47 protein-coding genes, 1 tRNA gene, 1 pseudogene and 1 riboswitch (1 of these 50 only partly in view) are annotated in these 56742 nt (G+C 69.7%); of the genes and pseudogenes, 16 read left to right on the forward strand and 33 right to left on the reverse strand.

Annotated elements, in window-relative coordinates; translation table 11 throughout:
- Window positions 1-60: 60 nt before the first annotated feature.
- The gene (locus DEW08_RS18330) at window positions 61-378 is read left to right on the forward strand and encodes a TroA family protein (RefSeq protein WP_146214723.1); all 318 of its coding nucleotides are present in this window, start codon (window positions 61-63) and stop codon (window positions 376-378) included.
- Between the two features lie 4 nt (window positions 379-382).
- Here the strand turns inward: DEW08_RS18330 and DEW08_RS18335 are convergent, their stop codons facing one another.
- Entirely contained in the window at window positions 383-616 is a 234-nt protein-coding gene (locus tag DEW08_RS18335; protein ID WP_109329991.1) for a hypothetical protein, read from the reverse strand.
- On the opposite strand from DEW08_RS18335, the gene DEW08_RS18340 reads away from it, so the two are divergent.
- From DEW08_RS18340 to DEW08_RS18355, 4 genes are read left to right on the forward strand one after another with little or no spacing between them, the layout of a single operon-like run.
- Window positions 548-937 carry a TroA family protein gene (locus DEW08_RS18340; RefSeq protein WP_245986803.1) on the forward strand — a complete coding sequence of 130 codons (390 nt, stop codon included), beginning with the start codon at window positions 548-550 and terminating at the stop codon, window positions 935-937. The two genes, DEW08_RS18335 and DEW08_RS18340, sit on opposite strands and share 69 nt — an antisense overlap.
- On the forward strand, window positions 930-2921 hold the full coding sequence (fhuB, locus tag DEW08_RS18345) for a Fe(3+)-hydroxamate ABC transporter permease FhuB (RefSeq protein ID WP_109329996.1): 1992 nt from the start codon (window positions 930-932) through the stop codon (window positions 2919-2921). Before DEW08_RS18340 ends, fhuB begins: the two co-directional genes overlap by 8 nt.
- Complete coding sequence (locus tag DEW08_RS18350) at window positions 2921-4003, forward strand: siderophore-interacting protein (RefSeq protein ID WP_109329997.1); 1083 nt, start codon at window positions 2921-2923, stop codon at window positions 4001-4003. Before fhuB ends, DEW08_RS18350 begins: the two co-directional genes overlap by 1 nt.
- Window positions 4000-4788: an ATP-binding cassette domain-containing protein gene (locus DEW08_RS18355; RefSeq protein ID WP_109329999.1), complete on the forward strand. Its 789-nt coding sequence runs from the start codon at window positions 4000-4002 to the stop codon at window positions 4786-4788. Before DEW08_RS18350 ends, DEW08_RS18355 begins: the two co-directional genes overlap by 4 nt.
- 82 nt (window positions 4789-4870) lie before the next feature.
- Here the strand turns inward: DEW08_RS18355 and DEW08_RS33265 are convergent, their stop codons facing one another.
- Window positions 4871-5995 carry a calcium-binding protein gene (locus DEW08_RS33265; RefSeq protein WP_109330001.1) on the reverse strand — a complete coding sequence of 375 codons (1125 nt, stop codon included), beginning with the start codon at window positions 5993-5995 and terminating at the stop codon, window positions 4871-4873.
- 239 nt (window positions 5996-6234) lie between these two features.
- Window positions 6235-6711, reverse strand: a complete 477-nt coding sequence (locus tag DEW08_RS18365) for an Lrp/AsnC family transcriptional regulator (RefSeq protein ID WP_109330003.1) — start codon at window positions 6709-6711, stop codon at window positions 6235-6237.
- A gap of 742 nt (window positions 6712-7453) precedes the next feature.
- Between DEW08_RS18365 and DEW08_RS18370 the strand changes: the two genes are divergently transcribed.
- Entirely contained in the window at window positions 7454-10525 is a 3072-nt protein-coding gene (locus DEW08_RS18370; protein WP_109330006.1) for an Ig-like domain-containing protein, read from the forward strand.
- A 168-nt stretch (window positions 10526-10693) separates the two neighbouring features.
- Window positions 10694-11215, forward strand: coding sequence for a DUF2249 domain-containing protein (locus DEW08_RS18375; RefSeq protein ID WP_109330008.1), 522 nt, complete (start codon window positions 10694-10696; stop codon window positions 11213-11215).
- 133 nt (window positions 11216-11348) lie between these two features.
- Here DEW08_RS18375 and DEW08_RS18380 read toward each other — a convergent pair whose 3' ends face one another.
- The 3 genes from DEW08_RS18380 to DEW08_RS18390 all read right to left on the reverse strand — a co-directional run bounded on the left by DEW08_RS18380 (window position 11349) and on the right by DEW08_RS18390 (window position 16541).
- On the reverse strand, window positions 11349-12914 hold the full coding sequence (locus DEW08_RS18380; RefSeq protein ID WP_109330010.1) for a nitrite reductase: 1566 nt from the start codon (window positions 12912-12914) through the stop codon (window positions 11349-11351).
- Window positions 12915-13095: 181 nt separating this feature from the next.
- The gene (locus tag DEW08_RS18385) at window positions 13096-14814 is read right to left on the reverse strand and encodes a NapC/NirT family cytochrome c (RefSeq protein ID WP_109330012.1); all 1719 of its coding nucleotides are present in this window, start codon (window positions 14812-14814) and stop codon (window positions 13096-13098) included.
- An 86-nt stretch (window positions 14815-14900) separates the two neighbouring features.
- Window positions 14901-16541 (reverse strand): cytochrome D1 domain-containing protein, encoded by a 1641-nt coding sequence (locus tag DEW08_RS18390; RefSeq protein ID WP_109330014.1) that lies wholly within the window; start codon window positions 16539-16541, stop codon window positions 14901-14903.
- A 372-nt stretch (window positions 16542-16913) separates the two neighbouring features.
- On the opposite strand from DEW08_RS18390, the gene DEW08_RS18395 reads away from it, so the two are divergent.
- Together DEW08_RS18395 and DEW08_RS18400 are read left to right on the forward strand one after the other, a co-directional pair.
- The gene (locus tag DEW08_RS18395) at window positions 16914-17564 is read left to right on the forward strand and encodes a peptidoglycan L,D-endopeptidase MepK (protein WP_109330016.1); all 651 of its coding nucleotides are present in this window, start codon (window positions 16914-16916) and stop codon (window positions 17562-17564) included.
- Between the two features lie 86 nt (window positions 17565-17650).
- Window positions 17651-17875: riboswitch (cobalamin riboswitch) on the forward strand.
- A gap of 257 nt (window positions 17876-18132) precedes the next feature.
- A complete protein-coding gene (locus DEW08_RS18400) occupies window positions 18133-18438 on the forward strand; it encodes a hypothetical protein (RefSeq protein WP_109330018.1) in 306 nt (101 codons plus the stop codon).
- Here DEW08_RS18400 and DEW08_RS18405 read toward each other — a convergent pair.
- The 9 genes from DEW08_RS18405 to DEW08_RS18445 all read right to left on the reverse strand — a co-directional run bounded on the left by DEW08_RS18405 (window position 18393) and on the right by DEW08_RS18445 (window position 30204).
- Window positions 18393-18815, reverse strand: coding sequence for a hypothetical protein (locus tag DEW08_RS18405; protein WP_109330020.1), 423 nt, complete (start codon window positions 18813-18815; stop codon window positions 18393-18395). The genes DEW08_RS18400 and DEW08_RS18405 overlap by 46 nt on opposite strands.
- Window positions 18816-19314: 499 nt before the next feature.
- Window positions 19315-21717, reverse strand: a complete 2403-nt coding sequence (locus DEW08_RS18410; RefSeq protein WP_109330023.1) for a glycoside hydrolase family 31 protein — start codon at window positions 21715-21717, stop codon at window positions 19315-19317.
- Window positions 21718-21762: 45 nt separating this feature from the next.
- Window positions 21763-23046, reverse strand: coding sequence for an MFS transporter (locus DEW08_RS18415; protein WP_109330025.1), 1284 nt, complete (start codon window positions 23044-23046; stop codon window positions 21763-21765).
- Between the two features lie 580 nt (window positions 23047-23626).
- Window positions 23627-24628, reverse strand: a complete 1002-nt coding sequence (locus DEW08_RS18420; RefSeq protein WP_109330027.1) for a LacI family DNA-binding transcriptional regulator — start codon at window positions 24626-24628, stop codon at window positions 23627-23629.
- A gap of 361 nt (window positions 24629-24989) precedes the next feature.
- Window positions 24990-25877: a ParB/RepB/Spo0J family partition protein gene (locus DEW08_RS18425; protein ID WP_109330028.1), complete on the reverse strand. Its 888-nt coding sequence runs from the start codon at window positions 25875-25877 to the stop codon at window positions 24990-24992.
- Complete coding sequence (locus DEW08_RS18430; protein WP_109330029.1) at window positions 25867-26880, reverse strand: AAA family ATPase; 1014 nt, start codon at window positions 26878-26880, stop codon at window positions 25867-25869. The genes DEW08_RS18425 and DEW08_RS18430 overlap by 11 nt, the downstream gene beginning before the upstream one ends.
- Window positions 26881-26987: 107 nt before the next feature.
- Window positions 26988-28097 (reverse strand): GGDEF domain-containing protein, encoded by a 1110-nt coding sequence (locus tag DEW08_RS33270; RefSeq protein WP_109330031.1) that lies wholly within the window; start codon window positions 28095-28097, stop codon window positions 26988-26990.
- 234 nt (window positions 28098-28331) lie between these two features.
- Complete coding sequence (locus DEW08_RS18440) at window positions 28332-29162, reverse strand: alpha/beta fold hydrolase (protein ID WP_109330033.1); 831 nt, start codon at window positions 29160-29162, stop codon at window positions 28332-28334.
- Window positions 29163-29256: 94 nt separating this feature from the next.
- Complete coding sequence (locus tag DEW08_RS18445; RefSeq protein ID WP_109330035.1) at window positions 29257-30204, reverse strand: DMT family transporter; 948 nt, start codon at window positions 30202-30204, stop codon at window positions 29257-29259.
- Between the two features lie 351 nt (window positions 30205-30555).
- Between DEW08_RS18445 and DEW08_RS18450 the strand changes: the two genes are divergently transcribed.
- Window positions 30556-31344 (forward strand): GntR family transcriptional regulator, encoded by a 789-nt coding sequence (locus DEW08_RS18450; RefSeq protein WP_109330037.1) that lies wholly within the window; start codon window positions 30556-30558, stop codon window positions 31342-31344.
- Between the two features lie 65 nt (window positions 31345-31409).
- On the opposite strand, the gene kduI is transcribed toward DEW08_RS18450, so the two are convergent.
- Together kduI and DEW08_RS18460 are read right to left on the reverse strand one after the other, a co-directional pair.
- Complete coding sequence (gene kduI / locus DEW08_RS18455; protein WP_109330040.1) at window positions 31410-32246, reverse strand: 5-dehydro-4-deoxy-D-glucuronate isomerase; 837 nt, start codon at window positions 32244-32246, stop codon at window positions 31410-31412.
- 159 nt (window positions 32247-32405) lie between these two features.
- Window positions 32406-34073, reverse strand: a complete 1668-nt coding sequence (locus tag DEW08_RS18460) for an isovaleryl-CoA dehydrogenase (protein ID WP_109330042.1) — start codon at window positions 34071-34073, stop codon at window positions 32406-32408.
- A gap of 205 nt (window positions 34074-34278) precedes the next feature.
- Between DEW08_RS18460 and DEW08_RS18465 the strand changes: the two genes are divergently transcribed.
- Window positions 34279-35526, forward strand: a complete 1248-nt coding sequence (locus DEW08_RS18465) for an MFS transporter (protein WP_109330044.1) — start codon at window positions 34279-34281, stop codon at window positions 35524-35526.
- Between the two features lie 27 nt (window positions 35527-35553).
- On the opposite strand, the gene DEW08_RS18470 is transcribed toward DEW08_RS18465, so the two are convergent.
- Both DEW08_RS18470 and DEW08_RS18475 read right to left on the reverse strand, forming a co-directional pair.
- Window positions 35554-36447 (reverse strand): alpha/beta fold hydrolase, encoded by an 894-nt coding sequence (locus DEW08_RS18470; RefSeq protein ID WP_109330046.1) that lies wholly within the window; start codon window positions 36445-36447, stop codon window positions 35554-35556.
- Window positions 36444-37019, reverse strand: a complete 576-nt coding sequence (locus DEW08_RS18475) for a DUF2087 domain-containing protein (protein WP_109330048.1) — start codon at window positions 37017-37019, stop codon at window positions 36444-36446. Before DEW08_RS18475 ends, DEW08_RS18470 begins: the two co-directional genes overlap by 4 nt.
- 266 nt (window positions 37020-37285) lie before the next feature.
- On the opposite strand from DEW08_RS18475, the gene DEW08_RS18480 reads away from it, so the two are divergent.
- Window positions 37286-38401: a THUMP domain-containing class I SAM-dependent RNA methyltransferase gene (locus DEW08_RS18480; RefSeq protein WP_109330050.1), complete on the forward strand. Its 1116-nt coding sequence runs from the start codon at window positions 37286-37288 to the stop codon at window positions 38399-38401.
- Between the two features lie 18 nt (window positions 38402-38419).
- Here the strand turns inward: DEW08_RS18480 and DEW08_RS18485 are convergent, their stop codons facing one another.
- Entirely contained in the window at window positions 38420-39796 is a 1377-nt protein-coding gene (locus tag DEW08_RS18485) for a cytochrome P450 (RefSeq protein ID WP_211107262.1), read from the reverse strand.
- A gap of 170 nt (window positions 39797-39966) precedes the next feature.
- Here DEW08_RS18485 and DEW08_RS18490 point away from each other — a divergent pair, with 170 nt between their 5' ends.
- Complete coding sequence (locus DEW08_RS18490) at window positions 39967-40878, forward strand: helix-turn-helix domain-containing protein (RefSeq protein ID WP_211107263.1); 912 nt, start codon at window positions 39967-39969, stop codon at window positions 40876-40878.
- A 289-nt stretch (window positions 40879-41167) separates the two neighbouring features.
- Here the strand turns inward: DEW08_RS18490 and DEW08_RS18495 are convergent.
- Window positions 41168-41243 (reverse strand) — tRNA-Glu (locus tag DEW08_RS18495).
- A 190-nt stretch (window positions 41244-41433) separates the two neighbouring features.
- On the opposite strand from DEW08_RS18495, the gene DEW08_RS31275 reads away from it, so the two are divergent.
- Window positions 41434-41598, forward strand: coding sequence for a hypothetical protein (locus DEW08_RS31275; RefSeq protein WP_168220422.1), 165 nt, complete (start codon window positions 41434-41436; stop codon window positions 41596-41598).
- An 89-nt stretch (window positions 41599-41687) separates the two neighbouring features.
- On the opposite strand, the gene mce is transcribed toward DEW08_RS31275, so the two are convergent.
- The 8 genes and pseudogenes from mce to DEW08_RS31280 all read right to left on the reverse strand — a co-directional run bounded on the left by mce (window position 41688) and on the right by DEW08_RS31280 (window position 48852).
- Entirely contained in the window at window positions 41688-42092 is a 405-nt protein-coding gene (gene mce, locus DEW08_RS18500) for a methylmalonyl-CoA epimerase (RefSeq protein WP_109330054.1), read from the reverse strand.
- Between the two features lie 5 nt (window positions 42093-42097).
- Window positions 42098-42973, reverse strand: a complete 876-nt coding sequence (gene sucD, locus DEW08_RS18505) for a succinate--CoA ligase subunit alpha (protein ID WP_109330056.1) — start codon at window positions 42971-42973, stop codon at window positions 42098-42100.
- Between the two features lies 1 nt (window position 42974).
- Window positions 42975-44171, reverse strand: a complete 1197-nt coding sequence (sucC, locus tag DEW08_RS18510) for an ADP-forming succinate--CoA ligase subunit beta (protein ID WP_109330058.1) — start codon at window positions 44169-44171, stop codon at window positions 42975-42977.
- Between the two features lie 227 nt (window positions 44172-44398).
- Complete coding sequence (locus DEW08_RS18515) at window positions 44399-45178, reverse strand: SDR family oxidoreductase (RefSeq protein ID WP_109330060.1); 780 nt, start codon at window positions 45176-45178, stop codon at window positions 44399-44401.
- A 122-nt stretch (window positions 45179-45300) separates the two neighbouring features.
- Entirely contained in the window at window positions 45301-45462 is a 162-nt protein-coding gene (locus DEW08_RS32640; RefSeq protein ID WP_245986810.1) for a hypothetical protein, read from the reverse strand.
- A 147-nt stretch (window positions 45463-45609) separates the two neighbouring features.
- Window positions 45610-47360, reverse strand: a pseudogene (locus DEW08_RS18520) (TRAP transporter permease); the annotation flags it as partial.
- Between the two features lie 122 nt (window positions 47361-47482).
- Window positions 47483-48469, reverse strand: coding sequence for a TAXI family TRAP transporter solute-binding subunit (locus DEW08_RS18525; protein ID WP_245986737.1), 987 nt, complete (start codon window positions 48467-48469; stop codon window positions 47483-47485).
- Window positions 48470-48684: 215 nt separating this feature from the next.
- A complete protein-coding gene (locus tag DEW08_RS31280) occupies window positions 48685-48852 on the reverse strand; it encodes a hypothetical protein (protein WP_168220423.1) in 168 nt (55 codons plus the stop codon).
- Between the two features lie 170 nt (window positions 48853-49022).
- Here DEW08_RS31280 and DEW08_RS18530 point away from each other — a divergent pair, with 170 nt between their 5' ends.
- Complete coding sequence (locus DEW08_RS18530) at window positions 49023-49391, forward strand: hypothetical protein (RefSeq protein ID WP_109330064.1); 369 nt, start codon at window positions 49023-49025, stop codon at window positions 49389-49391.
- A 27-nt stretch (window positions 49392-49418) separates the two neighbouring features.
- Here DEW08_RS18530 and DEW08_RS18535 read toward each other — a convergent pair whose 3' ends face one another.
- The gene (locus DEW08_RS18535; RefSeq protein ID WP_109330066.1) at window positions 49419-50495 is read right to left on the reverse strand and encodes a TackOD1 domain-containing metal-binding protein; all 1077 of its coding nucleotides are present in this window, start codon (window positions 50493-50495) and stop codon (window positions 49419-49421) included.
- A 47-nt stretch (window positions 50496-50542) separates the two neighbouring features.
- Window positions 50543-51739, reverse strand: a complete 1197-nt coding sequence (locus DEW08_RS18540; RefSeq protein ID WP_109330068.1) for an HlyD family secretion protein — start codon at window positions 51737-51739, stop codon at window positions 50543-50545.
- A 230-nt stretch (window positions 51740-51969) separates the two neighbouring features.
- Here DEW08_RS18540 and DEW08_RS18545 point away from each other — a divergent pair, with 230 nt between their 5' ends.
- Window positions 51970-53118 (forward strand): NAD-dependent epimerase/dehydratase family protein, encoded by a 1149-nt coding sequence (locus DEW08_RS18545; protein ID WP_109330070.1) that lies wholly within the window; start codon window positions 51970-51972, stop codon window positions 53116-53118.
- Between the two features lie 24 nt (window positions 53119-53142).
- Here DEW08_RS18545 and DEW08_RS18550 read toward each other — a convergent pair whose 3' ends face one another.
- Window positions 53143-54588, reverse strand: a complete 1446-nt coding sequence (locus DEW08_RS18550) for an efflux transporter outer membrane subunit (protein WP_109330072.1) — start codon at window positions 54586-54588, stop codon at window positions 53143-53145.
- Window positions 54589-54609: 21 nt separating this feature from the next.
- Window positions 54610-56742, reverse strand: the final stretch of a protein-coding gene (locus tag DEW08_RS18555; protein ID WP_168220424.1) for an Ig-like domain-containing protein. It continues 6207 nt past the right edge of the window; only the last 2133 of its 8340 coding nucleotides appear in the window; its start codon lies beyond the right edge, outside the window; its stop codon occupies window positions 54610-54612.

Genomic DNA, 56742 nt, shown 5'->3' on the forward strand with positions numbered 1-56742 from the left:
GGACCGTTGCGGCCGGCGCCCGACATGGCCGGCGCCTTCCACCGGCGCCGGTTCCTCCGCATGGCCTCTGCGCTGCCGCTCGGTCTCCTGGCCGGCGGCACGCAGCCTGTGCGGGCCAAGGACGCAGGCGGGGTCTGTGCGCTCGACTGGACGAGCGCGCAGGCCCTGCTGTCGTTGGGCATCGTCCCGCGCGGCCTGCCGGAGATCGACCGCTACCGCCGCTCCGTGGTCGAGCCGGCGGTGCCGGACGGCGTTGCGGACATCGGCGCCAGGGCGGAACCGAACCTGGAACTGCTCGACCGGCTGGCGCCGGCAGGTTTCGTGACCGACGGCATGCTGTCCGCGGTGCGGGGCCGGCTGGAACGGATCGCCCGCTGACCCTCTACCAGTCCTTCGACACCCGGTCCGCCGAAGGGGAAGGGCGAGGCGGCCAGCTCGCCTTCGCCGTCGCGTCGCTGCGCGGGCTGGCGGGCGGCCTCGGCATGCCGGAGGCGGCGGACCGCGCGTCGCGCGCCTCGACCGCCTGCTGGAGGAGGCGCGCGACCGCCTGTCCGGCCGGGAGCGCCGCCCGCTCTATGTTCTGAGCGTCCTCGACGGGCGCCGCGTCCTCATCCATGGGCGCAACAGCCTCTACCAGGACCTTCTCGACCGGCTGGGGATCGAGAATGCCTGGACGGGTCCCAGCGGCCCCTATGGCCATGCCACGGTGACCATGGACCGGCTGACCGGCCGCCCCGACGCCGGGCTGGTCAACATCGGCAGCGAGGGCAAGCGGGCGCTGGAGGCGCTGGCCGCCCTGCCGCTGTTCGCCGGGCTGCCCTTCCTGCGCGAGGGCCGGGTCACCATCCTGCCGCCCATCCTGTTCTACGGCGGCGTCCCGGCGGCGGAGCGCTTCGTCCGCCTGCTCGGCGAAAGGCTTGTGCAGCGCGATGGCTGACACCGCGATCCCGCCCCCGCCCCGCCGGTTCGGCCCCGCCTGGCCGGTGGCCGGCCTGTTCCTGCTGGCCGGGCTGGCCTCCCTTCTGGTGCTCGACCGGCAATTGCCGCCGGATCTGTGGTGGCGGGCGCTGGTCGATCCCGATCGGGCGCGGCTCGACCAGCTCGCCGCCCATTACGTCCTGTTCCCGCGCTTCGCGGTCGCCCTGCTGGTGGGGGCGGCGCTGGGGCTGGCCGGCACCATCCTGCAGCAGGTTCTGCGCAACCCGCTGGCCGAGCCCGCCACCCTCGGCATCTCGGCGGGCGCGCACCTGTCGCTCGCCGTCGCCACCCTGTGGCTGCCGGATGCGCTGGCGGCGGGGCGGGAATGGGTGGCGCTGGCCGGCGCCGGGCTGTCGGCGGCGGCGCTGCTGGCGCTGTCCTGGCGCAAGGGGCTGTCGCCGGTGACCGTCGTGCTGGCGGGCCTCGTCCTCAGCCTCTATGCCGGGTCGGTCAGCGGCGTGATGGTGCTGTTCAACCACGATCTGCTGATCGGCCTGTTCCTGTGGGGCGCCGGCTTCCTCGACCAGCAGGATTGGGGAGTGGTCGCCTTCCTGGCGCCCCGGCTGGCGGTCCTGGCGGTCGCCGCCATGCTGGTGCTGCGGCCGCTGGTCCTGCTCGGCCTGGGGGAGGACGGGGCGCGCGGCCTGGGCCTGTCGGTGGTGGGCGCCCGGCTGGCCGGGCTGGTGATCGCGGTGATGCTGACCGCCCTCACCGTCGCCGCGGTCGGCGTGGTCAGCTTCGTCGGGCTGGCCGCCCCGACCATCGTCGGCATGGCCGGCGCCCGCCGGCTTGGACAGCGGATGCTGTGGGCGCCCCTGTGCGGGGCCGCCCTGCTGTGGGCGACCGACGCCCTGGTGCTGATGGCGCCGATCACCTACCGCGAGCTGCCGACCGGTGCCGTCACCGCGGTGCTGGGCGTGCCGATGCTGCTGTGGCTGCTGCCGCGGCTGCGCAGCTCCGCACCGCCGGTCATGGCCGCCGCCGCCCTGCCGCCACGGGCCTCCCGGCCGGGCCTGGCGCTTGCCGGCGCCGCCCTTCTGCTGCCGCTGGCCCTGTGGGCGGCGGTCGCCGGCGGCCCCGGACCGGACGGCTGGGACTGGAGCGTCGGCGGCGGGCTCGCGGCGCTCGACTGGCGCCTGCCGCGGGCGCTGGCGGCGCTGGCGGGCGGGGCGATGCTGGCGGTGGCGGGGGCCATGCTGCAGCGGATGACCGGCAACCCGCTGGCGGCGCCGGAAATCCTCGGCGTCTCCTCCGGCGCGATCCTCGGCGTGATCGTGCTGATGTTCTCGGCCGACGCTCCCGACCGCGCCGCACAGACCGCGGCCGGCGGGGCGGGGGCGGTCGCGGTGCTGGCGGCCATGCTGGCGCTCGGCCGCAAGGACGGCTTCCCGCCCGACCGGCTGCTGCTGGCCGGCATCGCCACCAGTTCGATTTCCGGGGTCGTCGTCGCCGTCCTGATGGCCGGGCAGGACCCGCGCCTGCAGACGCTCGTCACCTGGCTGTCCGGATCGACCTACATGGTGGGGTGGACCGACGGGCTGGCGGCGCTTCTGCTGGCGCTGCTCGCCGTCGCCGCCATCCCCTTCGTCGCCCGCTGGCTCGACCTGCTGCCGCTCGGCGGCGGGGTGGCCGCGGCGCTGGGGGTCAGCCCGCCGCTCAGCCGGATCACGCTGTACAGCCTTTCGGCGCTGCTGACCGCGGCGGCGACGCTGATCGTCGGGCCGCTGAGCTTCGTCGGGCTGATGGGACCGCATCTCGCCCGCATGCTCGGCCTGCAGCGGGCGGCGGCCCATCTCGCCGGCTCCGCCATGCTCGGCGGACTGGTCATGCTGCTGGCCGACTGGCTCGGCCGCAGCGTGATCTTTCCCTATCAGGTGCCGGCCGGGCTGCTCGCCTCGGTGATCGGCGGACCCTTTCTTCTCTGGCTGCTGGGACGGCGCTGATGCCCCGCTTCTCCTGCGATACCGCAATCCCTCACGACCATCCCGCCGCTGCCGCCGACCGGCTGGTCGCCGCCGCGGAGCCCTATGGCCTTTCCTTCATCCGCGAGGGCGACGCGCTGGCGGCGAGCGGCGAGTTCGGCCGGCTTGCGCTGAGCGTCGGCACCGATGCCCTGCATCTGCGGGCGGAGGCGGACGACCGCGGGCTTCTGGAGCGGCTGCGCGCCTCGGTCAGCGAACAGCTCGCCGGCCTGCTGGGGGAGGATGTTGCCATCGTCTGGACCGGCGACGTGGAGAGCGGGCCGCTCTTCGCCGACTTCCGCGAGATCCGGGTCGCCGCCGTCCGGGACCTGACGCCGCGGCTGCGCCGCATCACCTTCCGAGGCGGCGACCTCGGCCGCTTCGCCACGCCGGACGACCTGCATGTCCGCCTCTACCTGCCGCCGGACGGGCTGGCGGCGCCGTCCTGGCCGCGCCCCGGCCCCGACGGCCGGCCGCTCCGGCCCGAGCCGGAGCGCCGGCCGGCGGTCCGCTACTACACCCTGCGGCGCATCGACGCCGAGGCGGGCGAACTGGACATCGATTTCGTCCTTCATGCCGATGGGGGAGCCGGTGCGGCCTTCGCCCGGCGGGCCCGGCCCGGCGACCTCTGCGGCATGTCCGGCCCCTGCGGGCTGGGCATCCGACCGGCGGGCTGGTACCTGCTGGCCGGCGACGAGACGGCCCTTCCCGCCATCGCCCGCATCCTGGAAGACCTGCCGGCCGACGCCCGCGGCACCGCCCTGATCGAAGTGCGGGACGCGGACGACGAGTTGCCGCTTCGGGCCCCCGCCGGCGTCGCCGTCCGCTGGCTGCACCGCCGTGACGTCGGAGGGGAGGGTCCGCTGGTGGAGGCGGTGCGGTCCCTGACACTGCCGTCCGACCCGGCCGATCTGTTCGCCTGGGTGGCCTGCGAGTTCGACGCGCTCGCCCGCCTGCGCGACCATCTGCGCGGGCGCGGCATCCACCGCGACCGCATGCTGACCGTCGCCTACTGGCGGCGCACCCCGCCGGCCGCCTCATCAGACAGCAGGACCTCCGCATGACCTCGTTGGATAAGCCGATGTTCAGGCTCGAAGGGGTGAGCTTCGCCCTGCCGGGGCGCCTCCTGCTCGACCTGCCGTCCTGCGACCTCTTCCCGCGCCGGGTGACCGCGCTGATCGGCCATAACGGGTCGGGCAAATCCACCCTGCTGAAGATCCTGGCGCGCCAGCAGCCTCCCAGCGGCGGGCGGGTGCTGTTCGAGGGGCAGCCGCTGGAGCGCTGGAAGCAGCGGGCGCTCGCCCGCCGGATCGGCTATCTGCCGCAGCAGATGCCCGCGGCCTCCGGGCTGCTGGTGCGGGAACTGGTGGCGCTCGGCCGCTATCCCTGGCACGGCGCGCTCGGCGCCTTCCGGGCGGAGGACGCCCGCAAGGTGGAGGAGGCGCTGGCCCTGACCGACACCGCGCGGTTCGCCGGCCGTCTGGTGGACAGCCTGTCGGGCGGCGAGCGGCAGCGGGTGTGGCTGGCCATGCTGATCGCGCAGGATGCCGGTTGCCTGCTGCTCGACGAGCCGATCTCCGCGCTCGACGTCGCCCATCAGGTGGAGGTGCTGGCCCTGGTCCGCCGCCTGTCGCGGGAGCGCGGCATCGGGGTGGTCGCGGTGCTGCACGACGTCAACATGGCCGCCCGCTTCTGCGACGACATCGTCGCCCTGCACGGCGGGCGGCTGATCGACCGCGGCACCCCGGCCGAGATCATGACGCCGGGCCGGCTGGGCGCCATCTACGGCCTGCCGATGACCGTGATCCCCCATCCCGAGACCGGCGCGCCGGTGGGGCTGGTCCGCTGACTGCCGGGCCGGCCTGCCGCCGCCGGCGAACCAGCCCGGCCCGGGACGCCGATCATCGCCGGACGTCTGCTTCCGGGCGCGGTCAGCCCGAGGTGAGGAAGTCGACCGGGGTGAGTTCGGTCACGCCCAGCAGGGTGAGCGAGGGCACCCGGCCGGTGGTGTCGGCATACCAGGTCATGGTCAAGGAGCCGTCGGCCACGCTGAAGCGCTCGTCGGCACCGTTGAGGACACCGTCCCCGTTGCTGTCGAACCACTCCCAGAGATGATAGCCGGGCCGGACGTCGATCACGTCCTCGCCCCGTGTGAAGTCCAGGATCAGGTCGTCACCGTTCCAGGTACTGCCGAAGCTGTAGTTGTCGCGCCCGGCGCCGCCGATCAGCGTATCGTTGCCGGCTCCACCACCATCCCAGCCAAGGCTCGGCCCATCCTCGGGCTCGCTGGTGAAGTCGTACGCGCTGAGATACATGCGGTCGTCGCCGTCACCGCCGATCAGCAGGTCGTCTCCGAGACCGCCGATGAGATCGTCGTTGCCGTCCTCGCCGAACAGTATGTCATTGCCGCTGCCGCCGCTCAGGCCATCGTCGCCCAGGCCGCCGTAGATGGTGTCGCTGCCGGCGCCGCCCTCCAGGCCATAGTACTTCGTGTCGCCGAAAACATCCTCATACTGATGGGTCCAGCCGTCGTCGCCGTCGCCGCCAAAGATCACATCATCGCCTCCCCTGCCCCGGATGCGATCCCGACCGGCCTCACCGGACAGTTGGTTGGCGCCGCTGTTGCCCTCCAGGTAGTTGTCGGAGGCATTGCCCCAGCCACCGAGGTCGGCGCTCCCGTCCAGGACAAGAGCCTCGATGCCGGTCCCCAGCCGGTAGGACAAGGTGGTCGTCACCGAGTCCCCGACCCAATAAAGGTCGCCGGAAGGCGGCCGGTCGAACGAAACGGGAGGCCCGATCTCGACGACCCGGTCGCCCGGATCGTCGACGTAATAGCGGTCGTTCCCTTCTCCGCCGACCATCAGATCCGCGCCGGTTCCGCCGATCAGTATGTCCCGACCGTCACCACCGAGAAGCGTGTCCCGGCCGGCTCCGCCGAACAGCGTGTCCAAGCCGTCCATCCCGATCAGGGTATCGTCCGCATCGGTGCCGGATAAGCTGTCGTTGCCGCTGGTCCCCAGGATCGGCTTGGCCAGCATGCTCCACTGCCCGGTCATGGCATTCCTCCAGAATTGTGTGGGCGTGCGCCCTCTTCTGCATCCTTAGGATGCGAAGTTCATGCTGGATGGATGGGCCGGGCGCACCAACACATCTTTCGGATGCATGATCTTTAGGCAGAGCTCGCGCTTGCTTTTGACCAATGCGACAGGGATGCGGGGGAGCCTCCTCGGCCGGATTTCGGCCGATTCCGGGGCCGCAGGTCCGGGACGGCGGTGCGGCCGGGCCGCCGGGAGCTTCACTCCAGATGATCCAGCGGCAGCCGCGTCTCGAACTTCACCTCCTTCAGCGACACGTTGGAGCGTACGTGGGCGACGCCGGGTATGGAGAAGATCTTCTCACTGAGGAAACGGCCGTAATGCTCGGTGCTGGGCACCACGATGCGCAGCAGATAGTCGGCATCGCCGGTGACGGCAAAGCACTCCAGCACCTCCGGCATGGTGCGGATGGCCGCCTCGAACTGGTCCACCACATTCTCGCGATGGCGCTCCAGCGTCACATGGGCGAAGACGCACTCGCTGAGGCCAAGCTTGCGCGGGTCGAGATGAACCGTGTAGCGGCGGATGACGCCGATCTCCTCCAGCGAGCGGACGCGGCGCCAGCAGGGGGAAGCCGACAGGCCGACGCTGTCGCCCAGTTCCTGCATGGTCAGGCGGGCGTTGTCCTGCAGGGCGTCGAGAATGCCCTTTTCATGCCGGTCGAGCTTGATCGTCACAGGTGATCCATCCTTTCAGGCCCAATCTTCAGGAAGGCTCCTCGAAGAGACTGTGCGACGCGTCATGCCCGCAGGCAAGACGCCCGCCCGGCGCCGGACCCGGCGCAAAAGAAAAAACCCAACCGGCCGCGGGACCGGTTGGGGGAGGTATTGCGGAACCAGGGAGTCCGGTCCCGCAAAAGGGACGCAAGAACAACGGACGCAGCAGCAACGGCTTCCGGCCGGCGTCTCACTCTGGTGCGGATCGGGTCATGACGGCGGTTCCTCCTGTTTCTTGTTCCTTCGGCGTTTTGCCGTTCCGGCGACCCCGACCGCATTCACGATGGAGCCTCCCTGTTCATGTGTTTGTTTAGCAAACTGAGTGTGGAAAGGGTATCCAAAACAGCCCCGGTTTTCCGCCGGATTCGGCAGGATTTTCCGATGTACAGCCGCAGCGCGGATCGATTTGCCAAACACCGCGGATCGGCCGTCCGGCCACCCCTCCAAAGCGGAGGTAGGGCACGAAGAGGAAGGCTAATCCCTCAGACGAAAAGAAACAAATTGCAGTCTTAAAATGGCCTGAACAGTATTTATTGGAAGATCGCAGTTTATTCATCAGGATCCGAGAAAAACGAATCCTGCCATAGCCGAACACACAGGATTTGACTTGGGATTCTCTCCGGCCCGTGCAGCGGAGGGCGGGTTGCCGTGCGCCCGCCCCCTCCATCGGACCAGCCGGCGGACGTGACGAGGAAGACGACCCATGAGCTTTTTTGAACCGAAGATCGTCCGTGCCAGCACGGCCACCGGCGGCACGCAGGCCAATGCCGACTGCTACGTCCCGTCGCTGTCCGGCGACGGCTCCAGGGTCGCCTTCCAGGGCTACGCCTACAACCTCGTCGCCGACGACACCAACTCCGCCGCCGACATCTTCGTCAAGGACATGGCGACCGGAACCATCGTCCGCGCCAGCACCGCCGGAGACGGCACCCAGGCCAACGGCTTCTCCTACTTCCCCTCGCTGTCCAACGACGGCTCCAGGGTCGCCTTCTACAGCTATGCCACCAACCTGGTGGCCGGTGACGGCAACGGCGTCGCCGACGTCTTCGTCAAGACCCTCGCCACCGGCGCCCTCACCCTGGTCAGCACCTCGACCACCGGCGTGCGCGGCAACGGCGATTCGACCTACCTGTCGCTCTCCGGCCAGGGCAACCACGTCGCCTTCATGAGCGAGGCCACCAACCTGGTGACCGGCGACGGCAACGGCGTCGCCGACATCTTCGTCAAGGATCTCACCTCCGGCACGCTGACCCGCGCCAGCACCAGTGCGGCGGGCGTCGAGGCCGATGCCGCCTGCTACAAGCCGATCCTCTCGGCGGACGGCGGCAAGGTGGCCTTCTTCTCCACCGCCTCCAACCTCGTGGCCGGCGACGGCAACGGCACCTGGGACGTCTTCGTCAAGGACATGGCGAGCGGCGCCGTCACCCGCGCCAGCACGGCCAGCGACGGCAGCCAGGCCAACGGCTATTCCTATGACGGCTGGCTGTCGGGCGACGGCCGCAAGGTCGCCTTCGTCAGCCACGCCACCAACCTGGTGGCCGGCGACAGCAACGGGGTGGCGGACATCTTCGTGAAGGACCTGATCACCGGCGCGCTGGTCCGCGTCAGCACGGCGGCCGACGGTACCCAGGCCAACGGCGACTCCGCCAATCCGGTGCTGTCGGCCGATGGAACCAAGGTGATCTTCCACAGCAATGCCAGCAATCTGGTGGCAGGGGACGGCAACGGCGCGTCCGACATCTTCGTGAAGGACCTGATCACCGGCTCCATCACCCGCATCGCCGAGGATCCGAGCGGCGACGGGCTGTCGCTCTCCGCCGACGGCAGCCATGCCGGCTTCCACAGCAACGTGCCGACGCTGGTCAGCGGCGACAGCAACGACCGCTGGGACGTGTTCGTGGCGGACATTTCCGGAGCGACCCAGCCGCCGCCGGGCGGCAACAGGGCTCCCGCCGCCCAGCCGGACAAGACGCTGACGGTGGCGGAGGATTCCGGAGCAACGCCACTGGCGATCACCCGGCCGACCGACGCCGACGGCGATCCGCTGACCATCACCGTCGCCGCCGTCCCGACCGCAGGCCGGGGCGCCGTCTATCTGGCCGATGGCACGACCGAAGTCGTCGTCGGCCGGATCCTCACCGCGGCCCAGCTCGAAGGGCTGCTGTTCCGCCCCGCCGCCGATGCCAACGGGGCGGCCGGCGGCTTCCGCTACACGGTCAGCGACGGCAAGGGCGGCATCGTCAGCCGGACCGTCTCGCTGGCGATCACCGCGGTCAACGACGCCCCGGCCGGCGTGGCGGACTCCTATCAGACCGCCGCCGGCAAGCCGCTGGTGGTCGCCGCCGCGGCCGGCGTTCTGGCCAACGACCGGGACGTGGACGGCGACGCGCTGACCGCCGTCCTGGCACAGGGACCGGCGCACGGAACGCTGTCGCTGGCGGCCGACGGCTCCTTCGTCTACACGCCCGCGGCCGGCTTCTCCGGGGCCGACAGCTTCACCTACACCGCACGTGACGGCGTTGCGGCAAGCCAGCCGGTCACCGTCGCGCTGACTGTCCGGCCCGCCGGCGCGGTCACCATCACACGGGCCAGCACGGCCACCGACGGCACGCAGGCCAATGCCGACTGCTACGTCCCGTCGCTGTCCGGCGACGGCTCCAGGGTCGCCTTCCAGGGCTACGCCTACAACCTCGTCGCCGACGACACCAACTCCGCCGCCGACATCTTCGTCAAGGACATGGCGACCGGAACCATCGTCCGCGCCAGCACCGCCGGAGACGGCACCCAGGCCAACGGCTTCTCCTACTTCCCCTCGCTGTCCAACGACGGCTCCAGGGTCGCCTTCTACAGCTATGCCACCAACCTGGTGGCCGGTGACGGCAACGGCGTCGCCGACGTCTTCGTCAAGACCCTCGCCACCGGCGCCCTCACCCTGGTCAGCACCTCGACCACCGGCGTGCGCGGCAACGGCGATTCGACCTACCTGTCGCTCTCCGGCCAGGGCAACCACGTCGCCTTCATGAGCGAGGCCACCAACCTGGTGACCGGCGACGGCAACGGCGTCGCCGACATCTTCGTCAAGGATCTCACCTCCGGCACGCTGACCCGCGCCAGCACCAGTGCGGCGGGCGTCGAGGCCGATGCCGCCTGCTACAAGCCGATCCTCTCGGCGGACGGCGGCAAGGTGGCCTTCTTCTCCACCGCCTCCAACCTCGTGGCCGGCGACGGCAACGGCACCTGGGACGTCTTCGTCAAGGACATGGCGAGCGGCGCCGTCACCCGCGCCAGCACGGCCAGCGACGGCAGCCAGGCCAACGGCTATTCCTATGACGGCTGGCTGTCGGGCGACGGCCGCAAGGTCGCCTTCGTCAGCCACGCCACCAACCTGGTGGCCGGCGACAGCAACGGGGTGGCGGACATCTTCGTGAAGGACCTGATCACCGGCGCGCTGGTCCGCGTCAGCACGGCGGCCGACGGTACCCAGGCCAACGGCGACTCCGCCAATCCGGTGCTGTCGGCCGATGGAACCAAGGTGGCCTTCCACAGCCACGCCAGCAATCTGGTGGCGGGGGACACCAACGGAGTGTCCGACATCTTCGTGAAGGACCTGCTGAGCGGAACGGTGACCCGCATCGCCGAGGACCCCAGCAGCGACGGCCTGTTCTTCTCGGCGGACGGCCTGCATGTCGGCTTCCACAGCAACGTGCCGACGCTGGTCAACGGCGACAGCAACGACCGCTGGGACGTGTTCGTCGCCGGGCTGACCGGCGCCTGACCGGCGGACGGCCGGGGCAGTGGTTCGGCCAATGGTTCGGACGGTGCGGGAGTTTGTGCGGGAACAAAGAAGCGGAACGCATGCCGCGATAGAGCTACGGCCGACCGTTCCGGTCCCCCGTCACGGCTCGCCACTCACTGCTCGCCACTCACTGCTCAGTGGATCGTCATGCACACCACCCTTCCCGCCGGCCGGCCCCAGCGTCCCGAACCGGTCATCGACGTCCAGTCCATCCCGCCCTACCAGCGCCACCCGATGATCTTCCAGGCGGTGCAGGAGCTGGCGCCGGGCACCGGCTTCTCGCTGGTCAACAACCATGACCCCCGGCCGCTCCACCTGCAGCTCCAGTCCCTGCTCGGCCCGACCTTCACCTGGGAGTATCTGGAGCGCGGCCCCGAGGTCTGGCGCGTGCGCATCGGCAAGCCCGAAGCGGGCGAGGCCGCGGCGTCCCATCGCGTGCGCATCGAGCGAAACGGCCGGGTCGTGGCCGCCGACCGCTTCGACGAGCTCGGCCCGGCCGGCGCCGGGGCGCAGGTGTGCGAGGTGGTGGACTGCCCGCCGGGCACGGCGATCGAGGAGGTGCTGGATCTGATGCAGGGCGTCCTGCCGCCGCCGGGCGTCGTCAGCCTGCCCTACGAGCGGCTGGTGGCCCGGCGCAGCGGATCCTGCTGCGGCGGCATGTGCGGCTGAGGCCGCGCCGGCGCACGACCTTTTTCCGGGCGACCCTTCCAAAGCCCCTGCCGGACCTCGGGCCGGCGGGGGTGTTTCTTTGCCGGCATGCAGGAGCCGGGTCCCGACGCGCCGGCACCGTCGGGATTGGGGATCAGTGGCTGGTCCCGCTGGAATAGTTGATCTTGTTCCAGACGTTGTACTTGCCGATCGGCTTGCGCATCGGCAGCCGCCTGACCTCCTCGAAGGTCGCCGCGTCGTAGACGATGATCGCGCCGTCCTCCTCCATCACCGAGACCAAGGCGTAGCGGCCGTCGCGGGTGAACTCGACATGCGCCGTCAGCTTGCCCGGCGCCGGGCGCAGGGTGCGGACGATCTCCAGGCTGCGGGTGTCGATGATCGGGATGAGGTCGCGGTCCCTGCCCATGTAGGCGTCGGCCCAGGCATAGGGCGTGTTCTCGTGGCCGCGCAGGAAGAAGCCGGGACCGGGCATGGGAATGCGCTTCACCGTCTTCCAGTCCACCGTGTCGATCACGCTGATCACCGGGTCCTTGAAGTGCGGCGTCGCCATCACCGGCCGGCCGTCATGCGTGAAGGTGATGCCGGAACCGAGATGCGGCATGCCCGGCAGGTCCAGCTCGGCGATCTGGCGGCCGACGTCCATGTGGACGACGATCCCCTTCTTCCCGTCGCGCGAGGTCGCCATCAACTGGTCGTAGGGCTGGTCGAAGAAGAAGTCGTCGACATACTCGTCGACCTTCAGCTTGCGCACGGGGAAGGGGCCGGGCAGCGCCACCCCCTCCTCCCGGCCGGGTTCGCGGGAATGGACGAGGCCGGCATAGACCGGGCGGTCGTCCCACGGCATCTCCCACACCTCCTTGAAGTCCTTCAGCGCGGCGACGAAGGCGTTGCGCGGCGGCATGGCGTAGACGGCGGAGACGCGCGAACTCGCCCCCTTGCCGTCGGTGACGGGGATCACCTTCACCGGCGACAGGTCGCGGGCGTCCAGCGCCACCAGCGTGTGGGGCAGCGTGTTGCCGACCATCAGGTAGCGCCCGTCGGTCGAGACGGCGACGTTGCGCGTGTTGACGCCGGCCCGCACCTCGGCCACCAGCCCCAGGGAATGCAGGTCGTATTTGGAGATCCAGCCGTCGCGCGAAGCGAAATAGACGAAGCGGCCGTCCGGCGAGTATTTCGCGCCGCCATGCAGGGCGAAGCGGCTCTGGAACCGGTCGAGCACGGTGAAGCGGTCGCCGTCGAGGATGCTGACGTGATGGTCGCCGGCCTCCACCACCGTGAAGAGGTTCAGCGGATCAGCCTGATGCTGCGGCTTGTCGGGCAGCGTCGCCGGATCGCGATGGACGACGCGGCTGGCGGCGATCTCCGCCATGCCCCAGGGCGGCACGGCGGGCAGCGGCGTGAAGACATAGGCGGCCAGCGCCTTCACCGCCTCGTCGGACAGGGTTTCGGCCGGGAAGCCCGGCATCTGGGTCGCCGGGCGGCCGTGGCGGATGATCCGCTCGGCCTCCGCCGGCTTCAGCCGGCCGAGATTCTCCGGCAGCAGGGCCGGGCCGATGGCGCCCAGCCGGTCGCCGCCATGGCAGGCGGCGCAATGCTCGGCGAACAGACGCTCCGGCTGCGGCGCCTGCGCCAGCGCGAGGGCGGGCAGCACGCCCGGCAGCAGGGCCGCGAGGGCGGCGACGGAACGGCGGCGGATCATCGGGGCCTCCAGGCTGCCTACAGGGCTCCGCAGCAGGATGGGAAGCCGGGCATTTCAAAGCCTTGACGACCGTCAAGTGCGGGTCCGGCGGCGGCGGGCGGAACGGGCGGCGGAAAAAGGCGGCGGGGCGGCACCGGATGGCACCGCCCCGCCAGGGGACATCGCGAGGGGTCGCGAAGGGCTATTTCTTCACCGCGTTGATCTGCGCCTCCGCATTGTCGAGGGCCAGCTTGTAGTTGACCGAGACATGGTGGAAGCGGGCGTTGGTGTGGTCGTCGTGGATGGCGAAGCCGATGGTGTAGAGCTTGCCCGGTTCGATCGAGATGTCGCCCGGCTTGTCCGACACCAGCTTGCGCACCAGCGTCAGGGTCCAGGTCCCGTCGGCCAGCGTGCCGATGCCGGTGGCGCCCTGGCCGCCCTCCATCACGCGCTCGGCCGAGACGTAGCCGTCCTCCACCGCGTTGCTGCCGGACTTCCAGCGGATCAGGTCGAGGAAGACGCCCTGCTTCAGCAGCTCCGCCAGTTCGTCGGCCGGCTTGCGCTTGTCCCAGCCGCCGCGCGGGCTCTCCTTGAGCGAGATGGCGCTGCGGGTCTGCGGCAGGTACTTGGTCACCTCCTGCCCCGCCGGGGTGTCGGGCATGCTGCGGGCATCATGGTGGCAGGTGCTCCAGCAGCCGCTGCGGCCGGCATCCTCCACCAGTCCCTGGTCGAGGATCAGGGCGAGCTTCACCGGGTTCTGCGGGTCCATCATGCCGCCCTCGACGAAGGGGGCGGGGGTATGCGGGCCGGCCGGCCAGCGGAAGCGCATGATCAGGTTGGTGCCGTCATGGGCCGCCTGCACGGTCAGCGGGATGAAGGCCGGCTTGCCGGGGATGGGCGTGGTCTCCGCCTTCTGGCCGGTGACCATCTTCTTGCCCATGTCGGCCTGCTCGCCCTCGTGGCAGCCGATGCACTCCTCGCCCTTCTTGTAGGCGCGCGCCCCGCCATGGTCGGTGCCGGTCTGGATCCACTCGTAGGAGGTCTGGCCGGGATAGAACAGCGTCACCACGCGCTCCGGGACGGCCGACCAGTCGACGGCCGGAAGATCCCCCGCCGGGGCAGCGGCGGCCTGCGCCGGGACCGCGGGTGCGGGGGTGGGGGCGGGGGCGGCTGCGGGAGCGGGGGCCGGCGCAGGGGTCGGCTGCGCGGCCGGGGCCGCAGCCTGGGCAACGACGGCCGCAGGCAGGATCGCCGCCGTCTTGACGTCGGGAGCCTTCGCCTCGGCAGGTTTCGGGGCAGCGGGAGTGGGGGCGGCGGGAGCGGCGCTGGAGACCTTCGGCGCGTTCTCCTCCTCCTCCAGCAGATGATGCACCGGCTTGTGGGCGATGCCCTTGTGGCAGTCGATGCAGGTCATGCCGTCGGCCTTGGCCATCTCATGCTGCTTCCTGGCGCGCGGCTTCTGCTTATCGGCGCTCATGCCGTCGAAGGAATGGCAGTTGCGGCATTCCAGCGAGTTGTTGGCCTTGAAGCGCGCCCACTCGTGCTTGGCCAGCTCCAGCCGCTTGGCGTCGAACTTCTCCGGCGTGTCGACGCTGCCGAGCAGCCAGTGCAGCACCTCGTTGGAGGCCTGGATCTTGCGCTGGACCTTGTGGATCCAGTCCTTGGGCACATGGCAGTCCGGGCAGGTGGCGCGGACGCCGGTGCGGTTCTCGTAATGGATGGTCTTCTTGTACTCGGCGTAGACGTTGTCGCGCATCTCGTGGCACGAGACGCAGAACTCCATCTGGTTCGTGGCTTCCATGGCGGTGTTGAAGCCGCCCCAGAACACGATGCCCGACACGAAGATCACGGCCGCGCCGATCAGCGTCGCGCCGAGAATCCGCACGCGCCCGAGGCGTGACCAGAGCGCTTTCATCGCCATGTCGTCACCCTTCCTAAGCAATGGAATTGAATGGGGCGGGCGGGTTGCCGGACCACCCGCCCCACGCCGCCGGCGGACCGGACGGGTCAGTAGATGTCGTGCTGGGTGTTCAGCACGTTGAACTTGCCGGTGGGGGTGATCAGCTTCGGATCCTTGATCACCGCCTTCATCTTGCGGGTCTTGTCGTCGACCACGACGATGGCCGAGGGATCGGTCTTGCCGGCCCAGATGGAGAACCAGATTTCGTCGCCGGCGGCGTTGTACTCGCCGTGCACGACGCGCTTCAGCGCCTTGGTCTCGGGCAGGCCGGCCATCTTGGCGATGTTGATGACCTCCGGCCCCTTGTCGAGGTTGCCGATGTCGAACACCGTCACCGATTCCAGAACCTCCTGGTCCGGGTTCAGCGGGGCGTCGGCCCACAGGTTCTTCGACTTGGGATGGGTCTTGACGAACAGCGAGCCGGCGCCGTGGTTCTTCAGCTCCGCCACCACCTTCCAGGCGCTTTCCGGATGCTTGTCCGGATCGGTGCCGATCAGCGTGATGACGTCGGAGCCGAGGTGCGAGGTCGCCCAGACCGGCCCGAACTTCGGATGGACGAAGTTGGCGCCGCGGCCCGGATGCGGCTTCGGCTTGGTCGTCACCAGGGCGGCCAGCTTGCCGTCCCTGGTGTCCACCACCGCCACCTTGTCCGACGCGTTGGCCGCCACCAGGAAGTAGCGCTTGGACGCGTCCCAGCCGCCGTCATGCAGGAACTTGGCGGACTCGATGGTGGTTTCCTTGAGGTTGTTGATGTCGGTGTAGTCGACGAGCTTGATCATGCCCGTCTCCTTCACGTTCACCACCCATTCCGGCTTGATCGGGGAGGAGACGATGGAGGCGACGCGCGGCTCCGGATGGTATTCGCCGTCGATGGTGTTGCCGCGGGTCGAGACGATCTTCAGCGGCTCCAGCGTCAGCCCGTCCATGATCACGTACTGCGGCGGCCAGTAGGAGCCGGCGATGGCGTACTTGTCCTCGAACCCCTTGAACTTGGAGGTATCGACGGACCGGGCGTCGAGGCCGGTCTTGATCGTCGCGACGACCTCCGGCTTCTCCATCCACAGGTCGATCATGTCGAGCTTGCCGTCGCGGCCGATCACGTAGACGTAGCGCCCGGAGGCCGACAGGCGGGAGATGTGGACGGCATAGCCGGTCTTGACGATGTTCCAGATCGTCTTGCTGTCGCCGTCGATCAGCGCCACCTCGCCCGAATCGCGCAGCGTCACCGAGAACACGTTGTCGAGGTTGACGGTGTTCATCTTCCTGGTCGGGCGCTTTTCCGGCGGAATCACGAGCTTCCAGGAGTTCTTCATGTCCTTCATGCCCCATTCCGGCGGGGCGTCGGGCGTCATCTGGATGTAGGTGGCGAGGTTCTTGATCTCGTCCTTGGACAGGATGTCCTCGAAGTTCGGCATGCCGCCCTCGGTGCCGAAGGCGAGGATCTTCTCCAGCCGCGCCTGCCCGAGCTTCTTCGTCGCCTCCGGCTCCAGGTTCTTGCCGGTGGCCCCCTTGCGCAGCACGCCGTGGCAGCCGGCGCAGCGCTCGAAGTAGATCTTGGCGCTGGCGTCCTTGGCCTCCTTCGCGAGCGCCGGGTCCCCCGCCTGGGCGGAGGCGGAAACCGGCGCCAGCGCGAACAGCGCCGGAATGGCAACGGATGCGGCCCACAAGGCCGGACGGGTCCACCGCATAGTCATACTCCAGGGCAGTCTTTCATGAAGATGCCTTGTCTTAAGTCGGCCACCCCCCTTGAAACCTTGACGATGGTCAACATGCGCGGATCATCGGTCCATGCGGCCTTACTTGACCTTGGGTAATTGGAGCTTCTTTGGCGGTAATTCGATAAATTCCAATCAGGCCCGTCCATTACTTTGATACGGAAGGAATGCGACTTGACCATGCGCAAGTGGAGCGGCGACGCCCGCGGCGTCCCGGCCGGCCCTTTGGGAATTTCCAACGGCGGCCGCACGCAAGCAGGGCAGCCCCGTGACGTCTTCACGGCCAAGCCGGTTGACATCGGACCATGGGAGCGGACCATGGGAGCGGAACAAACTGACGGCGCTATGGCGATGATCCCCCTGAGGCGACGCGAACTTCTGGCCGGGTGCGGCGTGCTGGTCCTGATGCCGGCCGTCGCCCTGGCGCAGCCGGTGACAGCCCGACGGCTCTCCCTGCGCAACGCGCACACCGGCGAGACCTTCGACGGACCCTACCGCGACGCCTCCGGCCCGCTGCCCGACGCCATGGCGGACCTCGGCCGGTTCCTGCGCGACCACCGGGCCAACAAGGTCGGTCCGGTCGACGTCGGGACGCTCGACCTGCTGGCCGACGTCATGGAGGCGGTGGCCCAGAGCAAGGCGACCGTGCTGTCGGCCTTCCGCACTCCGGAGACCAACGCCAAGCTGGCGAGCAAGGGGCTGGGCGTGGCGGAGCACAGCCAGCACCTGCTGGGCAAGGCGCTGGACGTCACCTTCCCGTCGCGCCTGCCCGACGCGCACCGCAAGGCGCTGGAGATGAAGCGCGGCGGCGTCGGCTGGTATCCGCGCTCCTTCTTCCTGCATCTCGACACCGGCCCGGTGCGGAGCTGGGAGCTGTTCGGCCGCGACCTCGACAACCTGTTCGCTCCGGGGGTTCGGGGACGGCTGCGCACGGTCGCCGACCGCATGAAGCTGCACCGCGCCATCGCCCGCCGCCGCCTCTCGGCGGGCCGCTGACCGGCCGCCCTGCCCCGCCTGCCCGGCCTCGCCTGCCTGAGCGTCCGTTCTACTCTTCATTGACAGGCCGGGGTGCCGCCCCTATCACTGGTTCCATCGTCAGCGGTTCTCCACGGCGAAAGCCGGGGGATTAAAAGGGAACGACGGAAGGACGGGAGCCTCTCCCGTGCAAGCCGTGGCTGTCCCCGCAACTGTGAGCGGCGAGTCGGTGCCAACCAGGGCCACTGACCGAAGGTCCCCGGACCCGGTCGGGAAGGCGGCAGCGATGACGACCCGCGAGCCAGGAGACCTGCCTCTGACGGCGTCACTTTGCCTTCGGTCGGGGTGTGCCGGGGGTGCGGGAAACCCGTTGTGGTGACGCGTCCATCGACGTTGCCACGGCCGGTTCCCGAAGCGGTGCCCAGTCTCCCCTTCGCGTCCTGCCGTCGAACGGACCTTGCGGTCCGGGCAGCGTCCGTTCAACGGCCCCCGGTGGGCCGGGTCCGGATGCGCGCTCGCGGGGATGGCCTTGCACGGCCCTGCCCGTCCGACCCCGCGCCTTCAGACCCGCGACAGGACGTGGTGCGGCATGAGCAGGACAGGCATCGGTACCGAGTTTCAGGTGTGCTTCACCCCACCGGACGGCCGGGAGGACGGCTGGACCGGAGCCCTCTTCGCCGCCCTGCTGGAGGGGATGCTTTCCGCCCGGCCGGAACTCGCGGAGGCGGAGGCCCGCGCCCTTTGCGGGCTGGCCGGCGATGGCCCGGCGCGGCATCCCGCGGCCGAGCGGATGGGCTATGTGCTGGACGACCGGGCGCCGGACCGCACGGCCATCGAGGCCCTGGCGGACTATCTCGGCGCCGGCCGGCGGAGGGAGGGAGATGCATCCTCCTGAGCCGCCGGGCAGGCGGGGCGGGTCAGCCCGGCCCGCTCCGCCGCCGCCTGCAGGGCGCCGAGGAAGGCAACGGCAGCCTGCCCCAGCGCGAGGGCGACGGACTCGTCGACGATCTGCGCGAGGCTGATGGACTGCGCGAGCTGCGCATCGCGCACCGTGGTGAGGGGAAGGCAGCGGATCATGCGGGCCGACAGCTCGCGGATCGCTCCGCTCAACTGGTCGAAGCCGTAGGGTCCGGAAGGCGGATCGGCCAGCAGCACGGTCAGGGACTCCACCGCCTCGGTAAAGGCGGTGGGCCGGGAATCGAAGGCACGATGCAGGTCCAGCCCGTCAGGCCCGACGGCTGCGCGACCGCCCGCCACCCTGGCTTCCGTCATTCGCATCTCCCTCACCGATGGGAGCGACCGCCTGCCAAGGCAAGGCCACGGGGTGCGGATCCCATCGAATCGGGTTCCGGAATACCAAAGCACACTGGTGGGTCGTCAAGAGCGCAAGGGCGTGCAAGCCATTCTCATGCCTCCGGTTCTCCCGCGGCCGGCGGATGGCCCCCGACCACGGATGAACTACCCCGGATTCACCGGGCCGGCCGGATCGACGGGCGCATCCTCGGGTCCGGACGGCGCGGCGGGAACGGGCTCCTCGTCCGGCTCCTCCGGACGGCGTCCGAGACAGGAGCCGTCGGGACGGACGAAGGGCGATGGCAACCGGGGGGTCCGGGAGTCTGGCGGCATGACGTCTCCTCTCCTCCCCTTGGAACATGGTTCGGGCGCCAGTGTCCCATACGCTCTTGGACAACGGGAGCGGGGAGAGAAGAGGAAAGGCGGGCGCGGCCCGGCGGGAGGAGGTCTCCCGGCCAGGCCGCCCCGCCGTCCGACGTCAGAGCGCCACGGTGACGGTCCGCCAGCCGTCGACGAGCCGGTCCGACGTCACCGTGCCCCCCGCCAGGGTGAGCGCGCGCCTCTCCTGCGGCGGCAGCAGAAGCGTCACCGCCGCAGCCACCGGCGGACAGGCCCCTTCCCTGCCGATGCGGATGGCCAGCCCGTCCGCTTCGGCATCGACCGCCAGGGTCCATCTGCCATGCCGGCCGTCGCGGTAGCCTTCGCTCTCGCCGTCATCCTCGTAGCAGCCGGCCTGGAACGCGCCGGTGCCGTGATGCGGGAAGATGGCGAAGCCCCGCTCGTCGGCGGCGTGGTTGAAATGCGCCCCGGCGAGGTTGAGCGGGATGGCCGAGCCGGCGCGGGCCAGCAACGGCGGGCGGTCCCACGGGGCGGGCAGCGTGACCTCCTGTCCGCCGGCGAAGCGTTCGCCGGTCCAGGCATCGTACCAGTCCGCGCCGGCCGGCAAATAGACCGGCCGGTCCCGCCGTCCGGGCTCGACCACCGGCGCCACCAGCAGGGCCGGCCCCAGCAGCATCTCGTCGTTTTCCTCGAAGCAGCGCGGATCGTCCGGGAACTCGTAGAAGGTCGGACGGATCATCGGCTCGAAGTCGCGGTGATACGTCCAGAGCAGGTCGTAGAGATAGGGGACCAGCCGGCTGCGCAGCTTGATCAGGGCGCTGATGGCCGGGGTGATCTCCGGGTACATCCAGGGTTCGTTGACGGTCTTGTCATCGTTCCAGGAATGGATGGAGAAGCGCGGCAGGAAGATGCCGAACTGGACCCAGCGCAGGAACAGCTCGGCATCGGGCGCCGGGCCGGCAAAGCCGCCGATGTCGTGGCCGGTGTTGGAGATGCCGGAGAGCGCCAGGCCGGTCCCCATGCGCACATTGTATTTCAGCGTCTCCCAACTGGTGTAGTTGTCGCCCGACCAGGTCTGCACATAGCGCTGCATGCCCGCGGCACCCGCCCGCGAGATGAGGAAGGGGCGCTTGTCCGGGGCGAAGTCGCGCTGCGCCTGCTGCGAGGCGCGGATCATCAGCAGGGTGTGCAGCGGCTTGGCGTCCTTGGCCCGATAGGGCGTGCCGAAGCCGGCGGCGACCGCCGCGTCGCTCCAGATCTCGAACTCGTTGTTGTCGTTCCAGGTGGCCGCGATCCCGACCTCGAGCAGGGCCTCCGTGACGCGCGCCTTCCACCAGTCGAGCGTCCTGGGATTGGTGAAGTCGAGATAGGCGCCGGCCTCGTCCCAGAACTGCACCATGGCGGGCTTGCCGTCGGCATCCTTGACGAACAGCCCCTCCCGCTCGGCCTCGGCGAAGCGCGGGTGGTCGCGCAGCAGGCAGGGCTTGATGTTGGCGCACAGCCGTACGCCATGGTCGAGGTAGTGCTTTGCGAAGGCCGCCGGATCGGGGAACTTGTCGCGGTTCCAGTGGAAGACGTAGCGCTTGTCGGCGATGGAGGTGTAGCCGGACGACAGGTGGAAGGAGGAGCAGGGAATGTCGTGCTCCGCGCATTTCGCCAGGAACTCGTTCATGCGCTCCTGGGCGTTGGGCGCGTCGGTGTAGGTCATGGTCGAGCCGGAATAGCCCAGGCTCCATTTCGGCATGAAGGCCGGCCGGCCGGTCAGCCAGGTGAAGCGCCGGGTGATGTCGGCCGGCCGCCCGCCGCCGATGACGTAGTAGTCGAGGTCGCCGCTGTCCGCCACGAAGTAGCGGTAGTGTCCGTGGTAGTTGTCCAGCTCGCGCCCCATGTCGAAGCTGCAGTCGGCGAGCGTGTCGTAGAAGATGCCGAGCGGAACCCGGTCGGTCTTCTTCCAGGTGATGTAGAAGGGAATGTGCTTGTACAGCGGGTCGGACGTGCGGGCGCTGTAGCCCATGGCGTCGAGGTTGGTCATCCGGTAGGACTTGCCGAGCCGGTTCGCCTCGCCGGCGCGTTCGCCGAGGCCGAAGTACATCTCGTCGGCATCACGCTTCAGATAGTGGTAGACCTTGTCGTCCCACCATCCGAAATTGTAGTTCTGGGTTGCCCGATCGGCGGCGGCGGGCTTCCAGCCGCCGCCGGCGCGGGTCTCCCACCGGCAGAACAGGCCCGCCAGGACCACGGTGAGGCGCAACTGCGCGGTGGTCACGACCAGCGTGCCGTCCGTCTCCTCCAGCCGGTAGGCCGGGCAGGCGAAGCCGGCGAGATCGAAGCGGTCCCGGCCTTCGGCGGGGACATCCTCGCCGCCCGGGGCGACGCTCCAGCTGCGCGGGCAGCGCAGGGTGCCGCCGGGAAGCACCATGACGCGGATGATGTCCTCTTCCAGGACGAACAGGTGGGCGACGTGGCCTTCCGCCGCCTGGAGCGTCAGACGGGCGCCGTCCTTTTCCTTCAGGGAGAAGACTGGGGGGGTCGACAGGGACATGATTCGATCTCGATAGGTTCGGTGTCGCCAAGGGGCGGACGGGGATCAGTGGGCGGCCGCGGCAGCCGTCACCTTGCGGTTGCTGTCGCGCAGCAGGGCGATGGCGACGCAGGCCCCGATCAGGTCGAACACGGTCAGGCAGACGAACAGCGGGTTGTAGCCGATGGTGTTGGCCAGCGCGCCGACGATCAGCGAGAAGGTCAGGCCGCCGGTCCAGGAGGCCATGCCGGTCAGGCCGTTGGCCGTCGCCACCTCGTGGCTGTCGAAGACGTCGGCGCTGAGGGTGTTGATCAGGGCCGAGATCATCTGGTGGGCGAAGCCGCCGATGCAGAACAGCGCGATCGCGGTGTAGGCGTCCGAGGCGAGGCCGATGCAGCCCGGGCCGATCATGCAGATGGCGCCGATGACGATGCCGGCCAGACGGGAGTCGACCACTTGGAACTTGAAGTGCTTCATGAAGAAGGGCGACAGGTAACCGCCGAGGATGCCGCCGAAGTCGGCCGCCAGGAAGGGCAGCCAGGCGAACATGGCGATCTGCTTGATGTCCATGCCGCGCTCGGTGGCGAGATAGAGCGGGATCCAGAAGCTGAAGGTCTGCCAAGCCGGTTCGGCCAGAAAGCGCGGAATGGCGATGCCCCAGAAGCGCTTGGTGGAGATGATCTCCATCACCTTCGGCTTGGCGGCGGCGCCGTCGGCGGTCAGCACCGGCGGATTCTGGCCGCCCACGATGAACGCCCGCTCCTCCTCGGTGATGTTCGCATGCTCCTTGGGCGAGCGGTAGAACAGCCACCATAGCGCTGCGAAGACGAAGCCAAGAGAACCGGTGACGTAGAAGGCCGCCTGCCACGAGTACTGCATCTGCACGTAGATGACGAGCGGCGGGGCCAGCATGGCGCCGAGCGAGGTGCCGGCATTGAACCAGCCGACGGCGACGGAGCGCTCCTTGGTCGGGAACCACTCGCCCACCGCCTTGATGCCCGACGGGATGGCGGAGGCTTCGGTCAGGCCCAGCAGGCCGCGGAAGAAGGCCAGCGACATCCACCCGGTGGCGAAGCCGTGCAGGCAGTTGGCGAGCGACCACAGGGCGGCGAACAGGGCGAAGCCGACCTTCAGGCCGAGGAAGTCGACGATGTAGCCGCACACCGGCTGCATCACCGTGTAGGCGAGCTGGAAGGCGGCCACGACATAGGAATATTCCTGCGTCGAGAAATTAAGGTCGGTCTTCAGGATCGGCGCCATCACGCCCAGCGAGTTGCGCGCCAGATAGTTGACGATGGTTCCCAGGCAGATGAGGCCGATGATCCACCACCGGAGTCCTTTGATTTTCATGATGAGCCTCTGATCGATACCCGACGTTGGGGGATGAAGGCGGCTGGAGATCCCGGCGTCTTGCCCATGACGGGATGGACCGGCGGTCCCGCGCAACCCTGCTGTCTGTTCCGTGTGTCCTGATGGCGATGAGGAGGGCCGGTTCTTCGGGGCGACACCTCGTGCTGGTGGGGATGGCGCCGCCCCGCAGGTATCTCCGTTCTGCCGTCAATTACCCGCAGTGGTTGAGCCATCTGTTTTCCGCCCGGTCGACAGCGCGGTCCACCGGCCTACTGGCCTGACCACTAGGCAAACGTTAGCCTAGAAGGACTTTCCCTGGCAAGGGGGACCAGATCTTTTGTCTGTCTTTCTAAAAACTCTTCAATATCAAGTGGATGACCGAGCGGGAAGGAAAGGGTGCGTCAACCAGCCGCACATCACAGCCGGTTTCCCACCAGACGATCCGACGGACGAAGGCTACGCTCCTCAGTTGTGCACTGCACAACACGGCCCGCCGGAGGGGCGCCGGCATCGCCGGATGTCCCGCCCCCTTCAGCCGCGCGGAAGGGACATTGCCGGCCGGGCCCGGCCCGGCGCAGCCTCAATCGACCGAAAAGGGAAGGATCACTTCGCCGGGCTCGCCGCCGTTCCAGATCGTCTGCAACTGTTCGACGATCGGGAGGCCGAAATCCCGGTAGGGCACCTGGATCGACTTCAGCCAGGGAGCGATCCAACTGTTCAACTCGCTGCCGTCGATGCTGACGATGAGGCAATCCTCCGGAATCCGCAGGTTCCTCTCCCTGGCACAGCGGTAGACACCGTAGGCGATCTGGTCGCTGACGCACAGCATCCCCTTGGGCCAGGGGGCGCCGTCCGGCAGCGTCCGGGCGGCGGCGTAACCGACCTCCAGGTGGAAATTGCCGGGAGCCGCTGCCTTGGTGATCCTGGACGCCGGGACGCCGAGCGCGCTCATCCGGGCGCAGAAGCCGGCGACACGCTCCTCCGTCACCGCCGAACCGTTGGCCGGGAAGACGACCGCCGGCTCCCGGCATCCGTGGGACCACAGGTAATCGGCGGCGGCGGCCCCGGCCTGAAGGTTGTCGATGCCGACGAACGCGCCGGGCTTGTACGGGTTGCGCCGGCAGGCGAAGACCACCGGCTCCTTGCGCGCCACGATCTCGGCCAGACCCGGGCTCCTGATGTTCGTGACCAGGATGTATCCCTGAACCGCCTGGGCGCGCATGGCCTGCAGATACTCATCCTGCAGATCCTCGCGGTCATGGGTGTCGCAGAGGGTCATGACATAGCCGATGTCCCTCAGCGCGGCTTCGGTCGCCGATGCGATGGTGGACATCACGGGATTGTTGAGGTTCGCCGTCAGCATGGCGACGACACGGGTCTTTCCCTGCTTGAGGGCGCGTCCGATCTGATTGGGCTGATAGCCCAGTTCCTCGATCGCCTGACGCACCCGCTCCGCCGTCTGTGCCGACGCCCGGTGCGTCTGGCCGTTGACGATGCGGGATACGGTGGAAATCGAGACGTTGGCGGCTTCCGCGATGGTGGCAAGGGAAACCGCCCCGCCTGATTTTCGACCGGTCTTCATCCCTCGACCCGTTTCCTCGATCTGCTGCGATGTCCTGGTCCCGGTATAGCAGGGCCGGGACAGGTGCGGGACTCTTCTCCGTATCCCGGCCCGCCGCCCGGATGCCGGACAGGGCGGAGATCGGAAGGCACTGCCACCCCTGCCCGTTCCTGCTATCCTGCAGCTCCGGGATCATCGGCGAGCGTGCGCGAAGCCCTGCCGGCCGTCGCCGCCGTCCCGGCACTATTCTTCCAATTCACTATCATCTGTTTGGATTTCAAGACGTTGGCTGCCATGTGGGACGTCCCACATCGGTTCCCGGTCTCACCCTACCCTGCCCCGCCGATGTGGGACGTCCCACATCCCTCCCGACCGGCGGAGGTCACGGCTCCTGCAGGATCGCGTCGATCTCGGCGCGGAGCTTGCGGAGCCGCTCCCGCTCGGCCGGCGCCAGATGCGACCGCTGCTCCCGCACCACCGCCACGTCGCGCAGGATGCGCGTCACGCTCGCCCGCAGCAGCCTGGCCGGGTCCCGCCCGCCGGCCGGACGGGCGCCCTGCCCTTGCGCGTGATCGCGCTTGGCCTGCCGCACGAGCTTGACGCTGGCGCCCTCCTTGGCCCGCGCCCACAGCTCCGCCTTCAGCTCGTCCGGCGCCGCGGCGATCTCGACCATCACGGAACGCGAGACATGTGCATGGGCGTGGGCGCCGGCATACTCCTCCAGGATATCGGCGGGCAGCGACAGGATCGCCAGCAGCTTGGTCACATCGGTGCGGTCCTTGCCGACCACCGCGGCCAGCTCCTCATGCGTATAGCCGTGCTTCTCGGCCAGCCGGGCCAGGGCGGCGGCATATTCGACGGCGTTGAGGTCGACCCGCTGGATGTTGTCGATCAGCGCGATCTCGTCGGGGTCGCCGGAGGTCAGGATCGCGAAGATCGTCTTGCGGCCGAGCATCTCGTGCGCGCGGACGCGCCGCTCGCCGCCGATCAGCAGATAGTCGCCCTGCGGACGCTGGCGCACCAGGATCGGGTTCTGCAACCCGTGACGCTCGATGGAGGAGGCGAGGCTCTTCAGCTCCGCCTCGTCGAACTGGCGGCGCGGCTGGTCCGGATTGCGGGCGACGCGGTCGAGGTCCAGTTCCACCACGTGGGGGAAGCCGGCGGAGGTGCCGAACAGCCTGTCCGACCCGATGGTGAGGGCAGGGGAAAGGGCGGGGGTGGGGGAACCGCCCAGCAGCTCCTTCGTCTTGCGCTCGAACTTACGCGGCATGGCTGGCGTCCCTCTGCTTGGCATAGGCGCGGATCTGGCGCGCGACCTCCCGGAAGGTCTCGGCCCCCGGCGCGCCGGGATCGCCGGCCAGCGTGATCATGCCCGCCGCTGCCGCCTTGCCGTAGACGGTCGCCCGTGGGATCGGGGGGAAGACCGGAACCTGCTCGGCATAGGACTCGCGAAGCTCCTGCAGGGTCGCGCGGTCCTGGGTCAGGCGGTCGTTGTACATGGTCGGGATGATGCCGGCGATCCGCAGCCCGGGGTTCACCCGGCGCCGGATGCGCGTGATGGTGTCGACCAGCCGCTTGACGCCCAGCAGGGACAGCGCCTCCGTCTGGACCGGCACGACGACCAGCTCCGCCGCCGACAGCGCGTTGGCGGTGACGAGGCCGAGGTTCGGCGCGCAGTCCATCACGACGAAGTCGTAGCTGCCGCGCAGATCGTCCAGCTTCTCCCGCAGCACCAGCCCGCCGGTGGAGTCCGCCGCCAGCTCGACATCGGCATCCGCCAGCGACAGCCCGGCCGGGACGAGGTCCAGCCCGCGCTCGCCCGTCGGAATGATGACGGAGGACAGCGGCTCCTCCGAGCGCAGCACGTAGTAGAGCGTCTTGCGCTGCTGCTCCAGCCCGACGATGGCGGCGTTGCCGACGCCGACATGGACGGTGGCGTTGCTCTGCGAGTCGCAGTCGATCAGCAGGACGCGCGCTCCGCCCTCGGTCAGCGCATAGGCGAGGTTGACGGCGGTGGCGGTCTTGCCGACCCCGCCCTTCTGGTTGGCGATGGCGAGGAAGGTGGCGCGCCGCGGCCGGTCCTCCTCCGTCCGGCCGGCCAGGAAGTCGAGCACCTGCTGCGGAATCCGCTCCGCCCCGCTCTCCCAGCGGCTGATCTTCGCCTTGGTGTAGCTGCGCCCAAGCTCCGCGTTCAGCCAGTCGGCGAACTGCGTCTGGTTCTCCCCCCGGCGCTCGCGAAGCTGACGCATCTCGTCCCCTCCGATCGGCGGCATGGCCGTCCTCCCCCTGTCCTGCCCGGCCGGTAGCTGAGCAAGTTGCGGCAACCTTGTCAATGGAGGAGGCGGGAAGTTGCCGGAACCGGATCGGCGCACAGCGCCTGTCAGCCGGGGCAGGGAGACAGGATCCCGCCGGAGCGGCACACCTGGTCCCGGCCGCCATTCTTCGCCCGGTACATGGCGGTATCGGCGGCCTTCACCATGTCGTCGGCGGTCGGACCATCCGGTCCCAGGGTCGCGACCCCGACGCTGACGGTCAGCCGGATCATCGCCCCGCCATAGGGAATCCGCAGGTCCCGCACGGCGTCGCACAGCCGCTCGGCAAGCTGGAAGGCCCCCGCCAGCGGTGCGTTGGGCAGCAGGATGGTGAACTCCTCGCCACCGAAGCGGGCGACGAGGTCGCTCTGGCGCACCCCCTCCTGCAGCACGCGGGCAAGCGTCACCAGCACCAGATCCCCGGCACCGTGCCCATGGCCGTCGTTGATGTCCTTGAAATGGTCGACGTCCAGCAGCAGCAGCGACAGCGGCGTGCCATGCCGCCGTGCCGCCGCGGCGGCCCGGCCGGCCGCCTCGAAGAAGGCCCGGCGGTTCGCCAGGCCGGTCAGCGGATCGGTCATGGCGGCCGTCCGCAAGGCCGCCTCGGCCTCCAGCCGCCGGGCCTCCCGCGCCAGCATGGTGCCGAGGAGGAGGATTCCCAGCACCGTGAAGGCGGAGACCGGCAGGCCGCCATGGAGGAAGATCGGCAGGGCCTGGTCCCAGGGCAGGACGAAGATGCCCACGGTGTTGACGGAGGCGGCGAGCGCCAGCAGCAGCAGGCCGGAAAGACTGAGCCGTTGCCGGTCGGGCAGGGAGCGGACGACCAGAAGCACCATGCCGCCGGCGATGGCGATCCCGGTCACGGCGGGAAGGACGCCGGCCCCGCCGACCAGCGTCCGGCCGGCGGCGACGATGGCGGCGGCGAGCAGGGTGGACAGCGTGCCGCCGAACGGAGCGGCCAGGGCGACAGGCACCACCTTGACGTCGAGGAACACACCCGGCGCGATCGGCACCGACCGCAGCATGGCGATCACCCCGCCGGCACCGAACAGCACCCCGATCAGGACCTGCCGCAGCAGGGCGCGGCCGGTCAGGCGCTGCCGGATGGTGCCGTAGCCGAGCGCAATGAGGGCGAGAAGCCCAACCCCGTCAGCGAGTGCCGTCAGAATGTTCGTCATGGTGCCCCGCAAGCGCCAGGCGCCAGAATAATACGGAAACCTTATTGAGGAGTTCATGGATGGAAGAGTTCGCCAGACATCCCTGCACCTTTGATTGATGGTCTCCATGGCGGACACATCACGCGGACGGGACAGCGGGCCGGTGACGCGCGGCACGGCATGATCCTTCTTCCGGGCGAACTCTTCGCTGTGCCGCCGCCAGTCTTTCGCCCGGCGGCGGCGCGCCGAGTCGCCTCAGCCCCTGCCGCCGAGAAAGTCGATCAGCAGCCGGTTGACGGTGTCGGCCTCCTCATGCTGGACCCAGTGGGTGGCCCGCGGCAGATGCACGACGCGGGCATCGTCGCACAGCGCCGCGGCCTCGTCGGCAAGGCTGCTGTCGAGGAAGGCGTCGCGGTCACCCCACAGGATCAGGGTCGGCACCGGAATGCCGACGGCCGGCGGTCGGGGATTGCGGCGCAGCGCCCGGTACCAGTTCAGCATGGCGGTCAGCGCTCCCGGCCGGCCCCAGGCCTCGCGATACCGCGCCAGTTCGTCCGCGGAGAAGGTGCCGCGGCGGCTGGTGGCGCAGAGCGCCCGCTCTGCCATGCGGAACCCGCCGGCCCGGATCAGCCGCTCCGGCAGGACCGGTAGCTGGAACAGGCCGACATACCAGCTCTTCAGAAGCTGTGCCGGGTGCCGGGCCATGTGCGGGCGCAGCGTGGCGGGGTGGGGCGCGTTCAGGACGACCAGCCGGTCGAGCCGGTAGGGATGCATCAGGCCGATCCACCAGGCGACGATGCCGCCCCAGTCATGTCCGACCAGATGGAATCTCTCCCACCCCTCGGCATCCGCCAGCCGCAGGATGTCGCCGGTGAGCTGCCCGATCCGGTAATCCGCGATCCGCTGCGGCTTGTCGCTGAGATTGTAGCCGCGCTGGTCGGGGGCCAGCACGCGGAACCCCGCCCCGGCCAGCGGTCCGATCTGGTTGCGCCAGCCGTGGCTGAACTCCGGAAAGCCATGCAGCAGGATCACCGGCGTCCCGTCCGCCGGTCCGGCCTTCAGCACATGCAGATGGATCGTCTTCATCTCCGCTCCCCCGGGGCAAGCCGCCTTGGCGACATGGCGCGCGCGGCGCCCTTGGCAAGGCGGAGCCCCGGCCGGAACGGGGCGGGCGGGGAGGCTATGCCCGGCGCCGCATCCGTTCGCGATGCGCGGTATAGAGGCCGCTGGCGGCGATGATGGCGGTGCCGACGAAGGTCCAGGCGTCGGGAATGGCGCTGAACACCAGATAGCCGAGCGAGGCCGACCAGATGAGCTGGACATAGGAGAAGGGGGCCAGCAGCGAGGCGCTGCCGAACCGGTAGGCGACCACCATCATGTACTGCCCGATGGTGGAGACGACGCCGATCCCCAGCCCCAGCAGCATCTCGAACCCGGTGGGCATCCGCATGTCGAAGGGCAGCAGGACGCTCAGCACCACGAAGCCGGTCAGCGACGTCCAGACCAGCGTCGTCGCCGTGTCCTCATGACCGCTCATCTTGCGGGTGATGACGATGCCGCAGGCCCAGCTCATCGCCGACAGGACGGGAAAGATCGCGGCGGGCTGGAAGGCCGCCCCGCCCGGCCGGGCGACGATCAGGACGCCCATCAACCCGACCAGCACGGCGATCCAGCGCCGGATCCCGACCCGCTCGCCCAGCAGCGGGATCGACAGGGCGGTGACGAAGGTCGGCGAGATGTAGCTGATCGCCGCCGCCTCGGCCATCGGCAGGCTGCGTACGGCGAAGATGAAGAACAGCGCCGACCCCAGCATGCCGAGCCCGCGCAGGATCTGCAGCACCGGCCGCTGCGTGCGGATCACCCTGGGCCCGCCGCCGAAGGCCATGGCGAGCGGCAGCACGATCACCGTGAAGACGGCGTAGCGCATCCAGCCGATCTCGATCGACGGCAGGGTCTGGTTCAGGTACTTCGCCATCGCGTCCGAACAGGAAAAGAACGCGACCGCCAGGACGACCATGAGGATGCCGCGGACCGGGTCGTCGCGCCGGGGCGCCGGAATGGACGCGGCTTCGGCCGCGGCCTCCACCGGCGGGGTGGGGGCGGGCTCGCTGGGACGATGATCTGGCATGGCGTGGGATCGACCGGAAAACGGGAAAGGGCAGGAACGCCGCAAGTGCCGGAAAGCTGCAGGCACCGAAGGAAAGTGGGCCACTGGAGGGGGGATTCCAGTGGCCCGAAGTTCATAGAGGAACGCAACACAGCAGACGAGACCCGATCCACGAAATCCCGTCATGACTGAACCGCTTATCACAATACTAGTATATCAATCCGCAGGCAAGCGCTTTCCTCGCTCCGTCCGGCGGGATGGGAAGGAGGTGCGGCGAAACGTGGCAGGAGGGGTGTAGCCGGGCACGCGTTTGACGCGCGGCGCCGCGCGCGGCTATATAGCAGCAAACAACAATCTGCCGGCCCAGCCTTCATGCCGCCGGCCTGCCGAGCGGGAGCGGTGTTGACGAAGATCGTGGACATTGGATCGGCCGATGGCAAGACAGCACGCACGGCCCGTCCGCGCGGCCGGCAGGCGGCGAAGCCGGCCGCCCGCCCCGCCCGGCGCGGCGCGACGGCGGCTGCCAGCATCTACCGCGACCTGCGCACCGAAATCCTGTCGCTGCAGCGCAAGCCGGGCGAGGCGATCGTCGAGAAGCAGATTGCCGAGTCCTACGGCGTCAGCCGCACGCCGGTGCGCGAGGCGGTGCTGAAGCTGGCCGACGAAGGGCTGATCGAGATTTTCCCGCAGTCGGGGACCATCGTCTCGCGCATCCCGGTCGCCACCCTGCCGGAGGCGATCGCCATCCGGCGCGTCCTGGAGGAGGCGACCGTCCGCTATGCCGCCGAACGCGCCACCCGCAGCCAGATCGCCCGGCTGCGCGCCTGCCTGGAGGAGCAGCGCGAGCGCGAGACCGCCGGCGACCGCGAGGGTTTCCATCAGGCGGACGAGGCGTTCCATGCCCTGCTGGCCGAGGTCTCGGGGTATCCCGGCTTCTGGCCGGTGATCCAGCAGGTGAAGGTACAGGTGGACCGGTTCCGCCGGCTGACCCTGCCGGTCCCCGGCCGGATGGGCAAGGTGGTGCTGGAGCACGAGGCGATCGTGGAGGCCGTCGCCGCCCACGATCCGGAGGAGGCGGCCAGGGCGCTGAACATCCATCTGGACGACCTGCAGACCGCCATCGTCGATGCGCAGGAAGCCAACCCGCTCTATTTCTCGTAACCTGCCGCGGAAGGTGGGCGCTTGAACGGTCCTGCCCAAGCGCTCCCCCTGATCAGCGCAGGTGATCAGCGCAGCGTTTCCATCGCCACCCAGTCCATGTCCGTATAATCGACGTTGTCGCCGCCCATGCCCCAGATGAAGGCATAGTTGCTGGTGCCGACGCCGGAATGGATCGACCAGCTCGGCGAGATCACCGTCTGCTCGTTCTTCACCACGAGGTGCCGGGTCTCGGTCGGTTCGCCCAGCAGATGGAAGACGCGGGCGTCCTCCGCCAGGTCGAAGTAGAAGTAGACCTCGCAGCGGCGGCCATGGGTGTGGGCCGGCATGGTGTTCCACATGCTGCCCGGCTCGAGCTGGGTCAGCCCCATGACGAGCTGGCAGGTATCGCAGATGCCCGGCAGGATGTACTGGTTGATGACGCGCTTGTTCGACTTGGCGGCGTCGCCGACCGCCATGGTCTTCGCCTGGGCGGCGGTGATCAGGCGCGTCTCGCAGCGGGCATGGGCCGGCGTGCTCATGACGTAGAAGCGCGCGGGATTGGCCGGATCGACGCTCTCGAACCGGACGTCGGCGGTGTCCTTGCCGATGTAGATGGCGTCGCGGTTGGCAAGCTCGAACACGGCGCCATCGGCCACCACGCGGCCGGGGCCGCCGATGTTGAAGGCCCCCAGCTCGCGCCGCGCCAGGAAGGTGGGAGAGCCGATCTCCTTCGGGGCGGTCAGCGCCACGCTCCCGGTCGTCGGAAGGACGCCGCCGACCACCACGCGGTCGATCGTGCTGTAGGTCAGCAGGATCCCGTTCGGCTCGAACAGGCTCTCCATCAGGAAGTGACGGCGCAGCGTCTCGGTGTCGTAGCGCTTCGCATCCTCGGGATGCGTGGCGTAGCGGAGGTCGATCTTCATGGCTTCTCCCGGATGGCTCGGCTGCAGCCGCCGAGGCCGGCCTGTCCGCGACCGGAGGGCCGCAAGGGGGCCTGGGCGGGATGCACCGTACAGCTGGCAATCTACTAGTATATCAATTAAGCCCGGCCAAAGGAAACCCCCGCTGCGGACATATCCCCCTCAGCCCGGCGCGCCGGCACGCTCCAGGATGGCGTCCGTGTCGGTTCCCGGCGGCAGCGTGCCGAACAGGTGGCCCCAGTCGCCGCCCAGCCGGCTGGCGCAGAAGGCGTCCGCCACCGCCGGCGGGGCATGGCGCAGCAGCAGCCCGGCCTGGAGCGCCAGCGCCAGCCGCTCGACCAGCCGCCGGGCCTGCGGAACCAGCGCGGCGGGATCCGTCAGCATCGACCGGATCCCCGCCACCCAGCCGTCGAGACGGGCATCCATCCCCCGGGTAGCCGCCAGCTCGGTCTCCAGCGCGGCGAGTGCCGCCGGCTCGCGGTCCAGCGTGCGCAGGACGTCCAGCGCGATCACGTTGCCCGACCCCTCCCAGATCGCGTTCAGCGGCGCCTCGCGGTAGAGGCGGGGCATGATGCCGTCCTCGACGTAGCCGTTCCCGCCATGGCACTCCAGCGCCTCGTAGACGAGGGCGGGGCAACGCTTGGCGACCCAGTATTTCATGATGGCGACGGCCAGCCGCGCGAAGGCGCGGGCGGCCGGGTCCGCCTCCCCCGCGTCGAAGGCGCGGGCGACCCGCAGCACCAGCGCGACGGCCGCCTCGCTCTCCAGCGCCAGATCGGCCAGAACCGGACGCATCAGCGGCTGACGGATCAGCAGGTCGCCGAAGGCGGACCGGTGGCCGGCGTGGTGGAGCGCCCGCGACAGCGCCGCGCGCATCAGACCGGCGGCGGCATAGCCGCAGTCGAGCCGCGTGTGATGCACCATCTCGATGATGCCGGCGACGCCGCGCCCCTCCTCCCCGATCATCACCGCCTCGGCGCCGTCGTAGTCGATCTCGGCGGAGGCGTTGGAGCGGTTGCCCAGCTTGTCCTTCAGCCGCTGGATGCGGATGGCGTTGCGCGTGCCGTCCGGCAGCCAGCGCGGCACCAGGAAGCAGGACAGCCCGCCGCCGGTCCGGGCCAGCGTCAGGAAAGCGTCGGACATCGGGGCGGAGCAGAACCATTTGTGCCCGGTCAGCCGGTAGGGGCGTCCGGCGCCACCGCCGTCCAGCGGGTGGGCGACGGTCGTGTTGGCCCGCACGTCGGAGCCGCCCTGCTTCTCGGTCATCGCCATGCCGATGGTGGCGCCGGTCTTCTCGACCGCCGGGATGAAGCGGGGGTCGTAGCGGTCGGACAGCAGGCGCGGCAGCCACTCCGCCGCCAGTTCCGGCTGGCGTTTCAGCGCCGGCACCGCCGCGTAGGTCATGGCGACCGGACAGAGTACGCCAGCCTCCGCCTGGGTCATCAGATACCCCATCGCGGCATGCGCGACATGGCCGCCCGGACGGCCCGCGGTCCAGGCGATGGCCTGGATGCGGTGGCGGAAGGCGGTCTCCATCAGGCTGTGGTAGGCGGGATGGAACTCGACCTCGTCGATCCGCCGGCCATAGCGGTCGAAGGGACGGAACTCCGGCGGATGGCGGTTGGCCTGCTCGCCCCACTCCATCACCCCGGCGCTGCCCGCCTCGGCACCGAGGGATGCCAGCGCCTCCTCCGCCCAGCCGGCCCCCTCGCGCCGCACCGCCTCGCGCAGCGCGGTATCGGTCCGCCAGAGGTCGCAGGGCGCATAGTCCGGTGGCTGGTTGGTGACCGTGTGGGTCGCCAGCGTCTCGCTCGGTGCGCGATGGGCCATGGCCGTCCTCTCCTGATTGTTTGACATCCTGGCATTATGCGCCGCGGCCGCGCGCCGGCGAAGGGGAGGGGAGCGGCGCGAGCCGGCTCCATCGGGGGTGCCGCCGATTGGGTGCCGGCCCACTTCGCGATAGTCTTGACCGACCGGAGCCTGCATGCCCCATCTCAGGCACGAGCACCCCTCCGCCGGGAACGAGGCGCCCTTGATGGACAGAGCCCTGGCCGCCGTGCTGGCCGCCGTCACGCTGGATGCGATCGGGATCGGCATCGCCATGCCGGTCCTGCCCGGCCTGCTGCGGGACCTGACGGGCCGGGCGGACGTCGCCACCCTCTATGGGCTGCTGCTCGCCACCTACGGCGCCATGCAGTTCCTCTTCGCCCCGCTGCTGGGATCGCTGAGCGACCGCTTCGGACGCCGGCCGGTGCTGCTGGTCTCATTGGCCGGGGCGGCGGCCGATTATCTGGTGATTACGGTCGCCCCGGCCCTGTGGGTCCTGCTGCTGGGCCGGATCCTGTCCGGCATCACGGGGGCCAGCGCCACGGTCGCCGCCGCCGCCATCGCCGACACCACGCAGGAGTCGGAGCGGGCCGGACGCTACGGACTGATGAGCGCCTGTTTCGGGCTGGGCATCATCGCCGGGCCTCTTCTCGGCGGCCTGCTGGGAGCCGTGTCGCTGCGCGCCCCCTTCCTGCTGGCGGCCCTGCTGCACGGGCTGGGCTTCCTGCTGGTCTGGGCCGTTCTTCCCGAAACGCGCCGCAGGCCGGCGGGCGCAGCGCCGGCCGCCGCCGTCCGGCTGCTGCCGTCGCTGCCGCGGCTCGGCGGCCGGGCGGGACTGGGCCGTCTGGTGGCGGTCTTCGTCGCACTGCAACTGGTGGGGCAGATCCCCGCGGCGCTCTGGACGATCTACAGCATCGACCGCTTCGGCTGGAGCGCGGGTATGGTGGGGGTCTCGCTGGCGGTCTACGGCCTGCTGCACCTGCTGTCCCAGGCGATGTTGACGGGGCCGGTGACGCGCCGCCTGGGGGAGCGTGGGGCCCTTCTCCTCGGCATGGGGACGGAGGTGCTGGCCTATGGGCTGGTCGCGCTGGCGGCGAGCGGCTGGATGGTCTTCGCCCTCACGCCGCTGCTCGCCTTCGGCGCCATCGCGGGGCCGGCCCTGCGGGCGCTGACCTCCTTCCGGGTGGGGGAGGACGGGCAGGGCGAATTGCAGGGCACCCTGACCGGGCTCGCCAGCCTCGCCGGCGTCGCCGGGCCGGTCGCCGCCACCGCCCTCTATGCGGCGACCGCGGAGCACTGGATCGGCACGGTCTGGCTGGCCGGGGCGGTTCTCTACCTGCTGGCCTGCCTGCTGGTCCCGCCGGAGCGGGCGGCGCGGGGCGCCGGCGCTCCGGTTGGAAATTTCCACCCCGCCGGCCGGCCGCGGGCCGATGGCGGCCCGGACCGTCGCGGATAGGGCCGCCGTCGGCTGCGGACGCGTTCCTCAGAGGCCGGCGAGGAATCCGGCGACGCGACGCGCGATCCGCTCGCGATGGGTGAAGAGGACGGTATGGCCACCGCCGTCGATCTCCATCAGCGCCGCCCGGGGCAGGGTCGCGGCCAGGCGCCGGGCACCGTCGACCGGCACCACCGGGTCCGCCGTGCCGTGCACCGAGAGGACGGGGCAGGCGATGCTGCGCAGCGGGTAGTCGATGGCCCGCCGGCTCTGCGCGATGTCGTTGCGCGTACCCGGCATGCGCCGGTCCAGCCCCTCCGCCATGCCCAGCATCAGGGCGAGGTGGAGCGGGCCGGCCACGGGATCGGCCAGCGTCCGCCGCCGCAGCTCGGGGTCCGGCACCGACCGGCTGGCCGCGGCCTCGGGGTCGGCCGCCACCTTCCGGCGCATCGCCCTGGTCAGCGGCGGACAGTGGGCCGCCAGCCGCATCAGGTGGAAGCGCAGCGGAATGCGCGTGCGCAGCCGCTCGCTGCAGGCCGAGACCAGGACCAGGGCCCGGCAACGGTGCGGATGGCGCAGCGCGAACTGGAGCGCGTTGAGCCCGCCGCCCGACACCGCCATCACCACCGCCTGCGCGATGCCCAGCGCGTCGAGCAGGGCGGCGAAGCCGTCCGCCTGCTCCTCCGGCGTCCGCCCCACGGCGAGCGGCGTTCCGAGATAGCCGGGGCGGGACACGGCGACGAGGCGATGCCCCGGCGGCGCCGCGGCGCGGGCCAGGATCATCGACTGGTCCCAGCCGCCGACCGCGCCGTGAAGCGCCAGGATGGCAGGACCGTCGCCCTCCACCGCACACTCGACCGGACCGGCCGCGGTGTGGACAAGGGTCGGGCGCACGCCGCGGAGAAGGTTCTCCGCCGCGCTCGTCAGGTCGGGAGTGGTCATGGCGCGCTCCGCTCCGCTGCGGTGGCGGCAGGCAGGCGCGGCTTCAGGTGACGGATGAGCGCGAGCGCCTCCTCGGGCGGTCTGCGCTCCACCCGGCGGTACTCCCGCCCGTCCGGCGTCCGCGACAGCAGGCCCTGGTCGCACATCTCGCGGCGCAGCAGGGCATGGTCGCCGAAGCGGTGGTTGTCGCGCAGAACGCGGTTCACCTGCTCTTCGGTCAGCACATGGTCGGCGGGCAACCGCGACCACAGCACCCACAGGCAGGTCTGCTGGTCGCCGAACTTCGCCGGCCAGCGCGCGAGGCGCCCGGCCTCGTCGAAGCAGCGGGCGACCTTCACCACCCTGACATGGTCCACCGCCGGGGCCGGCGCGGCAGCCTCCTGCGCCAGATGCTCCTGTGCGGCGGCCTGGGCGCGGAAATGCTGGAAGTTCCGGAACCCCGTGGCTTTCGCCAGGATGTTCAGCAGTTCGACATGGCCGGGCGGGTCCTCCCGTCCGGCAAGATGCGCCCGCAATGATCGCGCAAGCGCGGAGATATCGCCCGCGCTGTACGGCAGCGGCGTCCTGGACATGATCCGATCCTCACAACGCGCCAACCCGGTCAGGGATTGCCGGTGGTCGCCGACTTCCGACGCGGCACGTGCAAGAGGTGTCGGTCGAGGGTACGATGGGCAGGTTTAGCTCCCCGGCGAGGGGCGGCGACGCCTTGGTGAACTGCCGACCGGGGCTGACTTTACCGTGTCCCGGCCCGCCGGACAATACGGGACCTCGGGCGCGCGAACCGGCGGCCGGCGAGAAAGATGTCGCTGCGGACCGGCCGGCGCGATATGTAGGCGGGATGACCAAGGACGGCGATTTCGAGATCTTCATCGTGGCCGCCCCCGGGCTGGAACCCGTGCTGTGCGCCGAGGTCCAGGCGAGGGGCTTCACCGACCCCACCCCCGTCAAGGGCGGCGTGACGGTCCGGGGCGGCTGGCCGGAGGTCTGGCGGGCGAACCTGGAGCTGCGCGGCGCCACCCGCGTGCTGGTGCGCATCGCCTCCTTCCGGGCGCTGCACCTCGCCCAGCTCGACAAGCGGGCGCGCAAGGTGGCGTGGGGCGAGGTGCTGCGTCCCGACCTGCCGGTCCGCGTCGAGGCGACCTGCAAGGCGTCGCGCATCTACCACGCCGGGGCGGCGGCCCAGCGCATCGAGCGGGCGATCCGCGAGGAGCTGGGCGCCCCGGTCTCGGACGACGCCGCGGTCAGCATCAAGGCGCGCATCGACGACGACCTCTGCACCATCAGCGTCGACAGCTCCGGAGAGTCGCTGCACAAGCGCAACCACAAGGAAGCCGTCAACAAGGCCCCGATGCGGGAGACGCTGGCCTCCCTCTTCCTGCGGCACTGCGGTTATGACGGCCGGGAGCCGGTGGTCGATCCGATGTGCGGCTCCGGCACCTTCGTCATCGAGGCGGCGGAGATCGCGGCCGGCCTGCATCCGGGCCGCTCGCGCCACTTCGCGTTCGAGCAGCTCGCGACCTTCGACGCGGCGGCGTGGCAGCGGCTGCGCACCGGCGGAGACGGCACGGTTCCGTCCGTGCGCTTTTACGGCAGCGACCGCGACGCCGGCGCCGTCGCCATGAGCCGGGCCAACGCAGAGCGCGCCGGCGTCGCCGGCTGGACCGATTTCCGGCAGCATGCGATCAGCGACCTCGTCCCGCCGGACGGGCCGCCGGGCCTGGTGATCGTCAATCCACCCTACGGCAGCCGGATCGGCGACAGGAAGCCGCTCTTCGCCCTCTATGGCGCGCTCGGCCAGACCCTGCTGTCCCGTTTCGGCGGCTGGCGGGTCGGTCTGGTGACGAACGAGGAGTCGCTGGCGAAGGCGACCGGCCTGCCGTTCGAGCCGCCGGGACCGCCGGTGTCGCACGGCGGCATCCGCGTGACGCTGTACCGGACCGCACCGCTGCCGTAGCGGAGCGGCCCGGGACGTTCAGTCCCCTGTGGGAACCGGCGACAGCGCCAGGTGCAGCGGGCGGTCCGGGCGGAGCGAGAGCGCCATCACCGGCCGCGGCGGCGCCATGCCCGCGGGCACCGACAGCACGACGCGCTGCAGCACCATCGCCGCGATCACCGTCATCTCGGCCATCGCCAGATGCTGTCCCAGGCAGATGCGGGGACCGGCGCCGAACGGCAGGTAGGCGCCGCGCGGGACGGCCGGCGCGCCGGGGGCGAAGCGCTCCGGCCGGAAGGCCAGCGGCTCGGGGAACCAGCGCGGGTCGTGCTGGATCGCCTGCACCGGCACGAGGACCATCGTGCGCGCCGGCAGGTGCCAGGGCCCGAGCGTGATCGGCCGGGTGATCCGGCGGCTGTTCAGCACGGGAGCCGCCGGATAGAGGCGCATCGTCTCCTTGAGGGTCTGCGTCACGAGGCGCAGGGCCGGCAGGTCGTCCGCCGCCGGCGGCCGTCCGCCCAGCACCCGCCGGACCTCCTCGCGGGCATCCGCCTGCGCCGCCGGGTTCGCGGCCATGCACCATGCCCACCAGGCGAGGGTCGCCGCGGCCGTCTCGTGCCCGGCGAGGATGATCGTCATGCACTCGTCGCCCACCGTCCGCAGCGGCCAGGACGCCGCATCGTCCCGGTGCAGGCGCAGCAGGCGGGTCAGCAGGTCGTCCGGCCAGTCCTCCGCCGCCAGCCGCAGCCTCGCCCCGACATGGCGGTCCACCATCCCCCGCAGCATCGCCAGGGACCGCCGCTTCGTCCGCTTCCAGGGCATCCGGTCGGGCCAGCTCGCCGGCCAGTACAGCTCGGCGTTCGCCGCCCGCAGAAGGGTGGGGACAGCGTCCGCCGCCAGGCGGGCGTCGTCGCCGGCCGTACCGGAAAAGACCATGCGAAGGATCACCTCCATGGTCACCGCGGTGAAGGCGCTCTCGACCGCGACGCTCGCCCCGCCGGCCGGCCAGCCGGCAAGCGCCTGCGCCGCCGCCGCCGCCGCCGCCATCGCCGGCACGAAGGCCTGCACCGCCCCGGGCTGGAAGGCCGGCTGCAGGGCATGCCGCCGGACGCGCCAGCTCTCGCCCTCGGCGGTGAAGACGCTGCGCCCCTGCAGGCCGGTGAAGACGCGCATGCCGCGCTCCCAACGGATCAGCGCGTCGTGATGGCCGACCAGAAGCTCGCGCACCAGCGCGGGATCCGTGACGACGACCTGATGCTCCGGCCAGATGCGCAGATGCACGACGTCGCCGAACTCCCGCTTCCATGCGGCGAGCGTGCCGGGGAGGTCGCGCGACATCCGCTTCAGCAGGCCCCAGCCGGTGAGGCCGGAGCGGGGACCCGGCGGCCAGGCGCCGGGCGGGTGGGGTGCCCTCACGGGAGACGGCGCGTCCGCATGAAACGGGCAGGTGGGGGAGGGGGAGGACGGGATCATGGGCCGGAATGTCCACCGTTCCGCGCCCGCCCGTCTTGAACGCAACCGACATCGACGCGGGCCTTCGCCGCCGCTTATCCTGCTCCGCGATGCCGACCGAGCAAGCGACCCGATTGCCGACCTGCCCCGACCCGCTGGCCCGTGCACCGCGCGTCGGCGGTGCCGCCGCCGACCGGGCGCGGCTTCACCTCGCCCCGCTCGCCCTGCAGGGTGCGGTGGCGGCGATCGTCTGCCGCGACACCCGGGGCATGGCGTTGGGGGATGCCCAGCGCCTGTCGCATTTTCCCGCCTCCCCCCTGGTATGCCTTTCCTGGTTCCAGGGTATGGAGGCCGGGCTGGTGGAGCCCGGCACCGGGCGAGGTCGGTGGCGGCCGTTCGGCGCGGCGGTCATGCTCTCCGGCAGCCAGTCCCGGCCGACGGTGAGCTGGGCCCCGACCACCGGGCGCGCCGGCGTGCTGTGCCTGCCGGCGGACAGCGCACGGGCCCTGTTCGGCATCGACCCCGGCGCCATCCACGACCGGTTCCTGCCTGCGCCGCAGGTGCTGGGCGACACGTGGCGGCCATTGCTGGAGGCGCTGGTCGACTCCCCCGACGACGCGGCGGCGCTGGCGGTTCTGGAGCGCCATCTCGCCCGGCGCTGGCGGCAGATCCAGGACCGCGGCCCGGCCTTTCCGTCGCTGCGCCGGCTCGGCCGTCATTGGGTCGAGCGGCTCGCCTGGCAGGCCCACCAGTGGCAGCGGACCCGCAGCCCGCGGCAGGTCGAGCGGCGCATCATGGCCCACAGCGGCCGCTCGCTGCGGCAGTGGCAGTCGCTTGTCCGGACGGAAGGCGCGTTCTTCGCCGCGCGGGAGCGGTACGAGGCCGGCCAGCCGTTCGACTGGGCGGAACTGGCGCTGGACGAGGGCTTCGCCGATCAAGCGCACCTGTGCCGCGCGGTCAAGCGCATCACCGGCTTCCCGCCGACCGAGTTCGCCCGCCGCTATGCCGAGGATGAGTCCTTCTGGCTCTACAGGGTTTGGGTGTGACGGCGCCGGCCGGATCGCTCCGGCCCTTTGGACGGTACCGGACTATTCTGGCACGAATCGGGGACGCTCTCCGGGAGGCCGTTCGCCAGGACATCGACGCTATCACGCCGACCGAGTGCGTGAACGTCTTCCCGGCCGCCGGATATGACCGTGATTGAGAGGAAATCGGCCCAACCGCCCATGAAATCCGCTCGTCCCATTCGATGAACGGTCGCCTCTTATGCGGCCAGTCCATCCTGCGAGCGACGATTTGCAACGCGTTGAGCCGTATCAACGGCTTGCGTCGAGATGGCGTCCCCTAGGGGATTCGAACCCCTGTTACCGCCGTGAGAGGGCGATGTCCTAGGCCTCTAGACGAAGGGGACGTCGTTGGGCGTGGGCGCGTTGTTTAGCCGAAGTGGTGATGCTGCGCAAGGAGAAGATTGCAGCCGTCGCAGAAAAACTTCGCTGGAGTACCCACAATGCGCAGAAGGGCAGGGCAGCGGCCTTCAAGCCTCGTTAACCACTGGACCGCGATCATCGGGGCATGGCTTCACCTCAGTCCGGCAGGTCAGCATGTCCAGCGAAAGCGCCACCTTCGACGCCGCATCCTTCCAGCCGCTGCCGGAGGCCGAGCCGACCGTCCGGCCCATGGGACCGCTGCCGCGCGCCATCGTCTGGGCCGTGCTGATCGGCGGGCCGTGGGTGGCCATCGTCCAGATCGTCCGCATGGTGTTTTGAGCGGATTCGTTCCGCAGACATGCATCCGGGCGCGGAGTTGCCTCCGCGCCCGGCGTGCGCTTCCTCTACCGATAGCAGGGCCGGAGTCGTTAAACCTGCTCCAGCTCAACCAGCGTGCCGCAGAAATCCTTCGGATGAAGGAACAGCACGGGCTTGTTGTGGGCGCCGATCTTCGGCTCCCCGTCGCCCAGCACGCGGGCTCCCTCGGCCTTCAGCTTGTCGCGAGCGGCCAGAATGTCCTCGACCTCGTAGCAGATGTGGTGGATGCCGCCCGACGGGTTCTTCTCCAGGAACGCCGCGACCGGCGACTTCTCCCCCAGGGGATGCAGCAGCTCCACCTTGGTGTTGGGCAGCGTGACGAAGACCACCGTCACGCCGTGGGCGGGAATGTCCACCGGATCCGACACGCTGGCGCCCAGCGTGTCGCGGTAGAGCGCCGTCGCGGCCGGCAGATCCGGCACGACGATGGCGACATGGTTCAGCCGTCCGATCATCGGCGTCAGCCCTTGAAGATCTTGAGCATGGTTGATCCGAGGGAGGCGGGGCTGTCGGCGACGGTGATGCCTGCGGACTTCATGAACTCGATCTTGAAGTCTGCGGTGTCGTTGCCGCCGGAGATGACCGCGCCGGCATGGCCCATGCGGCGTCCCGGAGGGGCGGTGCGGCCGGCGATGAAGCCGACCACCGGCTTGGTGGTCTTGGAGTCCTTGATGAACTCCGCCCCCTTCACCTCGGCGTCGCCGCCGATCTCGCCGATCATGATGATCCCCTCGGTCTCCGGGTCCTTCAGGAACAGCTCCAGGCTGTCCACGAAGTTGGTCCCGTTCACCGGGTCGCCGCCGATGCCGATGCAGGTCGTCTGGCCCAGACCCGCCGCCGTCGTCTGCGCCACCGCCTCGTAGGTCAGCGTGCCCGAGCGCGACACGATGCCGATCCGGCCCCGCTTGTGGATGTGCCCCGGCATGATGCCGATCTTGCACTCGTCCGGCGTGATGATGCCCGGGCAGTTCGGACCGATCAGCCGCGTCTTCGAGCCGTTCAGCGCCCGCTTCACCCGCACCATGTCGAGCACCGGGATGCCCTCGGTGATGCACACCACCAGCGGGATCTCCGCGTCGATCGCCTCCAGGATGGCGTCCGCCGCAAAGGGCGGCGGCACGTAGATCACGCTGGCGTTCGCCCCGGTCTTCTCGACCGCGTCGGCCACCGTGTCGAACACCGGAAGGTCGAGGTGCTTGGTGCCGCCCTTGCCCGGCGTCACGCCGCCGACCATCTTCGTGCCGTAGGCGATCGCCTGCTCGGAATGGAAGGTGCCCTGCGCGCCGGTGAAGCCCTGGCAGATCACCTTGGTGTTCTTGTCGACGAGAACAGCCATCTCACGCGGCCTCCTTCACGGCCTTCACCACCTTCTCGGCGGCATCGGCGAGGTTGTCGGCCGACAGGATCGGCAGACCGGACTCGGCAAGGATCTTCTTGCCCAGATCGACGTTGGTGCCCTCCAGACGCACCACCAGCGGAACATGCAGCCGCACCTCGCGCGCCGCCGCCACCACGCCCTCCGCGATCACGTCGCAGCGCATGATGCCGCCGAAGATGTTGACCAGGATGCCCTCGACGTTGGGGTCGGACAGGATCAGCTTGAACGCCGCCGTCACCCGCTCCTTGGTGGCGCCGCCGCCGACGTCCAGGAAGTTGGCCGGCTCGCCGCCGTAGAGCTTGATGATGTCCATGGTCGCCATCGCCAGGCCGGCGCCGTTGACCATGCAGCCGATGTTGCCGTCCAGCTTGACGTAGTTGAGGCTGTGCTTGGCCGCCTCGATCTCCGCCGGGTCCTCCTCGGCCTCGTCGCGCAGCTCCTCGACGTCCTTGTGGCGGAACAGCGCGTTGTCGTCGAAGCTCATCTTGGCGTCGAGCGCCAGGATGTCGCCGCCGCCGGTGACGATCAGCGGGTTGATCTCGACGATCGAGCAGTCGAGCTCGATGAAGGCCTGGTAGGCGGCGGTGATGAAGCGGGCGGCCGCGCCGATCTGCTTGCCCTCCAGCCCGAGCGCGAAGGCGATCTTGCGGGTGTGGTAGCCCTGGATGCCGGTGGCCGGGTCGATGGCGACCTTGACGATCTTGTCGGGCGTGTTGTGGGCGACCTCCTCGATCTCCATGCCGCCCTCGGTCGAGGCGATCACGGTGACGCGGCCCGACGCGCGGTCGACCAGAAGGCCGAGATAAAGCTCGCGCTTGATGTCGGCCCCTTCCTCGACGTAGAGGCGCTTGACCTCGCGGCCATCGGCGCCGGTCTGCTTGGTCACCAGCACGTGGCCCAGCATCTCGGCGGCGTTCTTGCCGACCTCCTCGATCGACTTGACGACGCGCACGCCGCCCTTGCCCTCGGGATTGTCCTTGAAGCGCCCGGCCCCGCGGCCCCCGGCGTGGATCTGCGACTTCACGACCCACACAGGGCCGCCAAGCTCGCGCGCCACCGTCTCCGCCTCCTGCGGCGTGTACGCAACACCGCCGCGCGGAACCGCGACCCCGTACTTCTTCAATAGGCCCTTGGCCTGGTACTCATGGATATTCATCGGATCGATCGCCCTTCCTGGCCGTGGCGGGGACGGGGCGGTGGCGCCCGGTCATGGGCGCAATTCTTCGCAAAATTCACAGCGATGCAACGGTATCGTGGTGAAAAACTTGCGGAGCTGCGAAGAAATTCACAACATGACCGGCGGATTTGCAAATTCCCGCGAAGCCACCGGGCCGGGCGGGACGGCGGCAAGCGCCGCCCGCCGCGCCGGAAAGCCTGCGACCGTCAGCCCTTCCGGAAGATCTGGAAGGGCGAGAAGCTCTGCGACACCGGCATCATCTCGATGGTGTTGATGTTGACGCGCGGCGGCAGGCTGGCGATCCAGAAGATGGTCTCGGCGATGTCCTCGGCGGTCAGCGGATCGGCGCCGGCATAGACCGCCGCCGCCTTGTCCCTGTCGCCGCCGAAGCGGACTTCCGAGAATTCGGTGCCGCCGCACATGCCGGGCTCGACACAGCTCACGCGGACACCGGTGCCGTGCAGGTCGCTGCGCAGGTTCAGGCTGAACTGGTGGACGAAGGCCTTGGTCGCGCCGTAGACGTTGCCGCCGGGATAGGGGTAGGTGCCGGCCACCGAGCCCAGATTCACCACATGGCCGCGGCCCCGCTCCACCATGCCCGGCAGCAGCAGGCGCGTGATCGTCACCAGACCCTTGCAGTTGGTGTCGATCATCTGCTCCCACTCGTCGAGGCTCGTGCGGTGGGCGGGCTCCAGCCCCAGCGCGAGGCCGGCGTTGTTGACCAGGCAGTCGACCGCGGCGAAATCGGCCGGCAGGCCGGCGATGGCCGCCTCGGTCGCCGCCCGGTCGCGGACGTCCAGCGCCAGCGGCAGCAGGCGGTCGCCCAGTTCCCCGGCCAGCGCCTCCAGCCGGTCGAGACGGCGGGCGGTGGCGACGACGCGCGACCCGGCGGCGGCGAAGCGGCGCGCGATGGCGGCCCCGAAACCGGCACTGGCTCCGGTGACGAGGACGGTCTGCGGCACGACGGTTTGGGCGGCGGTGGTCATGAGGCGACTCCCGGACTGGCGGTTCGTTGGGAGTCGAAGATGTAGCAGGGATCCCGGAGCCGCCCAACCGGGGCGACGTCCGGGATGTCCGCATGGCAGGGCTACCGGTCAGGCAGCCGCCTTCAGGCCGGCACCGCGGATTGCCCGCGGGCGGAGAACTGCCGGATGAGGACCGGGACGATCAGCGCCAGCCCGACCAGCGTCGAGTAGAGTTCCGGGGCGATCAGCAGGGCGCTGGCAAGCACGAGGAGAACCCGCTCCCACCCCTGGGTCCGGGTCAGCATCCAGCCGGACAACGCCGCTCCCAGGCAGGTGATGCCGATGATGCAGCCGAGGAAGGCGACGATGAAGTCCGGCCAGGTGAAGCCCGGCGCCACCAGCAGCAGCGACGGCGAGAAGACGAAGACGAAGGGCACCAGCGCCTTGCCCAGGCCGAGCCGGAACGCCGTGTTGCCCGTCTTGAAGGGATCGGCCCCCGCCATGCCCGCCGCCGCGTAGGCCGCCAGCGCCACCGGCGGGGTGATGTCGGCCAGCACGCCGTAATAGAAGACGAAGAAGTGCGACACCAGCGGCGCCACCCCAGCAGGCCCAGCGCCGGTGCCGCGATGGTCGCCATGATGATGTAGTTGGCGGTGGTCGGGATGCCGCAGCCCATCAGGATGCAGACGATGCCGGTCATCACCAGGGTGAACAGCAGCGTCAGCCCCTGCTGGCCGAACCAGCCGTCCGGCAGGACCGTCAGCAGGAAGCCGGCGATCTGCGTCGCGGTGGAGGTGACGATGAAGGACAGCTTGAAGCCGACGCCGGTCAGGGTGACGACGCCGACGATGATGCCGACCGTCGCCGCCGCGGTACCGACCGCCAGGGCGTATTTGGCGCCGTCGCGCAGCCCCTCGAACAGCTCGGTCACCGACATGCGCTTGCGCGGGTTCAGCAGACCGACCGCGATGCACAGCGTGATGCCCCAGAAGGCGGCGAGATAGGGCGTGTAGCCGGCGACCAGGATGCCGATCAGCGCGATCAGCGGGATCACCGTCGGCCAGTCGCGGCGGAAGGCGTCGCGCAGATCCGGCATCTCGTGCGGCTCCAGGCCGCGCAGGCCGTTGCGCTTGGCCTCGAAATGCACCTGTACCAGCACGCCGAAGAAATGCATGAAGGCCGGGACGATGGCCGCCACGATGATCGTCGTGTAGGGCAGGTTGAGGAACTCGATCATCAGGAAGGCGGCGGCCCCCATGATCGGCGGCGTGATCTGCCCGCCGGTGGAGGCGGTGGACTCGACCGCGGCGGCGAAGTGCCGCTTGTAGCCCAGCCGGATCATCGCCGGGATGGTCAGCGAGCCCACCGTCACCGTGTTGGCGACCGAGGAACCCGAGATCATGCCGAACAGGGCGGAGCCGAAGATCGCCACCTTGGCCGGCCCGCCGGCGAACCGCCCCGCCACCCAGGCCGCGCAGTCGAGGAAGAGCTGCCCCAGACCGATGCGCGTGGCGAAGACGCCGAACAGGACGAAGTGGAAGACGTAGGTCGCCACCACGCCCAGCGCGATGCCGTACACGCCCTGCGTCGTCAGGTAGAGATGGTCGATCAACTGGGAGACGGAGGCGCCGGGGTGAACCAGGATGCCCGGCATCGACGGCCCGTAGAGGGCGTAGAGCATGAACAGGATCGCGATGATCGGCAGCGGCCAGCCGACCGACCGCCGCGTCCCTTCCAGCAGCACGATGATCAGCAGCCCGCCCAGCAGCACGTCCCACATGTTCGGGTTGCCGACGCGGAAGGCGAGGTCGTCCAGCGGGATCAGCGGCACATGCAGCACCGCCGCGACCGCGCCGATGGCGAGCAGCCAGTCGGGCAGCGGGATGCCCAGCGGCCGGAACCAGGAGGGTGTCGCCGGCTGGTCATAGCCGTGGCGCGAGAAGGGGAAGACCAGGAAGACCAGGCCCAGGACGAAGGACAGGTGGATCCCGCGGTGCGTCATCTCGGACAGCAGCCCGAAACCGGCCGTGTAGTAATGGAAGAGGGACAGAACGACCAGCAGGGTACCCACCAGCCGGCCGGCGAGCGGCGCCAGCGGACGGAAGCGGATCTCGGAGTCGAACTTCTCTTCCAGCTCCCGGGCCTTGGCCTCGTCGAGTTCCATGGGTGAGGCGGGCCGTTGCGGGCGAGGCGCGTCGGTCATCGATGCTCCAATGGAAAATGCCGCCGCGGTCGAGGACCGGCAGGCGGCGAGACGATCAAAACGGACGAAACCACAAGGGGGCGGCCGCAGGGGCCGCCCCGGTCGGGGACTTGCCCCGGGCGTTACTTCAGCACGCCCTTTTCACGATAGAACTTCTCGGCGCCCGGATGCAGCGGGATGCCGATGCCGGCGGTCGCCGTTTCCAGGCGGATCATCTTGCCCTTGGCGTGGCCGGCGTCGAGCTTCGCACGGTTCGGCTCGGCCCACAGCGCCTTGACGATGTTGTAGATCATCTCGTCGGGCTGCTTGGCGCTGGTGACGAGCTGGGCGTTGACGGAGATGGTCTTGGTCTCCGGCACGTCCTTGTAGGCGCCGGCCGGCACCGTGTCCTTGGCGAAGAAGCTGTACTGGGACAGCATCTTGTCGGCCTCCGGCCCCTCGATCGGCACCAGCGAGATGCCGTGGGAGGTCGCCAGCTCCGAAATCGCGCCGGTCGGATAGCCGCCGACGAAGAAATAGGCGTCGAGCGCGCCGTCGCGCAGCCGGTCGCCCGCCGGGCCCGGCTTCAGATACTCGGCCTTCACGTCCTGCTCGGACAGGCCGTAGGCCGCCAGGACGATGCGCGCGTCGACCAGCGTGCCCGAGCCCGGCTCGTCCATCGACACCCGCTTGCCCTTCAGGTCGCGCACCGACTTGATGCCGGAATCCTTGCGGGCGACGAGGTGGATCGTCTCCGGATAGAGGGTGGCGATGGCGCGCAGCGCCTCGACCTTGCCCTTGCCCTCGAACAGGCCGGTGCCGGTATAGGCCCAGTAGGCGACATCCGACTGGGTGAATCCGGCTTCGGCCGAACCGCTGTTGATGGCGTTGATGTTCGCCACCGACCCGTTGGACGCGACCGCCGTCGCCACCAGACCCGGGACGCCGCCGCTGTTGCCGGAGATCAGGTTGGCGATCAGCCCGCCGACCGGATAGTAAGTACCGGCCGTGCCGCCGGTGCCGATGCGGAAGAAGGCCGGGGCCTGCGCCACCGCGACGGTCGCACCGAGCGCCACCGCTCCCAGAACCGCCCCGATGGCCATGCGCCGCGTAATCTTCGTGAAGCTCACAGCTCCCCCTTTTTTCTGTCAGACCTAGATCATGACGGTGGTACGACCAGTTGTCGATATTCCTGTAGGAATGGTCGACCATCCGGCATGTCTACAAAGGGCGGCCATGTAACCCGTCGCACCGGCCGGTGCAACGGGAATGGCGAGGGGAGTGATGGGATGCCCCGACCGCTCCGACCGGCTTACGCCGGCCAGAACCGCCGGGGGCCGGTCATTTACTGATAACCGCCTTCCTCCGCACGTTGTTTTGCTGCGTCTTCCTGCGTCTTTTGGTCAATTTTCGTACCCGCCGGTGTTTCTCCGGGCTGCGGAGAGCGGGACTGGCTCTTCGATTGGTCGGGCTTCTCGGCGGGCTTCCGGTCGTCGGTGGTCCGGTCGGTCATGGCGGGTCTCCCGGTCGGGGTGGTGGGATGGGGTGTTGTGTCCTCACCAACACAGGTTCGGGTCGGTTGGTTGCCGTGAACGAAACGGGATCGTGAATCCGCTTGCGAATCGAACAAACTGCGAACAAGCTTCCCGGCAGGCGAACGAGCCGCAGTCTGAGGAGGCGACGATGATCTTCAACGGACCGAATCGGGTGATCCGTCTCAGCCAGTGGGCATGGCTGCATGTCGGCGCCAGCCGCCGGCTGATCGGCTGGGAGTCCGAGCAGGGGCGCTGGGTCGCCAGCGAACCGCTCTCGTCCGTGGCGTCCAGCCGGCCGATGCAGCCGCCGGGCTGGGTGGTGACGGCGGACGGCGCCCAGATCATGCTGAGCAACCCCGGCGTCCCGACCGACGAATCGGCACTGGAGGCGATCCTGGAGACGCTGGACCGGCTGCGCTACGACCCGCGCGCCGGGATCGCGGCCAGTGCCGCCATCACCATCGTGCCCTGGCTGCCGACAACCGCGACGGTGCTGGAGACGCGGCGCATCGCCTGACCACAGCGGCCGCGGTGGTTGCGGCCGTCACGGTTCGGGGTTCGCCTCGCCGAGCGCGCGGGCGATCTCGGCCTCCATGGCGCTGTCGCTGGTGATGGCGATCCGGATAGCGACGACCTGCACGTCGTCGATCGCGGCGATCCGCTCGGCCAGGCGGTGGCGCACCACCTCGCCGCCCTCCTGGTCGGTCGCCGGCAGCTTGACGAGGATGCCGTCGTCGTCGAATCGTCCCATCTGGTCGACGTTGCGCAGGGTCTCGTTCACCACGTCGATGACGCGGGCTTCGCAGGCCTCCCGCAACACGCCGGACCGGTAGGCCAGCCGCAGCCCGATCAGCGTGAAGGGGATGTGGTAGCGGGCGTTCAGCCGCACGTCGTCGCGCAGCAGCTTCAGGAAGACGCTGCGGCGGTAGAGCGCCGAACCGGGCTCGACGATCCGCTCGTCCTCCTCGTCGAACAGACGGCCGGCCTTGGCCGCCGACTGGCCGAGCGCCGTCAGGCGGAAGCCCCAGATGTCGAGCTGCGGAAGCTGCTCGACCGGCGTCTTCTGGCCGCAGCGGAAGCAGGCGGCCTCCACCGCCGGCTCGTCGAAGGTGATGCTGCAGCTCCGGCAGCGCACCTGTTCGCCGACGATCTCGTGGTCGGTGCCGAGGTTGCGCATGGTATGGCCGCATTTCGGACACTCGCGCCCATTGCCGCGGCTTTCGAAATCGCCGATCGGCGCCACGTAGCCGCAGCGGAAATGATGCAGGACCGGCAGGCTCTCCAGGTTGGAGGAAGCGCATTCCACGCACACCTCGCGCAGGTTCAGCAGATGGCTGCCGCAGCCGGGACAGCGGTGGACGCGGTCGAAATGCTCGCGGTGAAGGTAGTCGTTGGCCGCGAGATACTCCATGTCCGCGGTCAGCAGTTCCTGCGCGCGGGCCGGCAGGCCGGGCCAATAGACGAAACCGGTCAGCGACTCGAGCGCCCAGCTCGGCATGATCTGGCCGCCGCGGTAGAGGATCAGCAGCAGCAACGCCAGCCGCCGCTCCCGCGGCCGGCGGGCGGCAAGACCGTTCAGGAACTCGATCTCGGACTTCGGGTCGGCGGTGCGGGCGTCCATCGGGAAACCGTGAGCTGGAAAACCGTTGGGAAGGAGGAGACGGCCGGTCAGAAAACGTTCAGGACGGAGATCGGGATGGGCAGGTTCGGATACATCCGGAACAGCACGTCCACCCGCTCGTTATGGCGCAGGCTGACGACCCGTCCGCCCGGGGCGGGCGGAAACGTCAGGCGCACCGGCGCATATTGCTGCCATTCCTGGCCCTGCCAGAAATAGCGCTTCAGCTTGCCGGGCAGGCGGCCGACCTGGACGGGCAGGGCGGAGACGGTGGCGGGCAGCGGCTCCGACCCGGTGGCGAGGAAGACCAGCGCCTCCATCCCCTTGACGATGCGGTGCATATCGGCGGCGGGGACATAGGCCAGCACGGTCGGCGTCTCCTCTCCCTGCACCTCCATGATCGGCTCGCCGGCGGTCACCACCTCGCCGGGCTTGCGGTCGCACATGGTGACGGTGCCGGCGATCTCCGCCTTCAGCTCATGCTGTCCGCTGATGGTCAGCAGCTTGCCGAGCTCGGTCAGGCGGGCCTGCAGCCCGGCGATCTGCTCCTGCAGCTCCAGCCGGGTGCGCTCCGCCTCGGCCGAGCGGCTGCGCACCGTCGCCTCGCTCGCCGCCTCGGCCGAGATGGCCTTGACGTAGTTGTTGTCGACGTCGAGCCACTCGTTCAGCGTGACCTGCCTGCTGCGCCACAGCGGCTCCATCGTCGCACGCAGGACCTGCACGTTCTCCCGCACCTTGACCATGGCGCGATGCTCGTGGCCGGCGGCCGTCACCTGCTCCTCGGCGGCGGTGACGCGGGCATTGTAGGCCTGGCGAAGCTGGTTCAGCTCCGCCTCGACCCGCGCATGCTCGGTACGGTACTGCTGCACCATGATCTCGTTGCGCACGACCGCCAGCACCGACCCGGCGGCCACCGGGCTGTCGCAGGTCGCGGCGGTGGAGACGATCTGCGACGGAAACGCGGCGGCGACCCTCACCACGCGGGCGTCCACCGCGCCGAGCGCCATCACGCGCAGCTCCGTCATCAGCGCGACCCAGCCGACGAACAGCCCGAGCAGCACCAGGAACAGCCAGCGGCGCACCCAGCCGAAGACCGGAACCAGGATCGGGCGCAGCCGGCCGGTCACCGGCTCCAGCCGGTCGAACAGCCTCCCGGCCAGCGACGGCGGAGCCGCCGCCGGGGGACGGTGCTGCATCATGCCCTGCTGGCGGACCGACAGACCGGTGCCGCGGCGGCGAATCTTCACGACCGTCCGTCCTCCAGACCAGGACCTGAAACCGGAGCGGGAATTTCCAGACCTGCATGCGCCATCAAGTCACAGCCCTTACCAATCATTAACCGTTCCGTCACTATTTGTCGCAACCTATCTTTATTATCCATTAGCCAGTTACGACTACAAAGGTTTCAAAGTCGTTATTTCCGCGTCTCTTGTCGGACCGGGTCCGCATTTGGAAAGCTTACGGGTGGTGGTGGGTCATGAATGTGCTGATTCTGGGGGGTGACGGGTATCTCGGCTGGCCGACGGCGATGCATCTGGCGGCGGCCGGCCATCGGGTGCATGTGGTCGACAACTACCTGCGCCGCCGTCTGGCGCTCGAGACGCGGTCGGAGGCGCTGATCCCCACCCCGGACCTGAACGACCGGGCGGAGACCTTCCGGCGCCTGACCGGCACCGCCACCGGCGTCAGCATCTTCGACGTCACCGACGCCGCCCGCCTGTCCGCCTTGGTGGAGCGTTTCAAGCCCGACGCGCTCGTGCATTATGCCGAGCAACCGTCCGCCCCCTATTCGATGATGGGGCAGGACGAGGCGCGGCTGACGCTGGAGAACAACATCCGCTCCACCTTCAACGTCGCCTGGGCGGTGATGACCCACGCGCCCGCCTGCCACATCGTGAAGCTGGGCACCATGGGCGAGTACGGCACGCCCGACATCGACATCGAGGAGGGCTTCCTCACCGTCGAGCACAAGGGACGCTCCGACACCTTCCTCTATCCCCGCGCCGCCGGATCGCTCTACCACACGTCCAAGATCATGGACACCGACCTGCTGTGGTTCTACAGCCGCCTCTACGGGCTGACGGTGACCGACCTGATGCAGGGCCCGGTCTATGGCCTGTCCACCATCCAGGCCGACCTGGACCCGGCGCTGGTGCCCAACTTCCACTACGACGACATCTTCGGCACGGTGATCAACCGCTTCCTCGTGCAGTCGGCCTGCGGCATCCCGCTGACCGTCTACGGCAAGGGGGGCCAGACCCGCGGCTACATCAACATCCGCGATACGCTGCGCTGCATCGAGCTGGCGGTGACCAACCCGCCGGCACGCGGGGAGATGCGCATCTTCAACCAGTTCACCGAGCTCTTCTCGATCCTGGAGATCGCCGACCGCGTCCGCGCCGCAGCGACGCTGCTGGGGCTGACGGTCGAGGTTCAGTCGGTTCCCAATCCGCGCAAGGAGAAGGAGCGGCACCGTTACGTCGCCCATGCCGACAGCCTGCTGAAGCTGGGGCTGGAGCCGCACCGGATGACGGAAGAGGCGCTGGCGGGCATGCTGGAGCGGGTCCTGCAACATCGTCACCTCATCGACACCCGCAGGATCATGCCGCGCGTGCGCTGGTCGTAACGGCGTGCCGCGGCGGCGGCCGGGTCAGCCCGTCACGTCCAGGGCCGACCAGCCGCCGCCCAGCGCCTTGTAGAGCGCGATCAGATGCGTCATGGACGCCACCTCGCTCGCCAGCAGAAGCTCGACATTCTCGCTGTAGGTCCGTTGCGCCACCACGACATGCAGGATGTCCTTCACCCCGCGGTCGTGCAGGTCGCGCGCCATGTGGAAGGCCTTGCGCGACTGCTCCACCGCACGCTCCAGCTCGCGGCGCCGGATCTGCTCCTGCGCATAGGTGACGAGGCTGCTTTCGACCTCCTCCAGGGCGGTCAGGACGGCCTGCCGGTGGTTGGCCAGCGCCTCGTCCGCGCGGGCACCGGCCGCGGCGACCTGCGCCTCCAGCCGGCCATGCTCGAACAGCGGCACCAGGAGCGCCGCCCCCAGGCCCCAGACCCCGCTGCTCGCCAGGAACAGGTCGGTGAAGCGGCCGGCGCGTGAGGTGAGGCTGCCGGTCAGCGAGACGCGCGGATAGAGGTCGGCCGTCGCCACGCCGACCTCCGCGGTGGCGGCGCGCAGCTCCTGCTCCGTCCGGCGCAGGTCGGGGCGGCGGGCCAGCAGGTCCGCGGGCAGGCCGACCGGTACGACGTCCGGGGCGGCCGGCGCGGGCGCCGCCTTCAGCAGCCGGTCGAGCAGGGCCGTCGGGTTGTCGCCGGTCAGCACGGAGATGCGGTGCGCCGCCGACTGGATCTGGGCGCGGATGGCCGGGACGGCCGCCCGGTTGCGCTGCAGCGGCGATTCCACCGTCGCCACGTCATACTCCAGCGCCAGCCCGGAGCGGAACTTGGCCTTCGTCCGCTCCAGCGCCTGCTGCTGCAGGACCATCGTCTCCTCGACCAGCGCGAGCCGGCGCTGGGCGCCGCGCAGCTCGACGTAATTGCGGGCCACCTCGGCGACGACGGACAGCAGGACGCCGCGCGCCTCATCCACCGAGGCCTCGTAGCGGGCGGAGGCGGCCTCCACCCCCCGCTGGTTGGCGCCGAACAGGTCGAGCTCCCATTTGGCGTCGAAGCCTGCGGCGATCAGGCCGCGCGCCTTGTCCCGCGTGATGGAGGACGAGGACGGGACGCTGCGCCCGGCCTCGGCATGGCGGCCGGCGATGCCGGCATCCACGCTCAGGCCGCCCTTGCCGTCGGCCACGTCGTAGAGTGCGCGCGCCTCGCGGATGCGGGCCTTGGCGGCGGCGATCTTCTGGTTGCCGGCGGCGGCCTTCGTCACCAGCTCCGACAGCAGCGGGTCGCCCAGCATGTCCCACCAGGCGCGGTCGGGCGTCTCCGCGGTGAAGGACACGGCCTGCTGGTCCGGCGCCTTTTCCCCGAAACGCTGCGTGACCGGGGCGTCCGGCTTCCTGTAGTCGGGACCGGCCGCGCACCCCGCGACCGCCGCGGCACACAACGCCGCGGCGACGATCCCTGCTGTCGATGCCCGTTTCACCGCACGGTCCTATGCCGTTCCTCAGATGACGAACATAGCATCCGTCAGTTGCCGGGCCGTCAAGCCCGAGAGCAGGAGCTGCTGGTCCTCGGCCAGATTTATCACCACGCCGTCGGTCGTGTCCTGGGCCAGCGCCTTCACCGCCGCCACGCCGGCGAAGTGGAACTCGCTGAGGTCGATGCGGTCCTGCACCGTCGCCATGTCCTGGATACGGTCGTAGCCGTCGCCGCGCCGGATGACGTAGGTGTCGGCACCGGTGCCGCCGGTGAAGGTGTCGTTGCCGGCCCCGCCGATCATCAGGTCGTTGCCGTCGCCGCCGTAGAAGACGTCGTCGCCGCCGCCGCCCTCCAGCGTGTCGGCCCCGTCCTGGCCCCACAGCGTGTCGTTGCCCTCGCCGCCGAACAGCAGGTCGTTGCCGAGATTGCCGTTCAGCACGTCGTTGCCCAGCTCGCCGAAGAGGGTGTCGTTGCCGTCGCCGCCATAGAGGGCGTCGTTGCCGTCCTCGCCATGGGCGATGTCGTCGCCGCCGCCGAGCCCGATGCGGTCGTCGCCGCTGCCGCCCCACACCACGTCGACACGGCCGCCGCCGGCCCCGCCGTTGTCGCCCTGATAGTCGTCGTTGCCGCCGCCCAGCCAGACGTCGGCGCGGCTGTAGGTACCGTTCATCCGCACCACGTCGGCCTTGTCGCCGGCCGTCTCGGTCTCGCCGTCGCCATAGACGAGGAAGGACAGCAGCGGGTCGGTGCTGGTCAGCGTGATGGTGTCGAGCCCGTCGCCGCCATAGACCCGCCGGGCATCGAACACCCCGCCGTTGCCGGTGTAGGTCAGGGTGAAGACGTCGTTGCCGGCCTCGCCGTTTGCCACCATGGCGCCGTCGGAATCGGTCATCACGTCGACGCCGGCCCCGCCGTAGATCTCGTCGAACAGGCCGAGCCCGCCGTCGATGGTGTCGTTGCCGGCCTCGCCGTAGAGCTTGTCGGTGCCGTCGCCGCCCAGCAGGCTGTCCTTGCCGCCGCCGCCATAGACGGTGTCGTCGCCGGTGCCGCCGTCCACGATGTCGTTGCCGCCGCCGGTCTTGACCAGATCGTTGCCGCTGCCGGCATGGACCTCGTCCACCCGGCCGGTGGTGGCGTCGGTCATGTCGGCGATGTAGCTGTCGTTGCCGCCGCCCAGCCGGACCTTGGCAGAGGCGTAGACCCCGGTCAGAGTCACCGTGTCGATGTTGTCGCCGGTCTCGTCCGTCATGTCGTCGCCGTCGATGGCGAACTGCAGGTCGGCGTCGGCGCTGGTCACCGTGATGGTGTCGATGCCGTCGCCGCCCGAGATGATGCGGACGAGATCGGGCCGCCCGCCGTCGTCGGCATAGGTCAGGGTCAGCTTGTCCGTGCCGGTGCCGCCATAGACCTCCGCGGCGCCGTCGGCGTCGGTGATCTCGTCGTTGGCCGCGCCACCGTCCAGCTTGTCGAACAGGCCGAGCCCGCCGTCGATGGTATCGGCCCCGGCATCGCCGGTAATGGTATCGTTGCCCTCGCCGCCGACCAGCAGATCGTTGTTGTTCTCGCCATAGAGGACGTCGTCGCCCGACCCGCCGTAGAGCGTGTCGTTGCCGTCGAAGCCGCGCAGCGTGTCGTTGCCCTCGTCCCCGTAGAGCACGTCGTCGCCGCCGTTGCCGTAGAGGTCGTCCAGCCCCGTCCCGCCGTAGAGCGTGTCGTTGCCGAAGCCGCCGTAGAGCTTGTCGTTGCCGTCGTCGCCCCACAGGATGTCGTCACCGCCGCCGGTGCTGATGCGGTCGTCGCCGCTGCCGCCATGCACCCGGTCCACCAGCAGCGTCGTGTTGGCGCTGCCGCCCGTGTTGTCCCCCTGGTAGACGTCGTTGCCGCCGCCGAGCCAGACATCGACCGAGGCATAGGTGCCGCTGACCGTGATGGAGTCCGCCCCGTCGGTCGCCGCTTCCGCCACGCCGTCGCCGTAGATGGACAGGCGCAGGTCGGACAGCGTGCCGGTCAGCGTCAGGGTGTCGGCGCCGGCACCGCCGGTCAGGATGCGCTGAACCGTGGAGTCGCCGACGGGCACCTTGTAGTCGATGACCATGGTGTCGTCGCCGCTGCCGCCGTCGGCCAGCGCGGTGCCGTCGCCGTCGCGCAGCACGTCGTT

This window comes from Azospirillum thermophilum, assembly GCF_003130795.1.
Classification (GTDB): Bacteria; Pseudomonadota; Alphaproteobacteria; order Azospirillales; family Azospirillaceae; genus Azospirillum; species Azospirillum thermophilum.

What these genes read in the sequence shown, in the direction of transcription:
- DEW08_RS31280 (WP_168220423.1), bottom strand. Translation starts at nt 48,852, where the DNA reads ATGACCGACCGGACCACCGACGACCGGAAGCCCGCCGAGAAGCCCGAC.
- DEW08_RS18380 (WP_109330010.1), bottom strand. Translation starts at nt 12,914, where the DNA reads ATGATCCGCCGCCGTTCCGTCGCCGCCCTCGCGGCCCTGCTGCCGGGC.
- sucD (WP_109330056.1), bottom strand. Translation starts at nt 42,973, where the DNA reads ATGGCTGTTCTCGTCGACAAGAACACCAAGGTGATCTGCCAGGGCTTC.
- DEW08_RS18405 (WP_109330020.1), bottom strand. Translation starts at nt 18,815, where the DNA reads ATGACGGAAGCCAGGGTGGCGGGCGGTCGCGCAGCCGTCGGGCCTGAC.
- DEW08_RS18470 (WP_109330046.1), bottom strand. Translation starts at nt 36,447, where the DNA reads ATGACCACTCCCGACCTGACGAGCGCGGCGGAGAACCTTCTCCGCGGC.
- kduI (WP_109330040.1), bottom strand. Translation starts at nt 32,246, where the DNA reads ATGAAGATCGACCTCCGCTACGCCACGCATCCCGAGGATGCGAAGCGC.
- DEW08_RS18350 (WP_109329997.1), top strand. Translation starts at nt 2,921, where the DNA reads ATGCCCCGCTTCTCCTGCGATACCGCAATCCCTCACGACCATCCCGCC.
- DEW08_RS18330 (WP_146214723.1), top strand. Translation starts at nt 61, where the DNA reads ATGGCCTCTGCGCTGCCGCTCGGTCTCCTGGCCGGCGGCACGCAGCCT.
- DEW08_RS18545 (WP_109330070.1), top strand. Translation starts at nt 51,970, where the DNA reads ATGAATGTGCTGATTCTGGGGGGTGACGGGTATCTCGGCTGGCCGACG.
- DEW08_RS18400 (WP_109330018.1), top strand. Translation starts at nt 18,133, where the DNA reads ATGAGCAGGACAGGCATCGGTACCGAGTTTCAGGTGTGCTTCACCCCA.
- DEW08_RS18415 (WP_109330025.1), bottom strand. Translation starts at nt 23,046, where the DNA reads ATGAAAATCAAAGGACTCCGGTGGTGGATCATCGGCCTCATCTGCCTG.
- DEW08_RS18370 (WP_109330006.1), top strand. Translation starts at nt 7,454, where the DNA reads ATGAGCTTTTTTGAACCGAAGATCGTCCGTGCCAGCACGGCCACCGGC.
- DEW08_RS18450 (WP_109330037.1), top strand. Translation starts at nt 30,556, where the DNA reads ATGCCGCCGGCCTGCCGAGCGGGAGCGGTGTTGACGAAGATCGTGGAC.
- mce (WP_109330054.1), bottom strand. Translation starts at nt 42,092, where the DNA reads ATGATCGGACGGCTGAACCATGTCGCCATCGTCGTGCCGGATCTGCCG.
- DEW08_RS18530 (WP_109330064.1), top strand. Translation starts at nt 49,023, where the DNA reads ATGATCTTCAACGGACCGAATCGGGTGATCCGTCTCAGCCAGTGGGCA.
- DEW08_RS18425 (WP_109330028.1), bottom strand. Translation starts at nt 25,877, where the DNA reads ATGCCGCGTAAGTTCGAGCGCAAGACGAAGGAGCTGCTGGGCGGTTCC.
- DEW08_RS18465 (WP_109330044.1), top strand. Translation starts at nt 34,279, where the DNA reads ATGGACAGAGCCCTGGCCGCCGTGCTGGCCGCCGTCACGCTGGATGCG.
- DEW08_RS18445 (WP_109330035.1), bottom strand. Translation starts at nt 30,204, where the DNA reads ATGCCAGATCATCGTCCCAGCGAGCCCGCCCCCACCCCGCCGGTGGAG.
- DEW08_RS18390 (WP_109330014.1), bottom strand. Translation starts at nt 16,541, where the DNA reads ATGCGGTGGACCCGTCCGGCCTTGTGGGCCGCATCCGTTGCCATTCCG.
- DEW08_RS18515 (WP_109330060.1), bottom strand. Translation starts at nt 45,178, where the DNA reads ATGACCACCGCCGCCCAAACCGTCGTGCCGCAGACCGTCCTCGTCACC.
- DEW08_RS18440 (WP_109330033.1), bottom strand. Translation starts at nt 29,162, where the DNA reads ATGAAGACGATCCATCTGCATGTGCTGAAGGCCGGACCGGCGGACGGG.
- DEW08_RS18475 (WP_109330048.1), bottom strand. Translation starts at nt 37,019, where the DNA reads ATGTCCAGGACGCCGCTGCCGTACAGCGCGGGCGATATCTCCGCGCTT.
- DEW08_RS31275 (WP_168220422.1), top strand. Translation starts at nt 41,434, where the DNA reads ATGTCCAGCGAAAGCGCCACCTTCGACGCCGCATCCTTCCAGCCGCTG.
- DEW08_RS18460 (WP_109330042.1), bottom strand. Translation starts at nt 34,073, where the DNA reads ATGGCCCATCGCGCACCGAGCGAGACGCTGGCGACCCACACGGTCACC.
- DEW08_RS18430 (WP_109330029.1), bottom strand. Translation starts at nt 26,880, where the DNA reads ATGCCGCCGATCGGAGGGGACGAGATGCGTCAGCTTCGCGAGCGCCGG.
- DEW08_RS18385 (WP_109330012.1), bottom strand. Translation starts at nt 14,814, where the DNA reads ATGGCGATGAAAGCGCTCTGGTCACGCCTCGGGCGCGTGCGGATTCTC.
- DEW08_RS18355 (WP_109329999.1), top strand. Translation starts at nt 4,000, where the DNA reads ATGACCTCGTTGGATAAGCCGATGTTCAGGCTCGAAGGGGTGAGCTTC.
- DEW08_RS33265 (WP_109330001.1), bottom strand. Translation starts at nt 5,995, where the DNA reads ATGACCGGGCAGTGGAGCATGCTGGCCAAGCCGATCCTGGGGACCAGC.
- DEW08_RS18420 (WP_109330027.1), bottom strand. Translation starts at nt 24,628, where the DNA reads ATGAAGACCGGTCGAAAATCAGGCGGGGCGGTTTCCCTTGCCACCATC.
- DEW08_RS18375 (WP_109330008.1), top strand. Translation starts at nt 10,694, where the DNA reads ATGCACACCACCCTTCCCGCCGGCCGGCCCCAGCGTCCCGAACCGGTC.
- DEW08_RS18410 (WP_109330023.1), bottom strand. Translation starts at nt 21,717, where the DNA reads ATGTCCCTGTCGACCCCCCCAGTCTTCTCCCTGAAGGAAAAGGACGGC.
- DEW08_RS18480 (WP_109330050.1), top strand. Translation starts at nt 37,286, where the DNA reads ATGACCAAGGACGGCGATTTCGAGATCTTCATCGTGGCCGCCCCCGGG.
- fhuB (WP_109329996.1), top strand. Translation starts at nt 930, where the DNA reads ATGGCTGACACCGCGATCCCGCCCCCGCCCCGCCGGTTCGGCCCCGCC.
- sucC (WP_109330058.1), bottom strand. Translation starts at nt 44,171, where the DNA reads ATGAATATCCATGAGTACCAGGCCAAGGGCCTATTGAAGAAGTACGGG.
- DEW08_RS18535 (WP_109330066.1), bottom strand. Translation starts at nt 50,495, where the DNA reads ATGGACGCCCGCACCGCCGACCCGAAGTCCGAGATCGAGTTCCTGAAC.
- DEW08_RS33270 (WP_109330031.1), bottom strand. Translation starts at nt 28,097, where the DNA reads ATGACGAACATTCTGACGGCACTCGCTGACGGGGTTGGGCTTCTCGCC.
- DEW08_RS18395 (WP_109330016.1), top strand. Translation starts at nt 16,914, where the DNA reads ATGGCGATGATCCCCCTGAGGCGACGCGAACTTCTGGCCGGGTGCGGC.
- DEW08_RS18335 (WP_109329991.1), bottom strand. Translation starts at nt 616, where the DNA reads ATGGATGAGGACGCGGCGCCCGTCGAGGACGCTCAGAACATAGAGCGG.
- DEW08_RS32640 (WP_245986810.1), bottom strand. Translation starts at nt 45,462, where the DNA reads ATGCTGACCCGGACCCAGGGGTGGGAGCGGGTTCTCCTCGTGCTTGCC.